Source organism: Lysobacter sp. CA196 (genome assembly GCF_052078695.1).
GTDB lineage: Bacteria > Pseudomonadota > Gammaproteobacteria > Xanthomonadales > Xanthomonadaceae > Lysobacter.
Genome location: NZ_JBQJIN010000002.1, coordinates 285,055 through 341,419, shown reverse-complemented (window position 1 = coordinate 341,419; position 56,365 = coordinate 285,055). Strand labels below are relative to the sequence as shown.

Annotated in this window: 50 protein-coding genes, 1 tRNA gene and 1 riboswitch (2 of these 52 running past the window's edge); of the genes, 21 read left to right on the top strand and 30 right to left on the bottom strand. The window is 64.7% G+C overall.

The window, feature by feature from the left end; genetic code table 11:
• The 3 genes from ACTOWK_RS04155 to dusB form a co-directional block, all read left to right on the top strand.
• On the top strand, positions 1 to 104 hold the 3' end of the coding sequence (locus ACTOWK_RS04155) for a PepSY-associated TM helix domain-containing protein (protein WP_441328917.1). Its footprint begins 1,003 nt before the window's first position; 104 of the gene's 1,107 nt are visible here — the last part of the coding sequence; its start codon lies beyond the left edge, outside the window; the stop codon is at positions 102 to 104.
• A 280-nt stretch (positions 105 to 384) separates the two neighbouring features.
• The gene (locus ACTOWK_RS04150) at positions 385 to 720 is read left to right on the top strand and encodes a YegP family protein (protein ID WP_441328916.1); all 336 of its coding nucleotides are present in this window, start codon (positions 385 to 387) and stop codon (positions 718 to 720) included.
• A 101-nt stretch (positions 721 to 821) separates the two neighbouring features.
• Positions 822 to 1,820 carry a tRNA dihydrouridine synthase DusB gene (gene dusB, locus ACTOWK_RS04145; protein ID WP_441328915.1) on the top strand — a complete coding sequence of 333 codons (999 nt, stop codon included), beginning with the start codon at positions 822 to 824 and terminating at the stop codon, positions 1,818 to 1,820.
• Positions 1,821 to 1,954: 134 nt separating this feature from the next.
• Here dusB and ACTOWK_RS04140 read toward each other — a convergent pair whose 3' ends face one another.
• Positions 1,955 to 3,046 (bottom strand): metal-dependent hydrolase, encoded by a 1,092-nt coding sequence (locus tag ACTOWK_RS04140; protein WP_441328914.1) that lies wholly within the window; start codon positions 3,044 to 3,046, stop codon positions 1,955 to 1,957.
• A gap of 137 nt (positions 3,047 to 3,183) precedes the next feature.
• Between ACTOWK_RS04140 and ACTOWK_RS04135 the strand changes: the two genes are divergently transcribed.
• Positions 3,184 to 3,894, top strand: a complete 711-nt coding sequence (locus tag ACTOWK_RS04135) for an aspartate/glutamate racemase family protein (RefSeq protein WP_441328913.1) — start codon at positions 3,184 to 3,186, stop codon at positions 3,892 to 3,894.
• A gap of 90 nt (positions 3,895 to 3,984) precedes the next feature.
• Here ACTOWK_RS04135 and ACTOWK_RS04130 read toward each other — a convergent pair whose 3' ends face one another.
• Both ACTOWK_RS04130 and ACTOWK_RS04125 read right to left on the bottom strand, forming a co-directional pair.
• Positions 3,985 to 4,812, bottom strand: a complete 828-nt coding sequence (locus ACTOWK_RS04130; protein WP_441328912.1) for a UDP-2,3-diacylglucosamine diphosphatase — start codon at positions 4,810 to 4,812, stop codon at positions 3,985 to 3,987.
• On the bottom strand, positions 4,809 to 6,554 hold the full coding sequence (locus ACTOWK_RS04125) for a lysophospholipid acyltransferase family protein (protein WP_441328911.1): 1,746 nt from the start codon (positions 6,552 to 6,554) through the stop codon (positions 4,809 to 4,811). The genes ACTOWK_RS04130 and ACTOWK_RS04125 overlap by 4 nt, the downstream gene beginning before the upstream one ends.
• A gap of 254 nt (positions 6,555 to 6,808) precedes the next feature.
• Here ACTOWK_RS04125 and metK point away from each other — a divergent pair, with 254 nt between their 5' ends.
• Complete coding sequence (metK, locus tag ACTOWK_RS04120; protein ID WP_441328910.1) at positions 6,809 to 8,032, top strand: methionine adenosyltransferase; 1,224 nt, start codon at positions 6,809 to 6,811, stop codon at positions 8,030 to 8,032.
• A gap of 80 nt (positions 8,033 to 8,112) precedes the next feature.
• Here metK and ACTOWK_RS04115 read toward each other — a convergent pair whose 3' ends face one another.
• A complete protein-coding gene (locus ACTOWK_RS04115) occupies positions 8,113 to 9,096 on the bottom strand; it encodes a hypothetical protein (protein WP_441328908.1) in 984 nt (327 codons plus the stop codon).
• Positions 9,097 to 9,361: 265 nt separating this feature from the next.
• A complete protein-coding gene (locus ACTOWK_RS04110) occupies positions 9,362 to 11,908 on the bottom strand; it encodes a prolyl oligopeptidase family serine peptidase (RefSeq protein WP_441328907.1) in 2,547 nt (848 codons plus the stop codon).
• Between the two features lie 260 nt (positions 11,909 to 12,168).
• Positions 12,169 to 12,288: riboswitch (S-adenosyl-L-homocysteine riboswitch) on the top strand.
• A gap of 72 nt (positions 12,289 to 12,360) precedes the next feature.
• Here ACTOWK_RS04110 and ahcY point away from each other — a divergent pair.
• Both ahcY and ACTOWK_RS04100 read left to right on the top strand, forming a co-directional pair.
• The gene (gene ahcY / locus ACTOWK_RS04105) at positions 12,361 to 13,806 is read left to right on the top strand and encodes an adenosylhomocysteinase (RefSeq protein WP_057972660.1); all 1,446 of its coding nucleotides are present in this window, start codon (positions 12,361 to 12,363) and stop codon (positions 13,804 to 13,806) included.
• 400 nt (positions 13,807 to 14,206) lie between these two features.
• Positions 14,207 to 14,983 carry a hypothetical protein gene (locus tag ACTOWK_RS04100; RefSeq protein WP_441328906.1) on the top strand — a complete coding sequence of 259 codons (777 nt, stop codon included), beginning with the start codon at positions 14,207 to 14,209 and terminating at the stop codon, positions 14,981 to 14,983.
• A gap of 215 nt (positions 14,984 to 15,198) precedes the next feature.
• Here ACTOWK_RS04100 and ACTOWK_RS04095 read toward each other — a convergent pair whose 3' ends face one another.
• Positions 15,199 to 15,897, bottom strand: a complete 699-nt coding sequence (locus ACTOWK_RS04095) for a GNAT family N-acetyltransferase (RefSeq protein WP_441328905.1) — start codon at positions 15,895 to 15,897, stop codon at positions 15,199 to 15,201.
• Positions 15,898 to 16,053: 156 nt separating this feature from the next.
• Here ACTOWK_RS04095 and metF point away from each other — a divergent pair, with 156 nt between their 5' ends.
• The 4 genes from metF to ACTOWK_RS04075 all read left to right on the top strand — a co-directional run bounded on the left by metF (position 16,054) and on the right by ACTOWK_RS04075 (position 20,322).
• The gene (gene metF / locus ACTOWK_RS04090; protein WP_031371409.1) at positions 16,054 to 16,878 is read left to right on the top strand and encodes a methylenetetrahydrofolate reductase [NAD(P)H]; all 825 of its coding nucleotides are present in this window, start codon (positions 16,054 to 16,056) and stop codon (positions 16,876 to 16,878) included.
• 248 nt (positions 16,879 to 17,126) lie between these two features.
• On the top strand, positions 17,127 to 18,395 hold the full coding sequence (locus ACTOWK_RS04085) for a M12 family metallo-peptidase (RefSeq protein WP_441328904.1): 1,269 nt from the start codon (positions 17,127 to 17,129) through the stop codon (positions 18,393 to 18,395).
• Between the two features lie 174 nt (positions 18,396 to 18,569).
• Entirely contained in the window at positions 18,570 to 19,301 is a 732-nt protein-coding gene (locus tag ACTOWK_RS04080) for a hypothetical protein (RefSeq protein ID WP_441328903.1), read from the top strand.
• Positions 19,302 to 19,407: 106 nt separating this feature from the next.
• Positions 19,408 to 20,322, top strand: a complete 915-nt coding sequence (locus ACTOWK_RS04075; protein ID WP_441328902.1) for a branched-chain amino acid transaminase — start codon at positions 19,408 to 19,410, stop codon at positions 20,320 to 20,322.
• Positions 20,323 to 20,607: 285 nt separating this feature from the next.
• Here the strand turns inward: ACTOWK_RS04075 and ACTOWK_RS04070 are convergent, their stop codons facing one another.
• The 12 genes from ACTOWK_RS04070 to ACTOWK_RS04015 form a co-directional block, all read right to left on the bottom strand.
• Positions 20,608 to 21,933 (bottom strand): sensor histidine kinase, encoded by a 1,326-nt coding sequence (locus tag ACTOWK_RS04070; protein ID WP_441328901.1) that lies wholly within the window; start codon positions 21,931 to 21,933, stop codon positions 20,608 to 20,610.
• Positions 21,934 to 21,937: 4 nt separating this feature from the next.
• The gene (locus ACTOWK_RS04065; protein ID WP_031371404.1) at positions 21,938 to 22,621 is read right to left on the bottom strand and encodes a response regulator transcription factor; all 684 of its coding nucleotides are present in this window, start codon (positions 22,619 to 22,621) and stop codon (positions 21,938 to 21,940) included.
• A gap of 600 nt (positions 22,622 to 23,221) precedes the next feature.
• Positions 23,222 to 24,130 (bottom strand): 30S ribosomal protein S6--L-glutamate ligase, encoded by a 909-nt coding sequence (rimK, locus tag ACTOWK_RS04060; protein ID WP_441328900.1) that lies wholly within the window; start codon positions 24,128 to 24,130, stop codon positions 23,222 to 23,224.
• Between the two features lie 104 nt (positions 24,131 to 24,234).
• A complete protein-coding gene (locus ACTOWK_RS04055) occupies positions 24,235 to 24,696 on the bottom strand; it encodes an ATP-dependent zinc protease family protein (RefSeq protein WP_441328899.1) in 462 nt (153 codons plus the stop codon).
• 335 nt (positions 24,697 to 25,031) lie between these two features.
• The gene (locus ACTOWK_RS04050) at positions 25,032 to 25,688 is read right to left on the bottom strand and encodes a hypothetical protein (RefSeq protein ID WP_441328898.1); all 657 of its coding nucleotides are present in this window, start codon (positions 25,686 to 25,688) and stop codon (positions 25,032 to 25,034) included.
• Between the two features lie 351 nt (positions 25,689 to 26,039).
• On the bottom strand, positions 26,040 to 26,453 hold the full coding sequence (locus ACTOWK_RS04045) for a GFA family protein (protein ID WP_441328897.1): 414 nt from the start codon (positions 26,451 to 26,453) through the stop codon (positions 26,040 to 26,042).
• Positions 26,454 to 26,487: 34 nt separating this feature from the next.
• Positions 26,488 to 26,970, bottom strand: a complete 483-nt coding sequence (locus tag ACTOWK_RS04040; RefSeq protein ID WP_441328896.1) for an SRPBCC family protein — start codon at positions 26,968 to 26,970, stop codon at positions 26,488 to 26,490.
• Positions 26,967 to 27,296, bottom strand: a complete 330-nt coding sequence (locus ACTOWK_RS04035) for an ArsR/SmtB family transcription factor (RefSeq protein ID WP_441328895.1) — start codon at positions 27,294 to 27,296, stop codon at positions 26,967 to 26,969. The genes ACTOWK_RS04040 and ACTOWK_RS04035 overlap by 4 nt, the downstream gene beginning before the upstream one ends.
• A gap of 233 nt (positions 27,297 to 27,529) precedes the next feature.
• Positions 27,530 to 29,980 carry an apolipoprotein N-acyltransferase gene (gene lnt / locus ACTOWK_RS04030; RefSeq protein WP_441328894.1) on the bottom strand — a complete coding sequence of 817 codons (2,451 nt, stop codon included), beginning with the start codon at positions 29,978 to 29,980 and terminating at the stop codon, positions 27,530 to 27,532.
• Positions 29,981 to 30,019: 39 nt separating this feature from the next.
• A complete protein-coding gene (locus tag ACTOWK_RS04025) occupies positions 30,020 to 30,694 on the bottom strand; it encodes a hypothetical protein (protein WP_441328893.1) in 675 nt (224 codons plus the stop codon).
• A gap of 27 nt (positions 30,695 to 30,721) precedes the next feature.
• Positions 30,722 to 31,810, bottom strand: a complete 1,089-nt coding sequence (locus ACTOWK_RS04020) for an SGNH/GDSL hydrolase family protein (protein WP_441328892.1) — start codon at positions 31,808 to 31,810, stop codon at positions 30,722 to 30,724.
• 424 nt (positions 31,811 to 32,234) lie between these two features.
• Positions 32,235 to 32,753, bottom strand: a complete 519-nt coding sequence (locus ACTOWK_RS04015) for a hypothetical protein (protein WP_441328891.1) — start codon at positions 32,751 to 32,753, stop codon at positions 32,235 to 32,237.
• 787 nt (positions 32,754 to 33,540) lie between these two features.
• Between ACTOWK_RS04015 and ACTOWK_RS04010 the strand changes: the two genes are divergently transcribed.
• The 3 genes from ACTOWK_RS04010 to ACTOWK_RS04000 are packed head-to-tail and all read left to right on the top strand — an operon-like array spanning position 33,541 to position 35,995.
• Complete coding sequence (locus tag ACTOWK_RS04010) at positions 33,541 to 34,248, top strand: hypothetical protein (protein WP_441328890.1); 708 nt, start codon at positions 33,541 to 33,543, stop codon at positions 34,246 to 34,248.
• Positions 34,245 to 34,751 carry a hypothetical protein gene (locus tag ACTOWK_RS04005; RefSeq protein ID WP_441328889.1) on the top strand — a complete coding sequence of 169 codons (507 nt, stop codon included), beginning with the start codon at positions 34,245 to 34,247 and terminating at the stop codon, positions 34,749 to 34,751. Before ACTOWK_RS04010 ends, ACTOWK_RS04005 begins: the two co-directional genes overlap by 4 nt.
• The gene (locus tag ACTOWK_RS04000) at positions 34,751 to 35,995 is read left to right on the top strand and encodes a DGQHR domain-containing protein (protein WP_441328888.1); all 1,245 of its coding nucleotides are present in this window, start codon (positions 34,751 to 34,753) and stop codon (positions 35,993 to 35,995) included. The genes ACTOWK_RS04005 and ACTOWK_RS04000 overlap by 1 nt, the downstream gene beginning before the upstream one ends.
• A 29-nt stretch (positions 35,996 to 36,024) precedes the next feature.
• On the opposite strand, the gene ACTOWK_RS03995 is transcribed toward ACTOWK_RS04000, so the two are convergent.
• Positions 36,025 to 36,261: an HTH domain-containing protein gene (locus ACTOWK_RS03995; protein ID WP_441328887.1), complete on the bottom strand. Its 237-nt coding sequence runs from the start codon at positions 36,259 to 36,261 to the stop codon at positions 36,025 to 36,027.
• A gap of 255 nt (positions 36,262 to 36,516) precedes the next feature.
• Between ACTOWK_RS03995 and dndB the strand changes: the two genes are divergently transcribed.
• From dndB to ACTOWK_RS03970, 5 genes are read left to right on the top strand one after another with little or no spacing between them, the layout of a single operon-like run.
• A complete protein-coding gene (gene dndB, locus ACTOWK_RS03990) occupies positions 36,517 to 37,635 on the top strand; it encodes a DNA sulfur modification protein DndB (protein WP_441328886.1) in 1,119 nt (372 codons plus the stop codon).
• Positions 37,635 to 39,104, top strand: coding sequence for a DNA phosphorothioation system sulfurtransferase DndC (gene dndC / locus ACTOWK_RS03985; protein WP_441328885.1), 1,470 nt, complete (start codon positions 37,635 to 37,637; stop codon positions 39,102 to 39,104). The genes dndB and dndC overlap by 1 nt, the downstream gene beginning before the upstream one ends.
• Position 39,105: 1 nt before the next feature.
• Complete coding sequence (gene dndD / locus ACTOWK_RS03980) at positions 39,106 to 41,124, top strand: DNA sulfur modification protein DndD (RefSeq protein WP_441328884.1); 2,019 nt, start codon at positions 39,106 to 39,108, stop codon at positions 41,122 to 41,124.
• Positions 41,111 to 41,485, top strand: coding sequence for a DNA sulfur modification protein DndE (gene dndE / locus ACTOWK_RS03975; RefSeq protein ID WP_441328883.1), 375 nt, complete (start codon positions 41,111 to 41,113; stop codon positions 41,483 to 41,485). The genes dndD and dndE overlap by 14 nt, the downstream gene beginning before the upstream one ends.
• A complete protein-coding gene (locus tag ACTOWK_RS03970) occupies positions 41,482 to 42,642 on the top strand; it encodes a cysteine desulfurase family protein (protein WP_441328882.1) in 1,161 nt (386 codons plus the stop codon). Before dndE ends, ACTOWK_RS03970 begins: the two co-directional genes overlap by 4 nt.
• 57 nt (positions 42,643 to 42,699) lie before the next feature.
• On the opposite strand, the gene ACTOWK_RS03965 is transcribed toward ACTOWK_RS03970, so the two are convergent.
• From ACTOWK_RS03965 to ACTOWK_RS03940, 6 genes are all read right to left on the bottom strand, one after another.
• Positions 42,700 to 43,176: a hypothetical protein gene (locus ACTOWK_RS03965; RefSeq protein WP_441328881.1), complete on the bottom strand. Its 477-nt coding sequence runs from the start codon at positions 43,174 to 43,176 to the stop codon at positions 42,700 to 42,702.
• Complete coding sequence (locus tag ACTOWK_RS03960) at positions 43,173 to 45,110, bottom strand: AAA family ATPase (RefSeq protein ID WP_441328880.1); 1,938 nt, start codon at positions 45,108 to 45,110, stop codon at positions 43,173 to 43,175. The genes ACTOWK_RS03965 and ACTOWK_RS03960 overlap by 4 nt, the downstream gene beginning before the upstream one ends.
• Entirely contained in the window at positions 45,110 to 45,310 is a 201-nt protein-coding gene (locus ACTOWK_RS03955) for a hypothetical protein (protein WP_441328879.1), read from the bottom strand. The genes ACTOWK_RS03960 and ACTOWK_RS03955 overlap by 1 nt, the downstream gene beginning before the upstream one ends.
• Complete coding sequence (locus ACTOWK_RS03950) at positions 45,307 to 47,289, bottom strand: DEAD/DEAH box helicase family protein (RefSeq protein WP_441328878.1); 1,983 nt, start codon at positions 47,287 to 47,289, stop codon at positions 45,307 to 45,309. Before ACTOWK_RS03950 ends, ACTOWK_RS03955 begins: the two co-directional genes overlap by 4 nt.
• A 141-nt stretch (positions 47,290 to 47,430) precedes the next feature.
• Positions 47,431 to 47,703 carry a hypothetical protein gene (locus ACTOWK_RS03945; RefSeq protein WP_441328877.1) on the bottom strand — a complete coding sequence of 91 codons (273 nt, stop codon included), beginning with the start codon at positions 47,701 to 47,703 and terminating at the stop codon, positions 47,431 to 47,433.
• Positions 47,704 to 47,738: 35 nt separating this feature from the next.
• Complete coding sequence (locus tag ACTOWK_RS03940; RefSeq protein ID WP_441328876.1) at positions 47,739 to 48,161, bottom strand: chromate transporter; 423 nt, start codon at positions 48,159 to 48,161, stop codon at positions 47,739 to 47,741.
• Here ACTOWK_RS03940 and ACTOWK_RS03935 point away from each other — a divergent pair.
• Positions 48,061 to 48,291: a hypothetical protein gene (locus ACTOWK_RS03935; protein ID WP_441328928.1), complete on the top strand. Its 231-nt coding sequence runs from the start codon at positions 48,061 to 48,063 to the stop codon at positions 48,289 to 48,291. The genes ACTOWK_RS03940 and ACTOWK_RS03935 overlap by 101 nt on opposite strands.
• On the opposite strand, the gene ACTOWK_RS03930 is transcribed toward ACTOWK_RS03935, so the two are convergent.
• Positions 48,280 to 48,353 (bottom strand) — tRNA-Gly (locus ACTOWK_RS03930). The genes ACTOWK_RS03935 and ACTOWK_RS03930 overlap by 12 nt on opposite strands.
• A 274-nt stretch (positions 48,354 to 48,627) precedes the next feature.
• A complete protein-coding gene (locus tag ACTOWK_RS03925) occupies positions 48,628 to 50,424 on the bottom strand; it encodes an autotransporter domain-containing protein (RefSeq protein ID WP_441328927.1) in 1,797 nt (598 codons plus the stop codon).
• A 311-nt stretch (positions 50,425 to 50,735) separates the two neighbouring features.
• Here ACTOWK_RS03925 and thiS point away from each other — a divergent pair, with 311 nt between their 5' ends.
• Positions 50,736 to 50,936: a sulfur carrier protein ThiS gene (thiS, locus tag ACTOWK_RS03920; RefSeq protein WP_441328875.1), complete on the top strand. Its 201-nt coding sequence runs from the start codon at positions 50,736 to 50,738 to the stop codon at positions 50,934 to 50,936.
• Between the two features lie 131 nt (positions 50,937 to 51,067).
• Here the strand turns inward: thiS and ACTOWK_RS03915 are convergent, their stop codons facing one another.
• The 3 genes in view from ACTOWK_RS03915 to ACTOWK_RS03905 are tightly spaced (at most 17 nt apart) and all read right to left on the bottom strand, a layout consistent with a single transcriptional unit that may run on beyond the window.
• Positions 51,068 to 52,618: a CehA/McbA family metallohydrolase gene (locus tag ACTOWK_RS03915; RefSeq protein WP_441328874.1), complete on the bottom strand. Its 1,551-nt coding sequence runs from the start codon at positions 52,616 to 52,618 to the stop codon at positions 51,068 to 51,070.
• 16 nt (positions 52,619 to 52,634) lie between these two features.
• Positions 52,635 to 53,849, bottom strand: a complete 1,215-nt coding sequence (locus ACTOWK_RS03910) for a phosphatidylinositol-specific phospholipase C1-like protein (protein ID WP_441328873.1) — start codon at positions 53,847 to 53,849, stop codon at positions 52,635 to 52,637.
• A gap of 17 nt (positions 53,850 to 53,866) precedes the next feature.
• Positions 53,867 to 56,365 carry the 3' portion of a TonB-dependent receptor gene (locus tag ACTOWK_RS03905; protein WP_441328872.1) on the bottom strand. The gene runs 81 nt beyond the window's last position, so 2,499 of the gene's 2,580 nt are visible here — the last part of the coding sequence; its start codon lies off the right edge, out of view; it ends in the stop codon at positions 53,867 to 53,869.

Genomic DNA, 56,365 nt, shown 5'->3' with positions numbered 1-56,365 from the left:
TCGGCGGGCGCCTGTGGCAGGTGTTGATCGCGCTGACCGGCCTGGCGCCGCCGTTCCTGCTCGTCACCGGCTTCCTGTTCTGGCGGCGGCGCCGCAATCGCTGAATCCCGGCCGCGCTGCGCGGATCGAGCCTGCGAGATCAGCGCAGGCTCCCTGCCCGGACCCGCAGCGCCTGGCCTGCCGCTCCCGCCCGCGGCGCTACCGCCAGGCGAGGCGCGAAACGTGACCTCGACCCTGCCTTACGGCGCCAGAACCGCCATCCGGCGTCCCGCTGCGCCGACCGGCGGTCGCGGCCTGCGGCCGGATCGGGTTCACAACCGCGTTCTATCGACGTGTAACCGGATGTCACACGTCCGCCGCCGGCGGCTAACCGAGGGAACGAAAATGGCAGGCAAGTTCGTAATCAGCAAGCGCAGCAACGGCGAGTTCCAGTTCGTGCTCAAGGCCGGCAACGGCGAACCGATCCTCAGCAGCGAGGGCTACAAGGCCAAGGACTCGTGCGCCAACGGCGTCGAATCGGTGCGCAGCAACAGCCAGAACGACGCCCGCTACGAGCGCAAGACCTCGTCCAACGACCGCCCCTATTTCGTCCTCAAGGCCGGCAACGGCGAGATCGTCGGTACCAGCGAGCTGTACTCCAGCAACGGCGCGCTCGAAAAAGGCGTCGCCTCGGTCAGGCTGAACGCCCCGACCGCAAGCCTGGACGACCACACCGGCTGAGCGACGTCCGCCTCGGCAGCCCGGCCCATCGCAGCCGGCTGCGAGCGGCCGGCTCGAGTGGCCCGGCCAGGGCCGCGCGCAGGGTGGCTTACAATGCCGCCATGCGCATCGGCCCTTATTCCCTCATGCCGCGCGTGATCCTCGCGCCCATGGCCGGGGTCACCGACAAGCCCTTCCGGGTGCTGAGCAAGCGCCTGGGTGCGGGTCTGTGCGTGTCCGAGATGACCACCAGCGACCCGCGCTTCTGGAGCACGGCCAAGTCGCGCCACCGCATGGACCACGACGGCGAGCCCGACCCGATCAGCGTGCAGATCGCCGGCACCGTGCCGCAGATCATGGCCGATGCGGCCCGCTACAACGTCGACCACGGCGCCCAGATCGTCGACATCAACATGGGCTGCCCGGCCAAGAAGGTCTGCAACGCCTGGGCCGGTTCGGCGCTGATGCGCGACGAGGCCTTGGTCGGGCGCATCGTCGAAGCCGTGGTCAAGGCGGTCGACGTGCCGGTCACCTTGAAGATCCGCACCGGCTGGGACCACGACCAGCGCAATGCCCCTAACATCGCCCGCATCGCCGAGGACGCCGGCATCGCCGCGCTCGCTGTGCACGGCCGCACCCGCGACCAGCAATACACCGGCAGCGCCGAGTACGACACCATCGCCGCGATCAAGGCGGCGCTGTCGATCCCGGTGATCGCCAACGGCGACATCGACTCGCCGCAGAAGGCCGCCTACGTGCTCGCCCACACCGGCTGCGACGCGGTCATGGTCGGGCGCGCCGCGCAGGGCCGTCCGTGGATCTTCCGCGAGATCGCCCACTACCTGGCGCACGGCGAAGAGCTGGCGCCGCCGACTCTGGCCGAGGTGCGCGACCTCCTGCTCGGCCATCTGGAACATCTGCACGCGTTCTATGGCGAACTCTCCGGCGTACGCATCGCCCGCAAGCACCTGGGCTGGTACGCCAAGGACCGCCCGGAGAACGCCGCCTTCCGCGCCGTGGTCAACCGCGCCGACACCGCCGAACTGCAGCTGCGGCTGACCTGCGATTACTTCGACGCCCTGGTCGCGGGCGTGTCGCCGGAGCTGCCGGTCGCGGCCTGAGCCGGCGGATCGTCTGCAGCGCAGGCCACCAAGATCTTTCTCAGCGATGCCGATGCATGGCGCGTTGCCGTGTCGGCGGCTTTCAGGATTTTCCGAACGGGCCTGCTACCCGGCGCGCGGCCGGTGGCCGCGACTCAGCGCATGCCGCCGTTGTGGCTTTGCGCCGGGATCGCCGCCGCGCGCATCGACACCGGCGCGGGCGGTTCCGCCTCGGCGACGACCTCCGGCTCCTGCCAGATCCGCGCCCACATCGCCGGCAACTTGCGCGCCGCGTCCCACGGCCATTGCAACTGCTGCGGCGGAATCTCGCGCCAGGACTCGGCGTCGCGTTCGGCCACGGCGAAACGGAAGCTGTAGTCGGGCTCGGCGCCCATGCGCAGGTCGGTGACGATCAAGCGGCCGTCGCGCTGTTCGGCTTTCATGAAACCATGGTTGAACCAGTTCAGGCGATGCACCGCCGGATAACCGCTGACTTGTTGGTAGGCTTGCATATCGGAAGCGTAGGCGCGGAACTGCATCGGCCCGCGGTCGGCGACCAGCGAACGCTCGCCTTCGACGAAACCGTCCGGCGTCATCGCCACCACCCGCCACAGCAAGGTGTTGAACGGCATCGGCACCGAGAACCGCGGCGCGTCCTGCAAACCCAGCTTGGCCAGCGCGGCGCCGGCGTCGCGTTCGACCCGCGCCTTGGCCCATAGCGAACCGCCGAGATACAGCGAGCTCAAGGCCAGACCGACCACCAGCGCCGGTTGCGCGAGCTTGCGTTCGCGCGCGAACCAGGCCACCACGCAGGCGATCAACAACCACACCGTGTACAGCGGGTCGATGATGAAGACGCTCGACCACATCACCGGCTTGACCGGCAGCGGCCACAGCAACTGGGTGCCGTAAACGGTGAAGGCATCGAGCACCGGATGGGTCAGCAACGCGGCCTGCATCGCCCAGAACCAGCGCTTGGGCGATTGCGCCACGCGGCCGGCGCGTTCGCGGCACCAGGCCCAGATCGCCCAGGCGATGAAAGGCAGCACCAACAACGAATGGCTGAGGCTGCGGTGCCAGGTCATGCGTTCGACCGGGTCGGCGGTGAACAGGTTGACCGGGATGACGTCGAGGTCGGGCAAAGTGCCGAGCGCGGCGCCTGCGAGCAAGGCCGCGCGGCGATGCCCGGCAGGCGCGATGGCGGCGCTCAGCGCCGCGCCGAGCACGATTTGAGTCAGGGAATCCATGCGCGAATGCTAACCGCAGGCCCGCAGGCGGCGAGTTTGTTTTTCGTTGGGAAGGCGCCGGCGTGGCCCTCGACCTGCCTGGAAGCGCCTGCGATGCTGCCCGATAATCGCAACGCCCCCACCCGGACTCGCCCGCCATGCCGAACCGCCCCCTGCCCCAGCCCATCGGCATCGTCGCCTGTTCGGCCGAAGGCGCGGCGCTGTGTTATCGGACGATCTGCGCCGAAGGCGCGCGCCTGCTCGGCCCGCATGCGCACCCCGACATCGCCCTGCACGGCCATTCCCTGGCCGACTACGTGGACTGCCTGGACCGCGGCGACCTCGACGGCGTCGGCGAGCTGATGCTGTCGTCGGCGCACAAGCTGGCCGCGGCCGGCGCGCAGTTCCTGATCTGCCCCGACAACACCATTCACCAGGCCATGCCTTACGTCGAAGCGCGCTCGCCGCTGCCGTGGCTGCACATCGCCGAGGTCGTGGCGCAGCGCGCGGCCGAACGCGGCTTCCGCCGTATCGGCATCACCGGCACGCGCTGGTTGGTCGAGAGCGAGGTCTATCCGGACAAGCTCGGCGCGTTCGGCCTGGACTATCTGCGGCCGAGCGCGGAAGAGCGCGCGCAGATCGGCCGGATCATCATGGACGAGCTGGTCTACGGCACGTTCAAGCCCGAGTCGGTGGCGTATTTCGAACAGGTCATCGGCCGGCTGAGGGATGCCGGCTGCGATGCGGTGGTGCTCGGTTGCACCGAGATTCCCCTGATCGTCAGCGACGAGAATTCGCCGCTGCCGACTTTGGATTCGACCCGGTTGCTGGCGCAGGCGGCGTTGCGGCGGTCGATGTCGGGCGTTTGATGGCTTCGGGTGAAGCGGCCGGGAGGCCCTCACCCCGGCCCTCTCCCGCAGGCGGGAGAGGGAGCAAAGCGAGATCGAGCCTCCGCTAACTCAAGCCGCGTGCGGCAGCGAGCCCGGCAGTTGCCGCGGCGCGCGTGCCGGCAACAACGCCAGGGTTTCACCGGTGTGGGACAACAGGCGCAAGGTGCCGTCGGGGTCTTCGGCCAGCGCGGTCAGGCTTTCGACCCAGTCGCCGTCGTTGGCGTAGACGCAGCCGTCGCGCTCGAACAGGGCCGCGCGATGGATGTGGCCGCAGACGATGCCGTCGAGGCCGCGCCGGCTGGCGTCGCCCAGGCCGGCCTGGACGAAGCGCGAGATATAACGCTCGGCCGCGCCGCTCTGGCGTTTGAGGAAATCCGCCAACGACCAATAGCGCAGGCCGAAGCGGCGGCGCACCCGGTTGGTCAGGCGGTTGCTGGTCAGGATGCGCTCGTACAGCCAGTCGCCGAACTTCTCCTGCATGCCGCCGAACTGGGTCACGGTGTCGTAATCGTCGCCGTGGGTCACCAGCAGGCGGCGGCCGTCGGCGGTGAGGTGGATCGCCCGCCGCCGCACTTGCATGCGCGGCAACACCAGACCGCAGAAACGCCGGATCGAGCGGTCGTGGTTGCCGGGCACATAGATCAACTCGGTGCCGGCGCGCACCAGCGCATGCAAGGCCTCGACCACGCGGTACTGGGCCGAGCCCCAGGCGGCGCGGCGCTGCGCCATCCACCACAGGTCGACGATGTCGCCGACCAGGTACAGGCGATCGCAACGCAAACTCTGCAGAAAGTCAGCGAATTCCTCGGCATGGCAGTGCTTGGCTCCGAGATGCACGTCGGAGACGAACACGGCTCTGCGGCGTACCGGCAATTGCACGATCGATGCAGGACTCATGACACGGCCTCGCTGGCGACGGGTTCGATGCCGGACTCGGCCGCGCGCGGCGCGGCACCGAGATAGCGCTCGCGCTTCTTCGGGCGCAGGCGCTGCAAGTCCACTTCGATCAGGCCGTCGACCGCGTCGCTGAAAGCCGGGTCGACGCCGAACGCGAGGAAACGCGCACCGCCGGGTTCGCACAGGTCGGTGTATTGCTTGTAGAGCATCGGCAGGCTCGCGCCGAGCGCATCGAGATTGCCCTTGAGCACGCGGAAGGCGGTGGCCGCATCGAGCGCGTCGAACTGCGGCGGCGCGGCCCGGTAGACGAAGGGCTGCTTCGACACGGTCGCCGATTCTGCGCTGCCGTAATAGCGGGCGTAGTAAGCGACGATCTGCTCGCGCGCATCGGCCGGCAGGGCCGCACTGATCGAGACCGGCCCGAACAGGTAGCGCACGCCGGGATGCCGGCACAGGTAGGCGCCGATGCCCTGCCACAGATAATCGATGCTGCGGCTGCCCCAGTACTCGGGCACGACGAAGCTGCGGCCGAGCTCCATGCCATGGGCCAGGCGCGGCACCGCGTCGTCGGCATAGCGGAACAAGGACGCGGTATACAGCCCGGCCAGGCCGCGTTCGGCCAGCACCCGGCTGCCGCGCGCGATGCGGTAGGCGCCGGCGATCTTCGCCTCGGCCGCGTCCCACAGCACGATGTGTTCGTACCAACTGTCGAAGACGTCGACGTCGAGACGCTGGCCGGTGCCCTCGCCGACCGCGCGGAAGGTCAGCTCGCGCAGACGGCCGATCTCGCGCAGCAGGGGCGCGCCGGCCGGCAACACCCCGACCCGGATCTGTTTGCCGTCGACGGTCTGGCCCAGCGATTCCATCGCCTCGATCCCGGCCCGCACCAGCGCCGGATCGACCGCGTCGATCAACGGCTCCGGCCCGATCGGCGCGGCGCGCTCGCGCGGCGTACCGATCGCGTGCAGTTCGCGCCGCACCTCGCGCAACAAGCGCTCGGCGTCGCCATCGAACGGCAGTTGCAAGGGCCGGCCGATGCGCAGCGCCACCCGGCGCGCACGGCGGGCGAACATCTCGCGCGCCAGCAAGGCGGTGCCGGCCGGCTTGAACAAGGCCGAGGCGCCGTAGAACAGCGCCGAGTTGCGCGCCTCGATCCGCACCGGCAGCACCGGCGCGGCGGTCTTGCGGGCGAAGCGCAGGAACCCGCGCCGCCAGCGCCCGTCGGTGACCCCGCGCAGCCCGAGCCGGGCGACTTCGCCGGCCGGAAACACGATCACGCATTGTTCGGCCTGCAGCGCGGCCTCGATCGCGTGCAGGCTGTCGGGGCTCGGCCGGCCGCCCAGAATGCGCACCGGCAGGATCAGGCCTTCGAGGCCGTCGAGCGCCGACAGCAAATCGTTGGCGACGATGCGGACGTCGCGGCGCACGCGGCCGACCGCATCGAGCAAGGCCAGGGCGTCGACCGCCCCGGACGGATGGTTGGCGACGATCAGCAGGCGCCCGGTCGCGGGAATCCGCTGCAGTTCGGCGGCCTCGACCAGGTAGCGCGCCTGCAGGAAATCCAGGGCGGCGGTGACGAAGGCGAAGCCGCGCAGGTGGCCGTTCTCGGCCAGGAAGCCATCGACCCGGTCGAATTTCGACCAGCGCCCGATGGTGCGGAGCAAAGGACGGGCGATCCCGGCCCGGCGACCCCGGAACCATTGCGGGAAGCGCTCTTGCAGTCGGCGTTCGAATTGCAGCATCGGCGTCGCATCGGCGGCGGTATGCCGGCAGCCTGAGCCGGAGCGGCGACAGGATCATGGCGGTTTCGGGTCAGTCCGGTGACAGGGCCGGCTGAGGCCCAGGACGGGCTTTTTCCCCGAAGATTCCGGACATAGGCCGCAGTTAAAGACCGCTTAACCCCCGGCAACCCCAAGACACGGCACAATGCGCGCTCGCGGCCGACCCTGTATTATGTGCGGCCATCTTTCTATCCGAATACGAGGATATAGCCTCGATGTCCAGCTACCTGTTCACCTCCGAATCCGTCTCCGAAGGCCACCCGGACAAGATCGCCGACCAGATCTCCGACGCCGTCCTCGACGCCATCCTGGCCCAGGACAAGCGCGCGCGCGTGGCCTGCGAGACGATGGTGAAGACTGGCGCGGCCATCGTCGCCGGCGAAGTCACCACCAATGCGTGGGTCGACATCGAGGCGATCGCGCGCAAGGTCATCAACGACATCGGCTACGACAATTCCAACGTCGGCTTCGACGGCCACACCTGCGCGATCATCAACATGCTCGGCAAGCAGTCGCCCGACATCGCCGCCGGCGTCGACCGCAAGAAGCCGGAAGAACAGGGCGCGGGCGACCAGGGCCTGATGTTCGGCTACGCCTGCAACGAGGCCCCGGAATTCATGCCGGCGCCGATCTACTACTCGCACCGCCTGGTCGAGCAGCAGGCCAAGATCCGCAAGGCCAAGAATTCCAAGCTGCCCTGGCTGCGTCCGGACGCGAAGTCGCAGGTCACCCTGCGCTACGACGCCGAGCACAAGGTAGTCGGCCTCGACGCCGTGGTCCTGTCGACCCAGCACGATCCGGGCATCAAGCAGAAGGACCTGGTCGAAGGCGTGTACGAGCACGTCCTCAAGCCGGTGCTGCCGAAGGCGTGGCTCGAGAAGCTGCCGAAGAGCAAGGTCCACATCAACCCGACCGGCATCTTCGTGATCGGCGGCCCGGTCGGCGACTGCGGCCTGACCGGCCGCAAGATCATCGTCGACAGCTACGGCGGCATGGCCCGTCACGGCGGCGGCGCGTTCTCGGGCAAGGATCCGTCGAAGGTCGACCGTTCGGCCGCTTACGCCGCGCGCTACGTCGCCAAGAACATCGTCGCCGCCGGCCTGGCCGACAAGTGCGAAGTGCAGGTCTCCTACGCCATCGGCGTGGCCGAGCCGACCTCGATCTCGGTCACCACCTTCGGCACCGGCAAGATCAGCGACGACAAGATCGAGAAGCTGATCCGCAAGCACTTCGACCTGCGCCCGTACGGCATCGTCAAGATGCTCGACCTGATCCACCCGGTCTACCAGCTCACCGCCGCCTACGGCCACTTCGGCCGCAAGCCGAAGGAAGTCAGCTACCTCGACAGCGCCGGCAAGAAGCAGACCGCGACCGCGTTTTCGTGGGAAAAGACCGACAAGGCCGACGACCTGCGCAAGGATGCCGGGCTGAAGAAGTAAGCCGGAAGCGATACTGCATCAAGAGAAAGGGCCGCGAAAGCGGCCCTTTTTCGTTGGCAAGACACTGATCGGCCGGACCCTCACTGATGCACGGGCGCCGTGCTGCTCTGGGCCAGATTCTGCCCGCGGCTCGAGACCGTCTGCGCCGAGTAGTCGGGATACAGCGCCATGGCCTCGCGCCCCATCTGCCGCTCCAACTGCGGATAGCGTTCCGAATCGGCCTTGGCCAGTTCCACGCTCATGCCGTGCCCCGACGCCTCCGGCGGATCGGTCGCCAGGAACACCATCTGGTTGGTCTCCGACCCGCCGACGCCGATCTTGCCGATCGCCGCGTGGCCGCCGTGCTTCATGTATTCCACGGTCAAGGCCGACGCCAACTGCCGGGCTTCCGAAGCGAACGGCTTATCGTCGTCTTCCTCGCAATTGACCAGTTCCTTGGGAATCTTGGCGAGGATCTGGTTGTACACCTCATGCATCGGATGCTTCGCCTCGGATAAGCGCAGATCGGTCTCAGGACCCGAACCGGAGGCTTGCTTGCGCTCGTCGCGATCGGCCAGAACCGTCGCGGCCTGCGCGGGCGCCGCGCTCTTGGACAAGGTCGCCCGTTGCACCGTATCGCCAGCGTCGGCCGAGGTCCGATAGCCGTGCAGGTACTCGAGCTTGTTGCGTTCGCTCTTCAGCGAAAAGTCCAAGACGCCGTCGGACCGGCCGATCGAGCATCCCGGCGCCATCGCGCTTTCCGGTTCGAAGCCTTTGTGTTCCAGCCAGCCCTCGATCTTGCCGGCGAGCCAACGATCGCTGGGATCGGAATACACCAAGAACGCGTTCGCCTTGTCGGCGCCACCGAACCCGGAGGTCTCCCAGGCTTTGTTCAAGGCTTCTTCGTAAACGCCCCAGTTGCCGTTCTTTTCGCTGCAGTCGGAGTACACGTGCGCCAGCGCGATCTTGTCGCCCTTGACCAGGCCGATCGCCACGCATCCGCTCAGGCCGTCGGTCATAAGCCTGGTGTTTCCGGCGTCGGCCACCAGCCATTCGTCCGCTCCCACTTTCACATGCGTCGTCATCGCCGTCTCCTCATGCAAGCCCTCGTCCGTCGCGAGACCGCCACCACGGCGCCCTCGCCGGCCGCGCGGCGCTCGAACGTCCACATCGGAAATCCGGATGCGTCGTTGCAGCGCATTACACGCAGAAAGCTCGCAAAAGCGGCCGCGGCCGCAGTCCGACGCGCGCAGCGGAGGTCGTGGCGCCGCATCTCGCGTCTACATAAGCAAAAACGGAGCGCAAGCGCTCCGTTTTCGCTGGTTCGCAGCTGCGGCGATGGCGCGAGAGCTACTTCGCCGTCGCCGACGTGGCCTTCCCCTTCGTGGCGGGTGCCGCTTCGGGCTTGGCGTTCTTCACGTACTGATCGAGCCAGCGGCTGGTCTCGGCCAACAGGTGCAGGATCGATTCGCGCGCACGGTAGCCGTGGCTTTCGTTCGGCAGCATCACCAGGCGCGCCTTGCCGCCGAGGCCCTTGATCGCGGCGAACAGGCGCTCGCTTTGGATCGGGAAGGTGCCGGAGTTGTTGTCCTGCTCGCCATGGATCAGCAGCAGCGGGTCCTTGATCTTGTCGGCGTAGTTGAACGGCGACATGGCCTGGTAGGTCGATTCGGCCTGCCAGTAGTTGCGCTCTTCGGCCTGGAAGCCGAACGGGGTCAGGGTGCGGTTGTAGGCGCCGCTGCGGGCGATGCCGGCCTTGAACAAGCGCGTGTGGGCGAGCAGGTTCGCGGTCATGAACGCGCCGTAGGAGTGGCCGCTGACCGCGATGCGTTCGCGGTCGGCGACGCCGCGGCGCACCACGTCGTCGACCGCCGCCTGCGCGCTCGCAGTGAGCTGCTCGATATAGCTGTCGTTGGGCTCGCGCTCGCCCTCGCCGACGATCGGCATCGACGGGTTGTCGAGCACGGCATAGCCCATCGCCAGATACGGCAGCGGGCCCCAATAGCTGACCGCGTTGAAGCGATACGGCGAACCGTAGACCTGGCTGGCCGCGGCCGCCGACTTGAATTCGGCCGGATAGGCGTACATCAGCAGCGGCAGCGGGCCGTCGCGCTTGGCGTCGAAACCCGGCGGCAGGTACAGGTCGGCGGTCAGATCGACGCCGTCGCCGCGCTTGTAACGGATCTGTTCTTTCTTGATGTCCTTGAGCTGCGGCGTCGGATGCGGGAAACGGGTCAGTGCGAGCGGCGCCGCGTCGGCGGCTGACAGATCGCGCAAATACAGATTGCCCGGCTCGGTCGGCGACTCGCGCAGGGTCAACAATCGCTGGCCTCGATCGTCGAGCACGACCTGCGGCGTTTCGTAATACGGCGCCTGCGAATGGAACAGCCGCGTCCGTTGCTGGTCGGCCAGGTCGTAGCGGTCGAGAAACGGACGGTCGCCTTCCGGCGATGCGCCCTGGCCGATGTAGAACAGGCTCGCGCCATCGGCCGCAGTCAGCAGGCGGCGTTGGCCGTTGGCGTCGCGGATGCTGACCGGTTCGCCGGGGTCGTTGTAGCGGTCTTCGCTGAGCCCTTCGAACACCAGCTCGGGGGCGCGATCGCCGTGGTCCGGCGCGATCCGCCATTGCCGAGTCTGCCGCGTCTTCCACCAGGACTCGTCGACCAGGGCCAGGTCGCCGCGGCCCCAATGCGCGCCGGCGTAACGCGCGCCAAGGCGCATCAGCGTCTGCGGCGGACGTTCGAACGGCGCCGCCTGCATCAGCACCGCATCGCGAATCTCGGTCTTGCGCGCCGGGTCGCCGCCGTCCTGGGCCTCGGCCCAGACCAGGGTCGCCGGCGCATCGCCGCGCCAGGCGATCTCGCGCACGCCGGTCGGCACCGCGTCGTTGCCGGTCGGCAAGCCGTCGACCAAGGGCAAACGCGCGATCTCGTGCTCGAACTTGCCGTCCGGCGCCAACACTTCGATGCGGTGGGCGAACATCGACACCGGCACCTGATACGAGAACGGCCGCTCGACTCGCGTCGCCAACACATGGCGGCCGTCCGGCGACGGCGTCGCCGCCAGGTACAACTGCGGCGCACCGGCGCGGACCACCGCACCGGCCAGGTCGACGGTGGCGAGTTGCGAACGCAGGTAGTACTCGAACACGCGCGCATCGCTCTCGTTGCGCAATAAATCCTGATAGGTGCGGATCTGCCGCACCGTCGCGCTGATCTCGGTTTCCTGCATCGCCGGCCCGGTCGGGGTGGCGTTCGCCGGCGGCGCTTCGCCCTGCCCTTCGGGCTGCAGCTGCACCAGCAGGCGGCGGCTGTCGGGCATCCAGGCATAACCGCGGCCGGACACGGTGTTGACGCCGGACACCAGCTTATGTGCGCGGCGCTGTTCGACTTCGACCAACCACAGCTCGTTCGCGCCGCTGGCGCTGTCGACGCGATTGAAGGCGATCCAGCGCTGGTCGGGCGACCACTCCAGGGTCGCCAACGACAACGGCGTGGGCAGGCCTTCCACGTTCGAGCTTTTGCCGCTGGCGATATCGAGCAGGCTCAGGCCGGCGCCGAACGCGAAGCGGCTCTGCGCCCGCGTGCGCGGATGAATGCGCAGGCCGGCGAGTTTGAGTTCGGGTTGCGCGACCACCTCGATGCCCGGCAGCGACGGCGTCTGCACCAGGGCGACCCGGTCGCGCTTCGGGCTGGTGAACATCTGCGGCGGCCGCGGTGCGTCGACGATGGCCTGCAAGGCCTTCGGCGGCAGCTGATAACCGCTGCCGGGCGCGGTCTGCGCGGTCGCCGCCACCGGCAGCAGGAGCAGCAACAAACCCGGCCAACGCAGGGCCCGTGATGGCGGCTTCAGAGAGGACAGACTGATGTGGCCTATGCGTCGCGCGGCTGAGTTCATGCTCGATCCGATTCGTGAGTGATGAAAATCCCGGGGCGCCCTGCCTGCATCGGCTCGCATGGCGGCCGTGCCGTTGGGCTTCGGTCGGGGCCGGCCCGCCCGAGCTTAGCCCGCGGCCGCGGTCGCCGGCCTATGCCATAGGGGCTGTTCGGGACGGCCCCGGCGCGGTCCGCGCGGTTCCGCGATGAACGTCATATTCAGGCGCATCCGGCCCGGCGCCGTGCGGCGGTCATGGGCGCCGCGATATACTGCGCGCTCAGCCCGCCGAGGGGCGCTGCGACCGTCATCCGCGGAACTTTCCGCAAAGCCCGTACCCGCTACGGACTTCCAGAATGACGGCCAGGCTCGGCGAGGCGTAGTCCCAACGGCGCCCGGTTTGAGCGATCGCTTTCGAGCGATGACTCGCCGGACCCGGCATCCGCCGGCTCCCCAAAGAACTGGAGCGACACAGCATGAACGCAGTACCGAAGACCTTCTCGACCGAAGGCGACTACAAGGTTGCCGACATCACCCTGGCCGATTGGGGCCGCAAGGAAATCGACATCGCCGAGCACGAAATGCCGGGCCTGATGTCGATCCGCAAGAAGTACGCCGCCGCGCAATCGCTCAAGGGCGTGCGCGTGACCGGCTCGCTGCACATGACCATCCAGACCGCGGTGCTGATCGAGACCCTGCGCGACCTCGGCGCCGACGTGCGCTGGGCTTCGTGCAACATCTTCTCGACCCAGGACCACGCCGCCGCCGCGATCGCCGCGAGCGGCACGCCGGTGTTCGCCTGGAAGGGCGAGTCGCTGGAAGAGTATTGGGACTGCACCCTGGAAGCGCTGACCTTCCCGGGCGACGGCGCGGTCAAGTTCCGCGGCCCGGAACTGGTCGTCGACGACGGCGGCGACGTCACCCTGCTGATCCACAAGGGCTATGAACTCGAAAATGGCGACGGCTGGGTCAACACCCCGTCGGGCAACCACGAAGAACAGGTCATCAAGAACCTGCTCAAGCGCGTGCATGCCGAGCGTCCGGGCTTCTGGCACGAAGTCGTCAAGCATTGGAAGGGCGTCTCCGAAGAGACCACCACCGGCGTGCACCGCCTGTACCAGCTCGCCGAAGCCGGCTCGCTGCTGGTCCCGGCGATCAACGTCAACGACTCGGTCACCAAGTCGAAGTTCGACAACCTCTACGGTTGCCGCGAGTCGCTGGCCGACGGCCTCAAGCGCGCGATGGACGTGATGCTGGCCGGCAAGGTCGCGGTGGTCTGCGGTTACGGCGACGTCGGCAAGGGCTCGGCCCACTCGCTGCGCGCTTACGGCGCCCGCGTCGTGGTCACCGAGATCGACCCGATCAACGCCCTGCAGGCGGCGATGGAAGGTTTCGAAGTCAACACCGTCGAGAGCACCCTCGGCCGCGGCGACATCTACGTCACCACCACCGGCAACAAGGACGTGCTGACCCTGGCCCACATGCAGCAGATGAAGGACCAGGCCATCGTCTGCAACATCGGCCACTTCGACAACGAGATCCAGGTCGATGCGCTGGCCGCGTCGGGCGCCAAGCGCCTGAACATCAAGCCGCAGGTCGACAAGTACACCTTCGCCGGCGGCAATTCGATCTTCCTGCTGGCCGAAGGCCGCCTGGTCAACCTCGGTTGCGCCACCGGCCACCCGAGCTTCGTGATGTCCAACTCGTTCGCCAACCAGACCCTGGCGCAGATCGAGCTGTGGGCGAACAAGGAAACCTACGAAGCCAAGGTCTACATCCTGCCGAAGAAGCTCGACGAAGAAGTCGCGCGTCTGCACCTCGAAAAGATCGGCGTGAAGCTGACCACCCTGACCGACGACCAGGCCAAGTACCTGGGCGTCTCGGTCGACGGCCCGTACAAGCCGGACCATTACCGCTACTGACCGGTCCCGCCGCAAGGCGGATCGATGCGACAAGAGAAACGGGCGCTTCGGCGCCCGTTTTTTTGTGTGCGGCGCCGATTCAGGGCCGTACGATCGGGCGGACAGGCCCTGGTGCGAGCGGCGAGGCGACGGAGCGGCGCAGCCAAGCGCAGCATCGCAGTCGCGGCTTGCGCCGCTCCTACCCCTGATACGCGGCTTTGGGGTAGGAGCGGCGCAAGCCGCGACCACCATGCAGCACGAGCGATGCATAGACCCGGTGACTGGATTGAATGGCTCACGAGGCACACTTGAATCCCTCACGACTGAATCGGCGAATCGCCCACCGACCTAGGGTCCTACCGAGGCTGGCAGACGCAATCGCGGCCGTTAGGCTGGCAGCGAAATCCTGCAGGAGCGCGCCATGATCCGCCCCATCGACGGCCCGTCGTTTCCGAGCTATACCCCGCCCGCCAACGATCCGGCGCCGGTCGAGGTCGGCACCCAGACTTACTACGAACAACGCCTCGCCGACTTCCAGGCGCGCAACCCGGGCGTGGAGCCGCCGGACTACTACCTGGGCTACGGCGACAAATACATGGAGCGGTTCGCCGCCCTGGACCGCACCGACCTGTCGCCGGAAGGGCTGGAATGGCGCGACAAGACCACCCTCGCCCTGCAGACGGCGATCGAGGATTACCGCATCCGCGACCCGCAAGGTTTCGCCGAGCTGGAGCGCGATTCGGCCGCGTTCCGCCGCTTCGCTTTCGCGTCGCACCCCGATGCCTACGTCGATTCGGGTTTGTACGGCCTATCCGTGCAGGACCTGACGGTGATCGCGCTGACCCCGGACATCGGCGACGTGCTCAACCAGGAAGGCATCGACCAGACCAAGATCACCATCGGCAAACTGGAACCCGAGGACGTGCCGGAAATCCTCGGCGACACCGGCGTGCAATACCTGCGCGATGCCGGTCCCTTCGCCTTTACCCCGCTGGGGCCGTCGCTCGCCGTCGGCAAACAGGGCGAACGCCTGTTCGATCGCCTCACCGAACAATCCTGGTTCCCGGACATCACCGACTTACCGCCGGTAGGCCTGCCTGATCTGAATCTCGATCTGTTGCCGGACGTGAGCCTGCCGGACATCGATCTGCCCGATATCGATCTGCCCGACGATATCCCTGGTATTCCGGGGATTTGAACGTTCCGCGGATGAGCGGGAGTAACGCCGCGGGCCGCAGCATCGCGGTCGCGGCTCGCGCCGCTCCTACCCAAAAGCTACGCAACCAAGGGTAGGAGCGGCGCAAGCCGCGACACGCAACTGCATGACGAGGCATCGATCCAGAAAGCCTGCGCCGTGTGGGTCCCGGCTTTCGCTCAAACGATAGCCATGCGCGGCAACAGCAAACGCGCCTCCTACAGCCGCCGCAACGACCAAAACGGAATATCCCGCCGCAGGCGATAGCCGTTGCGTTCGTACAACTCGACCGCGCGCGGGTTTTCATGGCTGACGTGCAAAAAAGGAATCCGCCCGCGGGCGTGGTTGTCGTTGGACAGGAACCTCAATAATCGCCGCGCATGGCCGTGGCCGTTGAAGTCGGGATGCGTGCAGACGGCGCTGATCTCGGTGTAGGCCTCCATGCCCATGCGCTCGCCGATCATCGCCGCAAGGCGCCCGTCGCGGTAGACGCCGAAATAGCGGCCCAGCGCCATCGTGTGCGGGCGGAAGTAATGCGGATACACCAGGGCGGTCAAGGCGAGCACGTCATCGCGTCTGCGTTCGTCGAGTTCGACGATATCGCTCGTGTCGTCGGTCATCCCGTCCTCCGCGATCGGCGCCTCGCAGATCATCTGCGCCAGGTCGGCGAGGTGCTTGAGTTCCCAACCGGCCGGGATCGCCGGCGCGCGGTCTAGCAGCAGCACGGTGTCCTGCCAACGCACCAGCTCGGCCAGTGCGGCCTCGGCATCGGCGCCCTCCTCGGCCACCCCCATGAACGGCGCGATCTGCGCCGGGTAGCGCGCCAACGGCCCGGCGCTCAAGGCCAGCGCCGCATGGCGGCTGCGCAGGGACGACCAGATCGGGTTGTCGAGGACGTGGGGCTGGCCTGAATTCATCGGGTTGCGCTCATCGGATCGTACTCATAGGGAAGCTCCGCTCGGCGGGGTAACGACCCCAGTTTAGGCAAACCCGGATCTTGGCCGAAACAGCCTTATTCCATTCATCGCGATAGAGAGATATTATCCGAGCACCCACCACCGTGCGACTCGCCCATGCTGCCGATCAGCTTCGAGTTCTACCCGCCCAAGACCGACGAGCAGCGCACCCAGTTGGACCGCTCCGCGGCCAAGCTCAGGCCTTACTCGCCGAACTACGTGTCGTGCACCTTCGGCGCCGGCGGCTCGACCCTGAGCTACACCCCCGACACGATCCAGCGCCTGCGCGAGAAGCATCGCCTCGATGCGGCGCCGCATCTGTCCTGCGTCGGCGGCACCCGCGCGGAGATCCGCGAGCTGTTGGCGCGCTACCGCGAACTCGGTTGCCGCCGCCTGGTGACCCTGCGCGGCGACCTGCCCTCGGGCATGGCCAGCGCCGGCGACCTGCGCTATGCCAACGAACTGGTCGAGTTCATCCGCGCCGAAACCGGCGACCATTTCCATATCGAAGTCGCGGCCTATCCGGAGACCCACCCGCAGGCGCGCGACGCGCTGTCGGACCTGGAGAACTTCAAGCGCAAGGTCCGCGCCGGCGCCGATGGCGCCATCACCCAATACTTCTACAACCCCGACGCCTACTTCCGTTTCGTCGACGACGTGCGCGCGGCCGGCATCGATATTCCGATCGTGCCCGGGATCATGCCGATCTCGAACTTCAGCCAGTTGCGGCGCTTTTCCGACCTGTGCGGCGCCGAGATCCCGCGCTGGATCGGCCAGCGCATGCAGGCCTACGGCGACGACGCCGACAGCGTGCGCGAGTTCGGCGCCGATGTGGTCGCGCAGCTGTGCAGCCGCCTGATCGAAGGCGGCGCGCCGGGCCTGCACTTTTACACGCTCAACCTGGCCAAGCCGACCCTGACGGTGCTGTCGCGCATCGCCTGAAGCATTCAGGCACCTGAAAGAACAAGTGCAAGCGTCAAGAATCGACCTTGCGCACGCAGCGCTGATGACGAATTGCTAACAAAGGTCTCATCTCCGATTTGTCCTGCGACAAGTTCGGTCTTGAGCGGCGAGACGGCGCGGTAGCTCACTGCCAGCAGGATGCATCGCCACGACGGGCGATGCCCTCGAGACCGCCGTCGAGGCCCCGTGCCCCGACGCGCAGCGGTCCTCACTGGAGAGCGCGCATCATGTCCGCACGCAAGCTGCTGCCGTTGAACCTCGCCATCGCTCTGTCGCTCGGCCTCGCCGGCGCCGCCTCGGCCGCCGAACCGGCCCCGCTGTTCTCTTCGCCTGCCGTCAGTCAGGTGCGCAGCGCCAATACCGATACCGCCTACCAGGCCGTCAAGGCCGAGCGCGCCGCGGTCAAGGTCGACCTGGTCCGCGCCAACACCGCACAGATCACCGAAAATCAACAGGAGCTGCTGCTCAACCTCGCACCCGGCGTCAGCCTCAAGGCGCACAAGCTGCAGGCCGAGCGCAAGGCCGACGGCGTGGTGATCTGGCAGGGCCTGGTCGGCGACCCGAACACCCAGCTCAAGCGCATCAACCAGTTCACCGGTGCCGAACTCATCGGCGATCCGGAAGAATCGGCCACCATCGTGCGCCAGGGCGATCAGATGTCCGGCACGGTGCGCAGCGGCGGCAAGCTCTACCGCATCGATCCGCTCAAGAACGGCGGCCACACCATCAGCCTGATCAACGAGGCGCTGATGCCGCCGGATCACCCGGCCGCGGGTTATACCGCCAAGCCGATCGTGCCCTTCCTCAACGACCCCAAGTTCAATGAGGCCGCTGCCGGCGAGAAGGCGCCGGTCACCGTGCGGGTCATGGTGGTCTACACCCAGGCCGCCGCCAATGCGGTCGGCAACATCACCACCAAGTCCAACCTGGCGATCACCGAGAGCAACCAGAGCTTCGCCAACAGCGCGGTCAACGTGCGCTTCCAGTTGGCCGGCAACTACACCAACAGCTATGTCAGCGCCGGTTTCGACACCGACCTGAGCCGCTTCCGCGGCACCAGCGACGGCTATCTCGACGGCTACCACGCCACCCGCAACACGATCACCGCCGACGTCAACGTGTTGATCATCACCGACCCGGCGTACTGCGGCCTGGGCTATCTGAACTCGAACGCGGCCAGCGCCTTCAGCGTGGTCGGCCACAGTTGCATGACCGGCTACTACAGCTTCGCCCACGAGATCGGCCACAACTTCGGCGCTCACCACGACCCCAGCAACGGCACCAATACCGCCTATGCCTACGGTCACGGTTACTGGGCGCCGAACAAGACCTGGCGCACCATCATGGCCTACAACTGCGGCTCCAACTGTCCGCGCCTGAACTACTGGTCGAACCCCAACATCACCTACAACGGCGTGCCGATGGGCACCGCGGCGAAGAGCAACAACGCCCGCGTGCTCAACGAACGCGCCGCCACCGTGGGTGCGTTCCGCTGATCGCCGCCTAGGCGACAGCCGCAAGGGCGCAGCCTGCGGGCTGCGTCCTCGCACGACGCCGCGGCGATCCGGCCGCGGCGTTCGCAGCGTATTCGCCGCCGGCCGATGTGCCCGCGGCATCCTTTCGGCATCGCCGCACTGTCCCTGACCGGCCCTCAGCGCTAGTCTTCGCCGATGCCTTCGTTCGTCCGCCTCTGTCTGTCGTTGTCGCTGACCGCCCTGTGGGCCGTGGCGACGCTGTATCCGGGCGCCGCATCGGCGCAGATCCGTCGCTGCACCGACACCCACGGCAACTCGGTCTATACCGACCGCGACTGCGCTTCGGTCGGCGGCGTCGACCGCCTGCCGCGCGGCGCCGCCGCCCAGCAGAAGCAACAACAGGCCTATGTCGGCGGCTGCGCGCGCAATCTGCGCGACCTGGTCGGGCTGATCACCAGCGCGATCGACGCCCACGACGGCAACCGCCTGGCCTCGGCCTATCACTGGGCCGGCATGTCCGGCGACCAGGGCTATGCGGTGCTGCAGCGGCTCGACGCGATCGCCCAGCGCCCCTTGCTCGACATCGCCCCGATCCTGTCGTCGCCGGCACCGCCGCCGCCCGAACCCAGCGGCGGCGCCTGGACCACCCTGCCGCCGGCCGCGCCGAATGCCGCCACCGCGCCATTGCCGCCCATCCCGCCGCCAGCGACGCCGCTGGGCAGCCCGGCCGGCGCCGCCACGGCCGAAGCGCCCGACGACGCCAACGAGGGCACCACGGCAGCGCCGCCACCCGCAGCGCCGGTCGCACACCGACGCACGCCGGTGGCGCTGCGCCTGGAGCAGACCATGGCCAACGGCGTGACGCCGTCGCGCACCGTATTCGGCCTGTACCGCCATTTCGGCTGCTGGTGGATCCGCGGCGGCTGAGCGTGCGCCCGGCTCCGCATGGGCTTCCATACGCCGCTCGATTGGGCCTGAACCCGGCTGGCAGGGCACAATAGGGGTTTCCCCAACCCCACCACGGAAGCCGACGATGCAATACCCCGAATGGATCTGGCACAACGGTGCGATCAAGCGCTGGGCCGAAGCAACCACCCACGTCATGTCGCACGCGCTGCACTACGGTTCGTCCGTATTCGAGGGCATTCGCACCTACGACACCCCGCAGGGTCCGGTCATCTTCCGCCTCAACGACCACAACACCCGGTTGTTCGCCTCGGCGAAGATCTACGACATGGGCATCCCGTACTCGGTCGAGCAGATCAACCAGGCCTGCCACGAAGTGATCAAGGCCAACGGCCACACCACCGACTACCTGCGTCCGGTCGCCTACCGCGGCCTTGGCGGTTTCGGCCTGTCGGCCGACACCCCGACCGACGTCGCCGTGGCGACCTGGAAGATGGGCCAGTACCTCGGCGCGAGCGTGCTCGAGGAAGGCATCGACGCCTGCGTGTCGAGCTGGCAGCGGTTTGCGCCGAACACCATCCCGGCCGGCGCCAAGGCCGGCGGCAACTACCTGTCCGGCCAGCTGGTCGCGCGCGAAGCGCGTCGCCTGGGCTTCGGCGAGGGCATCGCCCTGGCTTCGACCGGCCTGCTCTCGGAAGGCGCGGGCGAAAACCTGTTCCTGGTCTTCAACGGCGCCCTGCACACCACCCCGGTCAGCGCCGCGCTGCTCAACGGCCTGACCCGCAACACCATCATCACCCTCGCCCGCGACGTCGGCATCGAAGTGATCGAACGCGACCTGCCGCGCGAATACCTGTACCTGTGCGACGAGCTGTTCATGTGCGGCACCGCCGCCGAGATCACCCCGATCCGTTCGGTCGACGGCCGCCAGGTCGGCAGCGGCCGCCGCGGCCCGGTCACCGAGCGCATCCAGGAACTGTTCTTCGGTCTGTTCAATGGCAAGACGGCGGATAAGTACGGGTGGTTGGAGCCCGTTCGCTGAAGCTGTCGGGACTCGGGACTGGGGACTCGGGACTCGGGACTCGGTTGGGAGCCGGGACTGGGGACTCGGGACTCGGGACTCGTAAAGCGGTTCGCTGATAGCTGAAGTCCAACCTCGTTCTCGATTGATCCATAAAAAACAAAACGCCCAGCTTCGACGAAGCCGGGCGTTTTTGTTTTTGCTCTACCGAGTCCCCAGTCCCGAGTCCCCAGTCCCGGCTTTAACCGAGTCCCCAGTCCCGAGCCCCGAGTCCCGGCTTTTAACCGAGTCCCCAGTCCCGGCAACTCAAAACGTCAAGGTAGCCACCACCCCCATCACCTCACCGGGCTTGACCCGCACGTCCCAGCCGTAGAGTTCGCACAGGCGGCGCACGATCGACAGGCCGATGCCGCCGCCTTGCGAGTGGCCGGCATGGGTGCCGCGGTAGCCGCGTTCGAACAGCTTGGCCGCGTCCTCGGCGCTCAGGCCGGGGCCGGAATCGATGACGTCGACCGAGCGCGCGTGCAAACGCACCACCACCTCGCCTTGGGTCGTGTACTTGACCGCGTTGCCGATCAGGTTGCCCAGCGCCACCGCGACCGCCGCTTCCGGGGCGTCGACGAGCAGGCCCTGCTCGCCTTCGATGCGCAGGATCAGCGGCTTGCCGCCGAGCTGGGCGCGATGGGCGTCGAGCAGTTGCTCCGACAGCCGCGCGATGTCGGTCGAGCCGTGTCCGCGCTCGTTGCGCGAGAGCAACAACAAGGCGCTGATCAGGTCGGTGCATTGCTGCTCGGCGCGTTGGATACGCAACAATCGATTGCGAGTCTTGTCCTCGATGTCCGGGCGCGACAGCAACAGCTCGACCGCGCCCTTGATCACCGCCAGCGGCGTGCGCAGCTCATGGCTGACGTCGGCGTTGAACTCGCGGTCGCGCTGGACCACGTTGGTCAGGCGCTCGGCGTAGTCGTCCAGCGCCTCGGCGAGCTGGCCCACTTCGTCGTCGGGGAAGTGCGCGGCCAGCGCCTCGGATTGCGCGCTGCGGCCGGAGCGCTTGAGCCGGTTGGCCAGCTCCGACACCGGGCTCATCACGCGCGAGGCCGCCCACAGGCCGACCAGCAGCGAGAACAGGGTGAACACCGGCACCGACAAATAGATCGCGCGGTTGAACTGCTGCTCGCTGAGAGTGCCCTGGCTCATGTCGTAGGCGAGGAAGAACCATTCCGTCGGCGTCTTGCGCACCCCGAGCTTGTACGCGAACGGCGTGCCGTCGGCGTCCTTACCCTGGATGTTATGGATGCCGTCGGGCAAGGCATACCAGTCGGGCTGTTCGAGGCGCAGTTCTTCGAATCGGTCGCTTTTCACCACCCGCGCGCGGACCTGCTGGAACGGCACCTCGGGCTTGGAGTTCGGCGCCGAATAGAACTGACGCGCATATTCGTCGATGTTGCGATTCATCACATCTTCGACGAGCTGGTTTTCGACCCGCGTCCGCGTCCAGTTGGTCGCGAACGCGAACATCGCCGTCAGGCCGAAACCCAGCAGTACGAAGGACAGGACGATACGGCTGCGCAACCGCCGCCGGTAGCGCTTCTTTTTCTTCAACCGCGCTGCGGAAGGATCCTCTGCAGCCACGCGGTCAACCGTTGCTTTCGGGCGCTGCGATGCGGTAGCCGATGCCGTGGCGGGTCTGGATCAGCGGCGTCTCGAACGGCTTGTCGACCACCGCGCGCAGACCGTGGATGTGCACGCGCAGGCTGTCGGAGTCCGGCAGTTCTTCGCCCCACACGCGGGTTTCCAGTTCCTGGCGGGTGACCACCGCCGGCGAGGCTTCCATCAGCGCCTGCAGGATCTTCAGCGCGGTCGGGTTGAGCTGCAGGAGCTTGCCCTGGCGACGCACTTCCAGGGTGTCGAGGTTGTATTCCAGGTCGGCGGCGTTGAGCACGCGGGTCTGTACGCCGCGGCCGCGACGCGACAAGGCGTTGAGGCGGACCTCGACTTCCTGCAGGGCGAACGGCTTGATCAGGTAATCGTCGGCGCCGGAATCGAAGCCGGCCAGCTTGTTGTCGAGGCTGTCGCGCGCGGTCAGCATCAGCACCGGAGTCTGCTTGCGCGCTTCGTTGCGCAGCTTGCGGCAGACCTCCAGGCCGTCGAGACCGGGCAGGTTCAGATCGAGGACGATGGCGTCGAAGTCGTGCACGACCGCCAGGTGCAGTCCGGTGATGCCGTCGGCGGCGAAGTCCACCGTGTGGCCGCGGTCTTCGAGAAAATCGCCGAGGTTGGCGGCGATGTCTTGGTTGTCTTCGATCACGAGTATGCGCATGGGCTCTTCCCAGATGAGTGGCGTTCGACCGCAAGATCGCGCCCGGGTTCCAGAGTCGGGCTGCTGCGCGAAGCGCAACAGCGGCAAGCGAACGATTCTGCCAGAGCGCGGGGCAATGTCGGATGAGCCGGATGGCATGGCGGCAGGCTGCGGCCGTCACGGTTCGTGGCCGGCGCCCGGCCCGGTGCGATGCCGGGGCCGCCTCGCGCGGCGTCCGCGGCGCCTCCGGCCAGGGGCGTCGATCAGCAAAATACCCGCAAAACAAAGGCCCAAGCGCGGGGCCACCGCGCTTGGGCCAAAAGGGTATTGCCCCGATTACCGTAACCTGCTTCCGACCAGATCCCTATCCGTAACGTTCTGACGAGGAGCGTGACTTGGAGGAGCTGCAGTGCTGCGGTCCGGGTAACGCTACGCGGATTTCGATTAAACCGTCGTTAAAAACGATGTTAAAAAATAATTAATAGCAACCTGAAGTTGTCATCTTGAGGGCCCGGCCCTTCCGTGCCGGGGAGGCACCGTTCGGCGGATCGCCGGCAGATGACCTGCCAGGCTTGCCATTCTCCCCGGCCGGCCCGCTCCGGGGCCTGGCTGGACGCCTGTTCAGCGTCTCGTGGCGGTGCGACGCCCGGTCCCTAGCTTCAGCTGGCCGGCCACGTGCTCGATGATTTCCCCGGCCACGTCGACCCCGCTGGCCTCCTCGATGCCCTCCAGGCCCGGCGAGGCGTTGACCTCCAGGACCAGGGGGCCGCGGTCCGAGCGGATCAGGTCGACGCCGGCCACGCCCAGGCCGAGCACCCGGGCGGCGCGGACCGCCACCTCCTGCTCGGCCGCGCTGGCGCGCACGCCCTTGGCGGTGCCGCCGCGGTGCAGGTTGGAGCGGAAGTCGCCCTTCGGCGCCTGCCGCTTCATCGCCGCGACCACCCGGCCGCCGACCACGAAGCAGCGCAGGTCGGCGCCCTTGGCCTCGGCGACGAACTCCTGGACCAGGAAATTCGCATACAGCCCGCGCAGCGCCTCGATCACGCCCTTCGACGCGGACAGCTTCTCGGTCAGCATCACCCCGGCGCCCTGGGTGCCCTCGTTGAGCTTGATCACGTGCGGCGGCGGGCCGAGCATCGACAGCAGGTCGGCGGTGTCGTCGGGGTTGTCGCCGAACACCGTCGCCGGCAGGCCGATGCTCTCGGCGGCCAGCAGCTGATGACTGCGCAGCTTGTCGCGCGCGCGCAGGATCGCGTCGGAGGTGTTCGGGGTGTAGGTGTCCATCAACTCGAACTGGCGCAGCACCGCCGAGCCGTAGCGGGTCACCGAGGCGCCGATGCGCGGGATCACGGCGTGGTAGCCGGAGATCTCGCGCCCCTTGTAATGCATCTCGAAGCCGTCGGAGGCGATGCGCATGTAGCAGCGCAGCGGGTCGAGCACGCGCACGCTGTGGCCGCGCTCGCGGGCGGCCTCCACCAGCCGGCGGGTCGAATAGAGCTTGGTGTTGCGCGACAGGATCGCAAGCTTCATCGGAAGGGATTCGCGTGGAGGTGGAAGGAGCGTGGATGGAAGGGGCGGATGAAAACGGGTGGATGCAGGCAGGTGAATGCGAACGGGCGAACCGCCCGGCGCGTTCAGACGCGCGGGTGACGCCGGCGGACGCGCCCATGCAGGAACGAGCGTGACGGATCGACCGTGAACAACTCGGTCACCGCGGTGCGGCCGAGCAACATCGGGAAACGCATGCCACGACGATCCGCCAGGTTTATTTCAATTTCCCGTTCGGTGCCGGCCAGACTCAGCACGGTCCGGATGAACACCCGACTGCTGCGGTGGCCGCCGGAGTCGGTGACCCAGCGTTCGTCGTACACCGGCGCCCGCGCCTCGACACGCGCCTCGACCTTGGCGGCGCCCGGCGCCCCCAGGGTCAGCTCGAAACCGACCCAGGGCATGCCGGCCTCGACGAAGCGCCATTGCGAATCCACATGCAGCGCCGAGCTGCGCGCGCCGGTGTCGATCTTGGCGCGGATCGCGGCCAGACCCAACGCGGGCAACGCCGCCGCCTCGCGCCAACCGAGGACGATCTTCGATGACATCGTACCTCCGCTGTAGCGACTGCTGTCGGCCTGCGACGACCACGACTTGGCTTGGACCGCGACGACCGCCGGTCGTTCCGTTCCAGGCGCCGCGCGGCGACAAAAAACGGCGACCTCGCGGCCGCCGTACGTATCGGACCGGAGCGGGCGCGGATCGTCCGGCCTTGGGGCTGCGGTGCGATACGCGACGACCCACACCGGACCGGGCGCGCAGTCTAGCGCGCCGGCGGTGAAGCGTCGATGCGCGGCTCGGTGCCATCGAATCGGGGCGCCAAGCGACCCGCTGCAGTTGCCGCCACGTTGCGCCCCGCCCGGGCTCGGCATCGCTGAACCGGTCAGGGACGGCAGAGCCGGCGCTCGTACGCCAGCTCGCGCTGCAGCGCGGCCGAATCGCCCTGCACCGCCAACTCACCGATGTTGTCGCGAGTGCGCAGGCAGGGGTCCTCGCCGCGACCGCCGAACAGTCGACCGACGCGCTCGACCGTAGCGGCGATCGAATTCGGCGGCTGCATGCGGAAACGCCGCGCGCCTTGCCCCGGCAACACCGGCGCGCGGCTGGCCAACAGATCGGGCGCCGGCGCATCCCAGGGCGCCGGCGTGGCGCCGGCCGGGTCGAGCCTGCTGCGGTCGATGCGGATCGCGGTAAGACCGGTCGCTTCGGTGGGTTCAGTCGAATCGGTCGGTGCTGCGTGCTGCAGCACTGCCTGTGCCGGCGCGGCGGGTTCGGGGATGAATGCGGGGCGCGGCGATCTTGGAGTGGCCGGGTTCGACAGGGCGCGCGCCACCGGCGTGCGCACCGCTTCGTTCGGGCGCGAAGACGACGATGCCGCCGGCCGCAGGACAATCACCGTCAGGCTCGCTTCACTGTCGATCGGATCGGCCGGCCTGCGCAACTGCAACGCCGCCCAGATCAATCCGGCATGGACCAGCGCGACCACCGTCCAGGCCAGAACGCGTTCGAAGCGCCCCTCGTCGACCTCATGCGCGCGCATCGGCGTCCCCGACATCCGCACTCGCGCATGCACACCGCATGACCGCGGCATCCTGCCCCATCGCTCGCATCCCTTCGCTGTCGAGTGCGCAGCAGTGTGCCTGCAGCCGCGCGCGTTACGCGGTTCGCCGGCGATACCGGTTGGCAATGGTTAAAGCTTCGCGGATCGGTCGACGCAGTCTCGACGGCGGAGCCTGCCTGTAGGAGCAGCAGCGAATGCACAAACGACAACGGCCCGCTCTGAATGACCCAGCCGCGTCGGGCGCACCGTCGGTGACGTAACCGGCGATGCGTCATTGCCGGCCGAATCTACAGTGGGCGATCGGAAACCAAACGGTCCGCAGCCAGGCGATTACCCGGGCATTCTGTCGAACTTCGGCAGGGCAGGATCGAGATGATCCCAGGCATGGCCACTCACGCGGTAGGCGACCATCTGCGGTTGGTATCGGCCCGGGTCGTCGAGGCTCGCTGCGTGCACGGTGAACAGATCGGGCATGGCCGAAAACGTCAGATAGACCGGCGATCCGCAGGTCGGGCAAAAGCCGCGCGTCTTGGTATTGCCGCTGTCGCCGACCATGTCCCAATGCGTCGCCACACCGCTGAGTTTCACCTGCTCCCTGCTCGGGAAGGTGAGATACGACCCGTGCCCGGTGCCGCTCTTGCGCTGACAGTCGCGGCACTGGCAGTCGACCATCGCCATGGGCTCGTCGGAGATTTCGTAACGGACTGCGCCGCAGGCGCATCCGCCGTTGTAAGGCTCGCTCATTTCATATCCCTAGGTTGTGCCTGCGATCGATCGCTCAGTGCAGGGAGTCCGGTGACGCCTGTTCGGCCGCGACGTTATCGAGCTGCTTGAACACCTTCGGCCAGCCTTCGCTCATGCTGTTGAAGGCGATGTCGTTGTTTGGCGTGACGAAGCCGGAATGAACCAGCGTCAGACGCGTTCCGCCTTCGACTTTGGACAGGCTCATCGTGACCAAGGTATCCAGTCGCGCGCCGTAGCCGACGTTGCTCTCATGTCCGCTCTTCCACGCATAGACGAGGCGTTCGTTCGGCCTCACTTCCAGCACTTGGCAATGGATGACGCCATCCCACGCGCCGCCCGCCTTGGTCTGGAACGTGAAGCGCCTGCCTTCGACCGGCGCGAATCCATTCGGCGGCATCAACCAGCGCGCGATCAGGTCACCACTGGTCAAGGCTTTCCAAAGGATTTCCGGCGCATGCGGAAAGACCTCGTCGACGACGATCTGTTGCATATCGGATTTCAATACTGCGTCGCTCATGGATCGATTTCCTTCAGCACAGTGCGCAGGTTGGCGAAGCGTTCGCGCCAGAAAACGCCGTAGTGGCTCATCCAGTCGACCAGAGGCGCAAGGCCTGCGGGTTCGGCGCGGTAATAGACGTTGCGGCCCTCGGGGCGCTCGATCACCAGGCCCGCCTGCTTCAACGACTTGAGGTGCTGGGAGATCGCACCTTGCGTCACCCCGCTCCCACGCGTCAGCTCGGCCACGGTGATCTCGTCGGTATCCACGATCCGCTCGAATACCGCCCGACGGGTGGGGTCGGCGAGCGAGCGCATGACTGCGTTGATGGCGACGGTTTCGATCATGTCAAACACATTAGTTGATACTTATTTATTAGTCAATGCTAATTTGACATTTAGACCCAAGTGATTGATTAAAATATAAAATATTGACGTTAGCGGCTTGTCAGGCCAACGAAAACGGATTCCGGTTAACGCTGTCCAGCCCCGGGTTACGTGCAGGTGGCGAAACTTGCGCGTTATCGCCGCGTTGTTTGGCTGTCGCGCGGGCTGATCGCGGTAGCGCCGTACTCCGCCCCTCACCCCGTGGACAGCAACCGCCACGCCAGCCAAACCGGGACGCCGAGGTAGAACGCCAAACGGCCCAGCCATTCCAGCGCATCGCGCAGGGCGTCCGCGTGCTTGAGGCGCAACGCCATAGCGAATATCACGACCGTTTCGATCGCGACCCGCAGCACGGCGGCGAACAGCATCAGGCCGATCGACCAGGACGCCCACCAGATCAGCAGACCGATGAGATACGCCGCCAGCCCGTAGCTGTAGTACTCACCGAAGGTACCGCCGAAGGCGATGACCTGGTGCAGACGGAAGGCGATCAGCGCCAACAGCAGCGGGAACAATGCGAACTTCAGCAAGGGGTGATCGAGCCGGCGCCGGTGCGCGTCGGCGCGGGTCTGGATCAGATCGGCCCGACCGGCAGCGAAGCGGCCTTCCCAACCGATCGGCACGCCGGTCGCAGCCAATAGGCGTCGCAAGGCATGCGGGCGGGTCAGCGCCAGGCTCCGCGTCCAGCGCGGACCGGCAGCCAGGCGCAGGTCGACGCCGCTGCGCGGCAGCGGCAGGCACCAGGGCCGCAGCGCGGCGATCGACGCCACCGGAAGCTCGATCCGTTGCCGGCGTTGATCCAGTACCAGCAACGCACCTGCGACGCTCGCTTGCGCAGCGAACCTGCGCTCGATGGCCCATGCGGCCACCGACGGCAGCAGCACGGCCGCGGCGAATAGCCGAAGCTGCGACAAGGATTGAATCTGCAGGCCGGTGCGCGCCAGCATGTCGAAGGCCAGCCATAGCAGCCCCGCACCCGCGCACAGCCTCAACGCGCCGCTCAGCGCACGCCAGAACGGCATCAGCACCACGACTTCGATGACCGGTTCGAGCTCCGGCGCGGCACCGGCGCGGCGGCGCAATGCCTGCCATGCGGCCAGCCCCGCCAAGGCCAACAAAAAGACCGCGCCCGCACGCCCCACCCAATCGCCCCAGCGCACCATCAAGGTCGGCGATGGATCGCGGGCGCTGACGAAAGCCGTCAACACCGCCTGGTCGCCGACCGAGGTGCTCGCCAGAACCTCGCCGGTGTCGTCGATGATCGCGCTGAGCCCGTTGGTGGTGACGCGCACCTGCGGCAGCCGCGTCTCGATGCTGCGGAAGGCCGCGACCGCCAGGTGCAGGCGTGCGCCCACCGGGTAGGACGTAAACCAGGAATCGTTGGACATGCCGATGATGGCTTGCGCGCCGAGGCGCGCGCCGTCGATGGCCAGGTCGGTATGCACATCGTCCAGGCAGATCAGCGGCACCACGTTGACCCCGCGCCCGTCCGCGCTGCGCAAGGGCAGTACGCGCGCACCGTCGCCCGCACGCCAGCCGCCAACCCATGGCAGCCAGCTCCGCAACACAGGCCCATCGAGCCAACCCGGCACGTACTCGGTCAGCGGGAACGGATGGGTCTTGCGATAAAAGCCGAGCAAGCCCTTGCCGGGTTCGAGGAACGCAGCGGCGTTGTATTCGCCTTGCTCGTCGCGGTCGTAGGTGCCGAACACCAAAGGCACGCCAGCGGTATCGACGAAACCCTGGATCTCGCGGTCCAACGCGGCGCCGTCCTCGCTGCGCGGGCTGCCGAAGCTGGTGGGGTAGACGGTCTCCGACCACAGCAAGACATCCGCACCGTGGTCGCGGATCGCCGACCACGACAGTTCGTAATGGGTGTCGAGCACCTTGCGGACCACCGCGTACGCGCCAATCTCTTTGCGCAAGCGCTCGTAGTCGGTGATGTTGGCCTGGACCATGGCGACGCGCAGGGTCGGCGCGTCATCCGCCACCGGCGCTTGCAAGCCCGCCCGCCGCACCCCGCCGTAGCCGGCCATGCACGCGACGATCAGCGCCCCCAACGCGAGCGGCCGCAGCAGCACGCGCAGGCCGCGCTCGCGGTGTTCGATGGCCAGCGCGATCGTCTCGTTGACCAACAGCAATAGCGCGGTGATGCCTGCGGCGCCGCCGAGGTCGGCGACCTGGCGCAACACCGCGGACGGAAACAAGCCGTGCCCCAAGGTGTCGCCCAACAACTTGGGCATCAGCCACTCGCAGGCCACCCAGGCCGACGCCGCAGCGAGGGCACGCAGCACCGGTCCGTAGCGGCGCCCCACCCACTGGCGTACGAACGCGAAGGCGAGGAATTGCGGCTGCAACAACGGTGCCAGCACCAGCAGCGCCGCCGTCGCGGTCAACGCGCCCACCCCGGTATAGGCGCCGATCGCCGCACCGAACCAATGAAACACCGCGGCCATGAAGGCGATGCTCATCAACGCGCCGTGGGCCAGCACGCGCAGCGTGCTCCTGTCGTGGTTGAGCACCAACAGCCATGGCACCAAGGCGACGAAGCCCAGGCCCCAAGCGGGGCCGCCGCGAGCGTACAGGCCGAGCAAGACAGCGGTGGCGAGAATGCCGGCGAGGCTACGCCAGCGGGACGGGGACAACCGCTCCTGGATCAAATCGAAACACTCCGTGTCGCTGGGTCAGCGCGGGGGAATCCGGATCGGCCGCTGCGGCATCCCGGGCGGTGCGAGTTCCGGCGGCACCACCCGGTCGGCCGGCATCGCGATGGGTCGGCCCTGCGCGTCATGCAAAGTGAAGCCGGGCGCGAACATCAGTACCGGCTCGATCGGTACGCCCTCGTCGGTCACCTGATGATGGCGAACATAGCCTTGCGGCAATTCGTAGTTTTCCGGCACGGCCAGGCCAAGCAACGGCGGACTGGTACCGGGCGGATTGAACGCACCCAGGCCCGTGCGCACGCCGGCCTGCTGCAAGGCCTCGATGACTTGCGCGCCGGTAGGCTCCGGATCGCCGGGTTGGAAGTAAGCGGCCAAGTCGTTGGGATCGTTGCTCGGCATGGCCGGCGGTTCCTGCTGCGACGCAGCTTGCTGTGTCGCTCGCGTCGATAGCGGGCGACTGTCCACCGGAGCGGACGCCGCATCGAGATCGACACCGGTCTGAGCGACGACGGCATTCGCGCCCTGCGCAGGCTCGCGCATCCACAGCCACCCCACCGCCGCCACAGCAATCACAGCGACGGTGCAGACCAGCCACAGCAAACGCCTGCCACTGGCCGCGGGCGCTTTCGCAATCACACGCATGCCTTCGCCGTCCGCTCGGGACGACGGGGCATGCGGATGATCGCGCTTGGTCATGAGTCGGTTATCCGCCGGTCGCGTCCGTCAGGGCGAAGCCGGCTGGTAGACCGACAAGGCCCAACCCATGCGCTCATGCCCGTACTGGTTCCAGATCGGGCTGCGGCCGTTGGTGAAGCTGGAGTAACGCGGCGCGCCGGTACCGGTGCTGCCGCCCCACAGGCCAGCCGACACCGTGCCGCCGGTGTAGGTCGGGTGGGTATCGTCGGACTGGATGTAGTCGAACGAGCTGGACGACGACACGAACTTGGTGTTGGCGTCGCGCAAGGTCGCACGCAGGGTGACCGCGGTGCGGTTGATGTAGCTGGCCTCGCTTTCGCCGGACACGTAACGCAGCGCGTCGGAATCGACCTGGCCGTCGCCGTTGCTGTCGTAGTCCGCGCCCATGTACTGGGCGAAGCTGTCCGCGCACTGGAAGCCCTTCTGGCGGGCGTACTCGCACATCCAGTAGTTCATCTTGGCGATGGCGGGCAGGAAGCGATCGCGCATGTTCACCGTCTGCCCGGTGGCGGCATCGCGGCACGAGCTCTGCACGTTGTCGGCGTTGTAGCCGGGGTAGTACAGATTGGAAATCACCTTGAGCTTGGTGTTGGCATGCGCGTTGGCGTTGATGTAGTCCATCGCCGCCGCCACGTAGGTCCTGCAGGAACTGACCGCCGCATCCAGCCCGCTGTAATTGCAGGTACCGGTTTGCTCCTTGAACGCCGTGCGCGCCTGCAGACCGTCGTTGCCGCACATCTCGAAGCTCACCACCCGGGTTGAGGCGGCTTGCATGTAGGAGCGATCGGCCACGATCTTGTTCTCGTAGACGTCGCGCGCCACCGCACCGGACTTGGCGCGGCGAATGCTTTCGATATCCACATTCCAGCGTGCCGACAAATACTCGGCATCCACCGTCGGCGCCGAATAACGCGCCGCATTGCTGATCGAACCGTTGTAGCCGGCGAAGATCGAATCGCCGTAAGCCACGACGCGGTACTTGGTGCTGGTGGCGGGCCGATCGACGGTCCACGACACGTTCTGATTGAGGGTACTGGCCGTGGTCGGGGCCGAGAGCGCGAGCAGCGCGGCAGCCGAGAGCCACCGCCCCGCACTATTGCGGAACAGAGTCTTCATCCTTTGATTCCCCTTCGAGATGGTATGCGCCAGGGACACCGGCTGGTGTCCGATGAGAAAACGCGAAACCCGATTCACGACGAGGAGGCCCAGAACCGCGGGGCATCCCTCCCCCCTGCCATCGCCCCCGGACGCTACCGTACGGTCCAGGGGTCCGCAATGTGCGCTGCAACAGCCGCAGGGGGCTGCATCACGTTTTCGTACTTGGCGTGGAAGTGGGGTCTGTTCCGGATGTGTAATGGCCAGGAAGCGGCAGCGAGTGGCGAATATTGAGTCGGATGTGTTCGGCCAGATCGCTGTGCAATTCCTGAGCGATGGATCATCAACCGTGGCATCAACGACCTATCCGTTGAGCGCTATTGCGCTGGCCACCGTCTTTTGAGCGAATCTAATCACCTTACCGGTGCAGCAGGTCCACGGCTCACTATCCCGTCAGGGTCGGCGCTCTAGCAGTCAGCGTGAGCTTGCGCAGGCAGCGCTGACTACCTTCACCCAAGGGGTTGGCGGGGTGATCCCCGACAACTACGGTGAACACGGCCGTAGTACTGCTCCGGGAAAGCGACGTCGTCTGCAAACCCCCATCATCGCGCTGACCGTCGACCGCGAAGCCCTGCGCTTTCAAACCTTCGAGCAGCACTCCACTGTGGAGAAAGCAGCGAGCACCACCCCACCATTTCGGGTCAACCGATGAGGCGGGGAAGAAGTAGAACTGGACTGGGCCTGGTGGCGGTGTAGTGCCAGTGAGCTGCCACGCCTGCACCTGATAAACCCACCCGTTGCTCAAGGCACCGATACCGGCAGTTGCCTGCGGCCGTTTAGGATCCGGGTGCAGATCCAGGCCCAAACGCTTTTGCAGGGCGTGCGGTGAAAGGTCATAGAAGGTACGCAGGCCGCTCGCCACATCGATTAACCGCCGCTGCAATTCGGCAGTGTCGTATCCCACCTGCTGAGTGCTGCTATCGGCTTGAGCGGCAGCCGGAGCCGCGGTCCTGTTTGCTGGAGGTTGCATTGAGCTGGACGGCTCGGCGCAAGCGCAAAGCGCCATTCCAAACGCTACCAGAACTGTTGGTTGCGCTATGACCTTTGCCATCCGTGCATGCCATCGCTTTCTCATCTAGAAAGAGTATGCGCGGCTACAGACGCGGGACGCCACCTAAACTCGGCATCTCGGCTAGCCCAGTCCACAGGATGTCGCTCGCAAGGAAGCCCAGTCTTGCTCAGCAATTCCATCAAGACGTTGGTAAGCGTTGCCGCACTGCTGGATGGATCATCCGGCCCGTCGGTCCGGTTGGAGCTTGCGGGTGCGCTCCGCGGGGCATCAGGGACAACGAAGACGGCTCCCGTGCGCCAACCAACTCTTAGGGACACGGCCTGAGGGGCACCTCTATTCAGGGAGGTGACAGCCGTGCTCTGCCGCTGGATACTTAGGCCTTCATACGCCGAGGATGGGGCCTGCCGTGGGAAGACGCCTTGGATGGGCATTACTCTTTCTCCTTGGGGCAGGCGCAACGGTCAGCGGGGCCGCGCGCCCTCCCTCGCCACCGCCACCGCAGACGGTTGCACCGCCCCAGCAAGTAAGCGGCGCGACGCCGGTTAGCCGTGCCGAGCTCGCCGCCCTACTCGAACGAGAGAGCGAGCAGACGCGCCGCGCGATCAGCGCATTGCGCCCATTGTTGTTTGACAAAGCCTTACCAGCCCTCGCGGCTATCTTTGCCGCTCTGGCCACCTCCATGGCCGCATATCTGCTGCAACGCGCCCGCCTGCGGTTTGATCGTGAGAGCGCGTTCCAGAAGGCCGGGGTAGAAGCAATCTCAGTCATCAAGAGTTTTCGTAGCCGTCAGCTCAACGAGTTCTATGCACCGCTGCAAGCCCTGTTGAAGCAAAGTCATGTGTTGCGCGACGAACTCTATCAGCGCCTCCGAGCTGCTCCTCCACCGGGTGTTGGTTTGGAAATGCGAGACGAAGAAAAGGCCTTCTCAGGCTCCTCGCTCTACATCCAGCACCCTGGCATGGACTTCAAACCTTTCAGACTCATCGATGAAATGAGCTTCATCCAGAAGCAGTGCCCTCACCTAGTGCCTAATGTCGCGGCGATCGTGGCGGTCAATGACCATGTCGCAAAACTGCTACTAGATAAGATCGGTTTGGTGCGTCCGGAGAGCAGCGAGTTGAGCGGGGTGCTGGGCCAGTTCCTAGCCCACAAGAGCATCTTGGACGAAATTGTCGGAGCAGCGAGCCAAGCCGGCTCCAAAGCGACGCCGTTGGGATACACCACCGCTTTTCCCCGCAATCTCAACGCTCTCGTGGCAGCGGACTGCGAGTGGCTGCGGAGCGACCTAGCGCTGTGGGAACAGCAGGCAACCGCGTGGATGACTCAGGTCAGAACCCGGAGGAAAAGTAATGCTGGCAGAGTAGCTGTCGAGGCGAGGCCTGCATGAGCTTAGGTCATGACCTGGTTAAGAACAGGAAGGAGATGAAGGGAGATCTCTACTCTCTCAATCTCAGCACCACACGGTGGCGTCAGTTCTCCACACCGCACCCACTAACGTGGAAACGCCTGCCTTTCAGCAGCGCAAACCGCAGTCAGATCCCAAAAACTCGTGGTATCTATGCGTTCAGTCTCGAATTGTCCAACTATAACCTGCCCCAGCATGGCTACATTCTTTATGTAGGAATAACAGGTGATGTCTCGACATCTAAGGCGACCCTGCATTCCCGATATGGCCAGTATCTAACCGAAGCAAAACGGACGCGCGCAAGACTAAGAATTGTTTACATGATGGAGGAGTGGGCTTCGGACTTGGTCTTCAACTTCGTTGAGATCCCGGACACCAACATCAACCTCGGGCGCTTGGAGAAATCTCTCCTGGACGCGCTGTTGCCCATCGTGAACTCGCGTGACTTTTCCGCAAGTATCCAGCAAGCACGGGATGCCTTCTGATGACGATCAAGCCCCTACTCCTGCCCGCGCTTCGTGGATCGTTCGGCAGCTGGGTGTTTTACAGCTGTCTGATCCCGATCAGCGAGTTGGGCCAGCGCGTTCACTACGCGCAGGAAATGCAACAAACCGAAGAGCTGTCCAAACTTATCCAACGGGTGCTGGAAGGTTCGCGTGCGCAGCAGATCGCCAGCTACCTCTCATCAACACCGGAGCGATTCTTTAACTCGTTGGTGCTCGCAACCTACAAGGGTGAACCCAAGTGGCTTGAAGTCGGAAATTTTCAGTCCCAGAGGGAAAAGAAGATCATCGACCAATTGCCTGACGGCATGGCCGACTCCATCGGGTTTTTGCAATTCAACGGAAAGGAAAGGATCTTTGCCATTGATGGACAGCATCGACTAGCCGGGATCAAGCGCGCTCTCTCTGAGAGCGTCCCACTGGAAGAAGATCTCGTTCCGATCATCGTTGTAGGCCACAAGACGACGACAGCCGGTATGCAGAGGACCCGCCGCCTTTTCACCACGCTCAACAAGACTGCGGTCTCCGTAAAGAAGATGGATATCATCGCGCTAGACGAAGATGACGTCATGGCCATCACGGCCCGCCGTTTTGTTGAAACCGACCCCCGCTTCACCTCCCCAAAGATCGCCGTCATTGGTAGCACTAATCTTCCTGCCAAGAGCGATGGCACCCTGACAGTCATTACCAATCTCTACGACATCCTTAAACGCCTGTTCTTGTTCAAGATCGATGAGACGCGCGATGCCAGTTTGAGGTTCAACCGACCGTCCGATGTAGAGCTGGACGCCTACTTCGAATTTGCGTCTTCTTACTTCACCGCTCTTGCCGATAGTTTCCCCGCGGTCGCCCAGCTGATGAAGAGCAAGACCCCCGAGACTGTCACCCGCAAGTATCGTCATGATGGCGGGGGACATGTGCTGTTTCGGCCAGTCGGTCTGGAAATCATCACGCGCATATCAATCGAGTATGCGAAGCACCACCAAGTCGAACTGCCAAAGGCAGTGAAAGCGATTTCTGCGCTACCCACTGATCTTGGCAAACGCCCCTATGCGGGCACCATCTGGGACGCTAGGAGAGGTGTGGTCGTGCTCAAAGGCAGGCAGATGGCGTTGGAGTTATGCCGACATATGACCAATCTTCCACTGAGGAAGAAAGATCTACTCCCCAGGTATCGAGATTTCATCGGGAACAAGTCGGCCAAGCTACCGAGCAAGGTTCTTTGAAATAGCCCGCGTGCGGCGCGTAGCCCGGCCTATTTCGATATCAGCGCATACTTGTCTGCGCCGACAAGGCGAAACTCTTTCTTTGACGAGGCATTGGCCGCATTTACCCCTTCGCAATGACGCCGAAGCTGGGCACGCACAATGCTGGCGGCGGCCTTGGACTTGAACTCGAACAGAGACGCTTCAACGATCGCTCGGTGAATTTCGGCCGCAGTCAGCGGCGACTTCTTCGCCAGCACCTGCTTGATTGCTTCGGTAATTGTCATTGTTCGTTTCTCATGCCGGTCGCCCTCCGGACCACCCGGGGAAGCTCTGCCCGTAGGTTAACCGACCCGATGGCGGCCACCCCTGGCCTCGCACTGGGCCGCACCATGCGCCTGCCTCCCCCCCCAGGGCGCCTGGCGCAAAGGCCTCTTGGGCTACCGCAAGTTGGACGTGACCCAGAGCCGCAAACGCAGTATTCTGACTTCCAGCAAACGTCCAAACGGCTCCAAGAAACGTCCACAGCGGCGATCCGGACTATGGAAGCAAACCGATACTCTTTTACTGCGATGCGGGGAATACAGGCCGGAAAGGCCTTTTTCGTTCTTCTGTGCCCGCTCAAACTGGTCCCCAAGCTGTTCAGGTTCGACGATGAGAGCGTCCCTCCCGAGCTCCGGGCCCAACGGGTGCTCAACCGTGCCCGGGTCCCCCAGATTGCCCGCTACATCGCTGACAACCCACAGGAATACATCCTCTCGTCTCTGTGCGCCTCGGTCGACGGCGAGGTGGAGTTCGAGCCGGTCCAAGAACAAGGCGCAATGCGCAATGTAGGCGTGCTCCACATTGGCATGAGCTGCACCATCCTGATAAACGACGGCCAACATCGTCGCGCTGCAATTGAGGAGGCCATCAAGGAACGGCCGGAAATCGGTGATGAGTCCATCTCCGTCGTCCTGCTTGCCGACGGCGGCCTAACTCGTTCACAGCAGATGTTCGCGGACCTGAATGTTCATGCGACCCGCCCGACAAAATCCATCCGGCTTCTTTACGACCACAGAGACGAGTTTGCACAGCTGACAAGAGACACGGTCCAGAAGGTGCCGTTGTTCCGGGAGTTCACCGACCTGGAAAGCACCAGTCTTTCTAACCGGGCTATGAAACTCTTCACTTTCAGCTCCCTGCACCAAGCGAACGGCCTTTTGTTTGATCGGCCACGCAATGGGACGCCCCAACCAGACAACCTCGCTACGGCTATCGCATTCTGGGAAGAGGTCATCCGCAACATGCCCGATTGGCAAGCCGTGCAAAGCCGAAAAGCTAATTCGTCCGACCTCCGTCGCGACTACGTCCACGCGCACGGCATCGCCCTGCAAGCCATCGGCTCGGCAGGCGCGCAGCTATTGGATGAGCATCCGAAAGACTGGAAGAAGAAGCTCTCGGGATTAAAGCAAATTGATTGGTCGCGCTCGAACATCGAGCTTTGGGAAGGACGCGCTTTGCACGCAGGAAAGATCAGTAAATCGGCACTGACCGTTGGCTTAGTCGCCAATATTGTTCGCCAGGCACTGGGCTTGAAGCTCAACCAGGATGCATTAGAGCTCGAACGCCGCATCTCTTCATCGCGCGGAATGCACTTCGACATGCGGAGGGCGAGCTAATGGCTAAGGTCAACAAGAACGCAGCCTCGGCACTGGAAAGCCTCTACCAGGAGGTGCGCGAGCTCTACTTGGCCGACAAGCGCCCCTGGGTGCTGGGATTCAGCGGCGGCAAGGACTCCACCTGCGCTTTGCAGGTAGTGTGGACAGCATTGGCCGCGCTGCCGGCGAGTTCGCGAACCAAGCCGGTATATGTCATCAGCTCAGACACGCTGGTCGAGACACCCGTCATCGTTAACTATATCGATGAGACCTTGAAGCGCATCGAGCATACGGCGATTGCGCAGGATATGCCGTTCCGCTCGCATAAGGTCGTGCCGAAAATCGATCGCAGCTTCTGGGTGAACATGATCGGCCGAGGCTACCCTGCTCCGTCTCGTCGGTTCCGCTGGTGCACCGAGCGCTTGAAAATCGAGCCAGCCAACGAGTTCATCCTCGATCGCGTTGCCGAGTTCGGCGAGGTGATCATGCTGCTGGGCGTGCGCTCCTCAGAGAGCGCCACGCGTGCGCAGGTCATTTCATTCCACAGCATCAAGGGCTCTCCCCTCTCTCGCCACTCATCCCTTCCCAATGCGTTCGTCTACGCACCTATCGTGTCTTTCAGCACTGACGATGTGTGGACCTACCTTCTTCAAAATCCATCGCCTTGGGGCAATGACAATCGCGATCTGGTGGCGATGTATCGCAACGCACAGGCTGGCGAATGCCCTCTGGTCGTCGATACCACAACACCGAGCTGTGGCAACTCTCGCTTCGGTTGCTGGGTATGCACGGTGGTAACGCGCGACAAGTCGATGGAGGCCATGATCGACTCGGGCCAGGACTGGCTCGAACCCCTTCTCGTCTACCGCGACATGCTGGCCGCGACCCAAGATCCAGAGAAGAAGAAGGAAGTGCGAGACTTCCGTCGCCGCACGGGCCAAGTAACTTTCAAGAAGGGCTCAGACCAGCTCATTCCGGGCCCCTACAAGCTTGATTTTTGCAAGGAGCTTTTGGAAAAGCTTTTGCGCACGCAGTTGGAAGTGCAAAAGGAAGCGCCGCCCGGCGAGTCCACGCAGATCATCCACGAAGCTGAGCTCCATGCCATTCGCCAAATCTGGCGCCAAGAGCGCGGCGATTGGCAAGACTCCGTGCCCACCATCGTTCGCGATGTCCTAGGCATCGAGCTCAACTGGGTTTCCGACGATGCCGCCACCTTCAACCTCGAAGATGGTCAGCTGCTGGATGACATCTGCCACCAACAGGGAATTCCCACCGAGCTGGTCGTGCGCCTGCTCGATTTGCAGCGCACAACGCAAGGGTTGAAGCGGCGCCACGCCATTCACACCCGTATCGAAGATGTCTTGGCGCGCGACTGGCGCAGCATGGACGAGATTCTGGCCGATCGGCGTCAATCACTGGCCAAAGATGGCATGGAGCTTGACGCAGAGGACGACGACGCGTTGGCACTTGAAGATAGCGTAGGGGAATGAAGTGCTTTTGCGTTCGATAACATTGCAGGACTTCGGCCTGTATGCGGGACAGCAGTCAATTTCTTTGCTGCCCCGCACCCGATACAAGAAGGAACGGCCGATCATTCTGATTGGCGGCAATAACGGTGCGGGCAAAACCAGCCTGCTTGATGCCGTGCGCCTGACGCTCTACGGCAAGCTGGCGTTGGGCAACCGTGTCTCCCAGTCTGACTACAACGCTTACCTAAAAAGCCGTATCCACGTGCCCCCGGCTTCCAAGCCGCAGCCTTCCAGCGCATCGATCACGCTGGACTTTGACTATGCCGAGGCAGGGATTACGCATCGCTACCAGGTTGTGCGCGCGTGGGCCGTGCGAGGCCAGTCGCTGATCGAGTCCTTGGATATCAGCAAAGACGGCAGTGAGCTGGCGTCGGTGCCGCGCGAAGAGTGGCAGTTCTTCTTGCAAGACATGCTTCCACCGGGTGTATCCCAGCTGTTTTTCTTTGACGGCGAGAAGATCACTGACATCGCCGAGGACAAAGACAGCGACGAGCATCTATCCCACGCCATTCGTGCCCTGCTCGGCATCGAGATCGTCAGCCGTCTTCGCACCGACCTGGGACTGTTCATTTCTCGCCAGGAGCGCGCCAATGTCGACGACTCCGCCGATCGCCTAGATGAGGTGATCCGGGACCACGGTCGCCTTGACGAGGAGCTCTCCCAACTTCGCGATCAGGTCGCTGAACTGCGCACTCGCTTCGATGGCCAGGAACACACAGCAGAGAAAGCCCGCCAACGCTTCGTCGCCTCTGGCGGCGATGTGGCGATGCGGGTGGGCGAACTTCGGGGTGAGCGCGACCTGCTTCAAAAGCGCCAATCCGCCCTGCTCGCCCGTATCCGCGAAGGCTCCGCAGGACTCTGGCCCCTGGCTGTGGCGCCCAAGCTTCTGAGTAGAGTGCTCGACGCTACGGCGCGCGGTGGGGCTCAGGGCGACCCCGCTCTGTCCAGCACCATGCGCGCGGCGTTGAAGCATTGGCTCGCGAACACCTCAGACGCAGGCAGGCGACGCTGGAAAGGGCAGGTCCAGCAGGATTTCGACGAAATCTTGAAACAGGCGACCAATAAGACCGCCACGGCCAGCGCGGGGGCCGCCCCCAATCCCATTACGCACGTGCCAAATGGTCGGGAGCGTTTGGAGCGGGCGCTGTCGCAGTCCAGGCAGGAAGCTGCGGCAGCCGGGTCCGAGTATGCCCAGGTGATCGAGCGCCTACGCTCTATTGAAGCAGCCTTGGCCCGGGTGGATGAGACCACCACCGATTTCCGCCTTGATGAATTGCGCACGGCCGAACAGGCCTGTGGCGCGACGCGTCACGAGATCGAGTCGACTGAGGCGCGGATCAAGGAGCTGGCCTATCGCCAAACCGTGTTGGAGCGCGAGCGCACGCGCATTCTCAGCGAGCAGTCTGACCGCTCCCAATCTGATCGTCGCATGGAGCTGGCTTCCAAGACCTCCAAGGTTTTGGCTGCCTACGAGTCAGCCTTGGTCAAGCAAAAGACACGCGCGTTGGAGAAGGCATTCGTAGAGTGCTTCAACCGTCTGGCGCGCAAGGGCGATGTCGTGCGAGGCGTCCGCATTGATGACGCCACCTTCCAGGCTACCTTGATCGATGCCGATGGAGGACAGATCCCGAAACGTCTACTGTCTGCGGGCGAGAAGCAGATCTACGCCATCGCAATGTTGTGGGCGTTGGCCAAGACCAGCGGCCGCAAATTGCCGGTGATTATCGATACGCCATTGGCACGCCTAGATAGCGAGCATAGAGCCAATATCATCGGACGCTACCTGCCCGAAGTCAGCCATCAAGTCATCGTGCTGTCCACCGATACAGAAGTGGATGTCGAAGTGGTCGCCACACTGGAAAAGCACGTATCGCATTCCTACCTGCTGGAATACATCCGCCGTGAAGGACGCACCGAAGCGCAACCTGGCTACTTCGAGGCGCTCAGGCAGGAGATGAGAGGGATCCATGCACTACAGTAAGCTCAAAATTTCCAGGGATGCGACTAGCAGGCTGCGGTCCATCAAGCAGAAGACGCACATCACCCCTAACCTGCTCTGTCGCTATGCGCTGATGCAGTCTTTGGAAGACGGCCCTCTGGGCGACATTCCGCTGCCCGACCAAGAAGGTCAGGAGTTCAATGCCTATACGCTCACGGGTGAACTGACCGAACTGCTGCTTGCCCTGGTTCGCTCAGTCGAGGAACGAACGGGCGGACCGGCCCTGTCAGACGAGGTGCTAATGGCCCGGGTCCGTGGGCACATCCACCGCGGCGTCGGATCGCTATCGGTGCGTGTGAAGTCTCCCTCCGACTTGGTCATGCTCGCCGCCCAAACCCCGTGATCGCCCCCTATCCCATTTACCTCGATCACAATGCAACAACGCCGTTGGAACCAGCGGTGTTCGAGGCCATGCGCCCTTACTTCCTCGAACATTTCGGCAATCCGTCCAGTATCGATCACCTGTATGGGCAAACTGCAGCGGGGGCCATACAGACCGCGCGCGAGCAGGTGGCCGCAGCGATCGGGGCGCAGGCATCTGAAATCACCTTTACCGGCTCCTGCACCGAGTCGGACAACATGGCCATCTTGGGCGTGGCGCGTGCCCTGGCCACCAAGGGTCATTTCATTACCTCGCGGATCGAACATCCGGCCGTGTTGGAAGCGTTTCGTCAGCTAGAAAATGAGGGCCATTCAATCACCTATCTCCCGGTCGACGACACTGGGCAGATACGCTTGGATGAGCTGGCGTCGGCGTTCCGACCCGAAACGGCCTTGGTTTCGATCATGGGGGCCAATAACGAAGTCGGGACGCTCCAACCCTTGGTCCAGATCGGCGCTCTGTGTGCTCAGCACAGCGTGTTATTACATGCGGACCTGGCCCAGATGCCGGCCTACTTGCCGATCGACGTCACGAAGCTCGGGGTCGATCTGGCCAGCTTCTCTGGACACAAGATCTACGGCCCTAAGGGCGTGGGTGCGCTGTATGTGCGTCGCAGACGTCCGCGAACCAAGCTCTCACCCTTACTGTGGGGTGGCGGCCAAGAGAAAGCTTTGAGGCCAGGCACGCTTAACACCCCACTGATCGTGGGGCTGGGAGCGGCCATGGAATTCGGCAAGAAGCACCTGACCAAGACCGCGTCCCACGTCAACGCATGCAATCAGCGTCTCTTAGAGATCCTGCGGGAAGGGATCGATGGCGTGCAGGTCAACGGACACCCCATCGAACGCCTACCTAATAACTTGGCCCTTTCAATCGAAGGTGTAGAGCCACTAGCTTTGATGCGTCTCCTGCGTGAGACGGTTGCCTTCTCGGCATCCAGTGCCTGCGCCACGGAAACCGTGGAGACTTCGCATGTTCTCCTAGCGATGTTTGGAGACACCGCACGCGCACGAACCTCCTTTCGCCTGTCTACCGGTCGACACACCAAGCTGTCTGACATCACTAGCGCGGCTCAACACATAGTTGAGGGCGTGTCTCGTCTGCGCCAGATGGGGTGAACCTCTTGCTCCAAAATTGCTGGTAAGCGGCCCTCAGTTTTCGACTGAATCTACCCCTTACTCGTCCTGCCCATCAGCGCCAGAACGCCACAGGCCCTGATAAGTGATAAAGAACTCTTCAAGACTCTGTGGCGGCGCGGCGAATGCATCACTAATGACTTCAAAGCCACCCGCGGCGTAGCGGTTAAGCAGCGCCAAACCCTCCGGCTTCAACTTGCTGGTCGAAACCGGTTCGAGCAGATCAACCATCTTCTTCTCCACGCTCTTTACATCATCGAGCGGAATACTGATCCGCACCAACTCCGCGTCCACCAGCAAACCGGCGATCAAGTCCGCGTAGGGCTGATAGGTTTGGACATAGTCTTTGTTGAACTCCTCTCCGACATCGACCTCGGCGCCTAAACGGCGGCGATCAAGGCCACACATGATGCAGTAGTAGTAGGCATCGAACTGGGTGTCGAAGCGCCCTGGCCCACCCGGCGGCATTAGCCTCTGGAAAAATGCAGGCGCCAGCTTGTGATGCTTGAAGCTCATGCCTCCACCTCCGCCTGGGGTTCATCCTCGTCGGAATGAAACGCCTTGAAGGGCTCGATGCCTTCCTCCACACGTGTGCGCCCATCCTTACCCGTTTCCACTGTGATGAATTTGGCACCCGAACGACCATAGAAGCTTTCTGCGAACCCCTCTCGCTCGCTCGAAATGACGAAGAAGATGGCCTGTCCAAACAGGCTAGGAATAAGCTCGGCAACCTCGCGCCGAACCAAGGTGTCTAGCGAGACGGCCGGACTGTCCACGACGAAGGGAAGCCGATAGGGCGCATCTTCAAACAGCGACGCTAGAAATGCGTAGGCAACGGCGAGCCCTTGCCCTTCACTTACTGAGTCTTTGCTGGCTAGCGCATCCGTGGACAGCATCAATGAACTGCTGATCTCTGATACCCGGATGCCTTCTCCTGGCAAAAGAGTCTTCAATTTTTCATTGGTGGATGCTTGCACTCGATCCCGCAGCGCTTCATACGCTCGCTTCTCCACAAATTGCAAAGCATCCTGAACGAAGGTGCTTTGCTCCATTAGTCGCATCGTGTTCGTCGCTGCGGTGAGTGCAGCTCTGGCTTCGGCGACCTGCTTCTCGCACAAAGGAATATTGTCATTCCAATCTACGTCATAGCTATGCTGGTCCGCCTTAGACGTCGCAATGAGGGCAAGGAACTTTCGCTCCTGCTCATCAAAGGCGGCGCGAGAACTTTCAAGCTCGATACGGATGGCTTCGATTTGATCGTCGCCCTGCTCCTCACGCTCAGCGCAGATGCGATCAAATTCATGCTCGACTTGCTTTCGCTGACGCATCAGCGATTTCATTTGCTCCACACCCTCGACCAACAAGCTCGGATCGGCGACGCTAGTGCGAAGCGATTCCTTCATTGCATTGATCACGGCCACCTGGTTATGCCCCAGGTATTCATTAGCGCGCGCCTCGATTTGGCACTTCTCGTGCGGCCCAATGGGGCGCCCGCAAATACACTCGGGCGCCTTGGCGAGCTCGTGGAAGAATTCCGAAGAAGTCGTCTTCGGCAATTTCAACTTTTGCAACCGTGCCGCCAGATCATGTAGCCGGACCTGGATGACCTGGGATATAGCTGCCGGATTTCGGCTCAACTCAGCAACGTGGCTCGTAAGCCCTTGTAGGCTTGCGGCGATGTCCGCACGCTTCGCATTGACGACGTTCAAACGCTCGCCTAGCCCCGCGCTTACCGAGATGCGCTCTTGCCGCCTCGCCTCCAATGCGGAAATTTTTTGCGCAAGGTCTGCACGCGACGCTTCAAGCTCTTTCTTAGTAGCCTTCAAGACACGAAGCTTGGCTTCGGCGGTATTCAAACGGCCGGCGATATTGCTATGTCCACGCCCGGTGCGAACACTGGCTTCTTGTTCTGCATCCAAAACCCGTTGCGCCGCCTTTCGCAGCAGGGCGACGCGATCCAGTTGGTAGAGCGTCCGTATGGCTCTGGACGCTTCGTCCTTCGATAGGTCGCGGATACTTTTAGCAAGCTCACCGTCGAAGACGAACAGGCGGGTGAACGCCGCCGTCAGAAGATCCTGCAAGTCGCGCTTCAACCGTCGTCCCGGCTCATAGCCGCCTGAGTCTAGGGATGCTCGGGAGGTGAATGGCCGCATCGTGCCTTCGACATAGTCAAATTGCAGGATCAGCCAACACTTGTCGCCATCGACCGTGATGCGTAGGACAAACTCGCCGCTTGCCGTCAGATCATCAGGCCGGAAACTTCGCACAATCTGAGGCTCTGGCGTCTCGCCAGACAACGCCAGACGCATGAGTGTGAGTGTCGTAGTCTTGCCCGTGCCATTGGGCATCTGGATGAGGGTCCACTGAGCTGGAAGGTCCCCTAGTTGGATTTGCACATCGCGCATACCACGGATGTTCTTGTAGCTCCATCCCACGATACGAAGGTCCATTATTCACCCTCCGCATACTGGCTAGGTGCGAGGTCAATAACGCTTCTCACGTCGCCATCAGCGAAGTTGTTGCTGATCGCGTTTCGCACCAGCTGCCGGAACCGAGAATTGAAGCGCTCGTCAGCATCTAGACTGGCTAACACTTCATCCAACGCGGCTTCGATCTCGTCGTTGATAACTTTCTGCGTGTCATTGGTCATGACGCATCCTTTCGGCGAACCTGAGCCAACTTCTCAAACCACTCGCGCCTTAGTTCGTCAGCGCGCCTCTCGTTCTCTTCCGCTTCCTCATCACCCTCATTTTCGTCGTCAACGTCCTCGACGAAATCGACTACCAACGCACGCTTGCCCGGGTTCGCATCATCTATGCGCAAACAGCGTCCCAGGCGCTGGATCGTTTCCAGCCTAGCTCTGGAAGAGGAGAACAGGACGACATTGTTGACCGACTTGATGTCGATCCCCTCGGAAATCCGATGGCAGGTGATCAGGCAATCCACCGAGCCCTTGGAGAAGATTTCAAGTTGCTGCTGATCATCTGCTGCATAGTAGGTGTGGATGCGCGCGTTGAACCCCAACACAAGCTCCTGCACCTTCAATCCATACTCGCGATTCTCAACGAATATCAGGCAGCGCTCTAACACGCCAGCATTGGCTTTCAGATACTCGTGGAAGGGCGCAAGCTTGGTCGTGGTGCATTTACGCACCGATGCGATACGACGGTAGAGTTCTTCTGGCGAAGGATGCTCTCCGGCTGCACTACGCGCATGATGGGCGCGAATGATCGCGTGAATGGTCTGCCGATCCTCATCCGACAAAACATAGGACAGCGGAACGTAATCGAGCTCGCAAAGAATGCCTCGTTCGATGGCATCCTCCAATCCGAATTCGAAGATGATCGGCCCCACTTCGTCTTCGATGAATTGGTTGCCCTCGAGATCATATTCACGATCAGGCGTTGCACTGAGTCCAAGCCGATACTTGAAGGGCTTAATGCGTCCCGCGAGCGTCTTGGTCAGCCCTTCCGAGCCCAACCCATGCACTTCGTCGCAAACGATGATGGCCTCGCTAACCACCTCGGACGGCAACCGGGAGAGCACCTTCGCCAACATCTGTCGGGACACCAGAAGCAGAGCTTCTGTAGGATCGTTGATGAACTGTTGCTGCTCCTTGTAATCGGCAAAGGCGCAATAGACAGGGAACGGTGATCTCTTCAACAGCTCCTTGCGCCACTGACCCAACAGATCGGTCCCCGACATCGTGATGATCGCGGACTTGATCGCACCCCGCGCCCTGAGCTCGTCGAGGATCGATAGAGCGGTGCGCGTCTTTCCCGTGCCAGTGGCCATCGCCAAGATGCCATTGGTCTTGCTAATGAAGGTTTCAAGCGCTTGGGTCTGGTGTCGCCACTTAGCGGACTTGACCTCCTGGCGCTTGGGCGCTGGAGTGTAGGGTCGCGGATGATACTCGGTGAACTTCACCAAGTTGCGACGGATGGCCTCGGGCAGCGGGAACACCCGCACATTGACATCCCGGTTCTCCCACAACCGCAAAAATCGCTCAACGCTGTCTTTGGTGCGCTGCTTCTCGCGAGAATCCAGCCACGAGTAGAAGCAAGAGATTGACTCATAGTTATGGAATGCTTTCTCACTGTCGTTGGGAGAGCCATGGAATGCCACCACGTTGCCGTACGCATCGTGGAACTGTCCAAACTTATCGTGAAAGTCCCCATCCAGATTGTTCGCGGGTGTTGCGATCCGAAATTCCAGCAATTCGTCCGCCACCATCCAGGCCAGCAGCGCGACCGAGTCCTGTGGCAGGTCGCCTGCCAAGTCCTCGACCGACTTCGCGAGTTCGGCATGCAGCTTGGGGTCTAATTGCGCATCGATACCTTGGCGCAACGCAGCCCAGTCCTCTGGACTCAGGATTGGGCTGGCAATGATGCGTGCCTTTCCCGCCTGACTGGCAAGCGCAATCAAACCGTGTGAGACGCGACGCAGCCAGGCAGAGGAGAAGAAACCCACGCCTCGGTCATAGAGCAGTGAGCGCTGGAGAGCGGGGATTAGGAATTCCCGCTCCACCTCGTCGGTCGAGGTGTTAAATAGCGGCTTGGGTTCAAGCTGTCGAAGGCCAGACAAGCTCGCGCCTGACTGCCCCTGCTCTGCATGATCGGCCGAATCCATCGGTGTTTTAACCTGCAAAACGATCCCCTACAGGTATGGCTTCCTAATGTGCCATCTTAACCAAGCCTACCGCTTAGTGGGGCGCCAACCGCCAGATAAGAAGGGAAAATGTGTCAAAGCCTTTAGGAATGTGTCAAAGCCTTAGGTGAGTCCATTATTTTCTATATCAATCAAATATTTAGCCCCGAGAAGATTTGGATAACGACTGTCCAAGTATCCATAGCCCACCTCAACACGAAAGCCCCACCCACGCCCCACGTAATACAACGCCCCAACCAACCCGCTTGCCGCCAGCGTCCACCCCATGCCGATCTTGAAGCGCAGCATGGCTGCCAATGCTGCGATCGCGAGGATGGCGGCGCCGGGTTCGAGCGATGTCCATTCCGGCCGATGGTCAGCGGACCCCGCTGCCATGCGGTGGTGGCGCGGAGGATCGTGTGCAGTACGAATCAGGCGGCGAGGTTGAGTATTACGCCGACCACGACGGCGGTGATCGCCGAGAGGGAGGCCTTCAAGCCGAAGAACAAGGCCGCCACGAGCAGAGCCGAGCCGTGAACGACATACAGCCAACCGAGCAGACCCAATACCAGGGCGCCCGGCAGGACGAACAACACTCCGGCGATGATGCCGCCTCGGGCCCGATGCAGCAGCCAGCCGATATAAGCCGCGAGTTGTTGGGCCTCGGGCCCGAGCAACAACATGCAGTAGCTCAAGGCGTGCAGGAAGCACGGCTCGCCGATCCACTTGCGCTTCTCGACCGGTTCGCGGTGCATGAGCGCGATCTGGCCGGTCGGTCCGCCGAAGCCGAGCGCGCCGATCTTGGCCCAAACGCGCAGCGCCTCGGCAAACCCGACGCGATTCCGGGCTGTCAAAACAGTGGCGGTGTCGTTGGACGCGCTGCAGCGCTGGCTCAGGCGCCTCTTCAATCGCGGCTGCGTCGATAGCCGCTGGCTTGCAGCGCGTATCGGCAGCGAATCGCTGCGATGGGAATGGAGCGGGTGATGGGAATCGAACCCACGCTAGCAGCTTGGGAAGCTGCAGTTCTACCATTGAACTACACCCGCTTGCGGGCCAGTTTATAGCGCAGGCCGCGCGGGTGGCAAACGCCGGGCCGATGGCGCTGCGGCGCGAGGCTGGCGCCCTCCCCGCTCGCTCTGCCCGCGCTCTTCTCCGACTCTCTATCGCCCCGGTCCCTGTGTCGGCCGTACTTATCGAAGCCCCGCGCTCGCTTGACGCCCCCCCTAGGCCCCGCCCAAAAAGAAACCGGGCCTCTCGGCCCGGTTTCGGTGACGCAATAACGCTATGCCGCTATGACGCGGTAGTGCAGTGCCGCAGCAATCAGAACCCGCGACCCACCTGTGCGAACACGCTGGTGTTGTTGCCGCCGCCCTGGCCGACCGTCGCGCTGGCGCCGATGTTGGCGTCCATGCCGAACAGGTGGGTGCGCACGCCGAACAGCAGGGTGCCGTAGTTCTGGTCGAACTTGCGGCCCATCACGGCGTAGTCGCCGAGACCCGGCACGGTCTGCAGGCGGGCGTAGGCGTGTTCGGGGGCGTCCTCGAACTCGCGGTCGACGGTCAGGCGCGCGTAGGGGCGGAAGCTTTCGCTGTGGGTGTAGTTGATCTGCCAGCCGACGCTGCCGATCAGCGAGTCGAACTCCTGCTTCGGATAGGCCAGCGAGGTCGACAGGGTCGGGTCGCTTTCGGCGAAACCGTCGACTTCGATCTTCTGCGAGACCAGGCCGAGCACCGGGCCGTGACGCAGGGCGTCCTGGCCGAATTCCCAACCGCCGTTGACGGCGATGGTGAGGTTGTCGCCGTCGGCCGAGCCGTGGTGGACGCGGGTGACCGGGCCGAGGTTGGCGTTGCGGTCGATGTCGAAGTCGAGCTGGGTGTAGCTGACCTGGCCGTTGACCCAGGCGCGCTCGCCGTACCAGCCGACGAAACCGCCGAGGGTGGCTTCCTTCTGCTCGAATTCGCCGTTGCGCAGGCCGAAGTCGTTCTTCTGCTGGCCGTAGCCGGCAAAGGCGCCGAACACGAGGTTGCCGCGGTTCCAATCGATACCGCCGCTCAGCGCCGGACCGGCGCCGTCGTACAGATCGCCGTGACCGTAGCGCTGGAAATCGCCGCGCAGGCTGGTCCACCAACGCATGCCGTCGCCGTCCTGCGAACCGGCGATGTGGTTGGCGACCTGGTCGGCGCGGGCGCGGCCGCTCATCGCGGCCGAGTTCGGCAGCACGGCGATGAAACGCGGCGCTTCCAGCACCGACAGCGCGTAGTCGGCGAGGATGCGATGGGCCTTGCTCGACGGGTGCACGCCGTCGGCGAAGGCGTAGGTTTCCGGCGCGTCGGGGGCGGCGTAGTTGAGCGGGCTGCAGGTCAGCGACGAGGCGGTGATCTGCGGATTGCAGCCGGTGCCGGTGACGTTGGTGATGCCGTACGGCGCCGGGTTGGCGGTGATTTCCGCCAGCAAGCTGAAGGTGTTGAGCGGGATCACGCGCAGGCCGGCCGCGGCGAGGCCGCCGTACAGGGCGTTGTTGTAGGTGGTCGACAGCTGGGTACCGGCGGCCTGGGCGGCGGCGCCGCCGGCGCGGAATTGCGGGGTCAGGCCGAGATTCGGCACGGTCGGCACCAGCACGTACTGGGCGCCGGCGTTCTGCAGCGCGGCGACCACGCCGATCTGCGCGGTGACGGCGTTGGTGATGGTCGCCTGCGCCGGGGCGCCGGCGACGACTGCGAACAAGTCGTTGGCGCCGCCCCACACGGTGTACAGCGCGTTCGGGTCGGCGCGGCCGCCGTTGGCGGCGAGGTAGTTGGTGGTCTGCGTGGCCAGCGACGGAATCGGGCCGAGCGGGCTGGCGCTGTTGGTGCCGGTGCGGGCGCCGCCGACGGCGTAGTTGGTGCCGCCTTGGTTGGCGCTGGTGGCGTTGGTGCCGTAGTACTCGGCGACGTACTCCGACCAGACCAGGCCCGGGTTGGTGGTGAAGCGCCCGATCAGGGCCGCGTTCGGACCGACCGCCTGGAACAGGGCCGGGCGGAAATGGCCGGAGTCGGTCAGGCTGTCGCCGATGAAGACGGTCTGCGAATACTCCTGGGCGAAAGCCGGAGCGGCGGCCAGCACGAGGGCGGCGGCCAGCACGGTACGAACGGGTTTCATCATGAACTTCCCTGCGGTGATGTGACGGGTGGTGGCGATCGAACGGTCGGTCGATTGCCGGAAGAAAACGCCGTCCGGGCGAGACATACGCCGGCGGATGGCCGAATCGAAACACGCGCCGGCGGATCAAGGCAAGGCGCAGCGCGGCAAAACCAGGCCGCGATTATCCCCGGCCGGGCGCTCCGGCGCGGGGGCCAGAGGTCACAGAGCGGAGTTTCGGCGCGGTTCGGATGGCCCAATCGCCACGGCCGAGACTGGTCGCAAGCGGGCGCCCACGCGACAATGGCGGTATGAATATCCTGCTCAATGGCGAACCGCGCGCGCTCGCGGCGCCGACCACCGTGGTCGAACTGCTGCGCACCGAAGGCCTGGGCGAACGCCGGGTCGCGGTCGAGATCAACGGCGAGATCGTCCCGCGCGGGCGCCACGCCGAGCGCGCCCTGACCGAAGGCGACAAGGTCGAGATCGTGCATGCGCTGGGCGGCGGCTGAGGGCGCGACTGCGCTGATCTGAAGGGACCAACGAAGGCCGATGCGAGCGAGCACTCGCTTTGAGCACATGGTCCTTCCGTCGTCCCTGCCCCACCCCAGTGCGAATTGAGTGAGCAGGCACTACCCGCGGCTCATCGCCGGTTGAAATACACCGGGTTGCCCATCAGGAGCAGGCGCCCCTGCGCATCGCGCACGTCGACGCGCAGCCAATGGCGGGCGCCGTCGCTCGGCCAGCGGAAGTCGAAGCGTTGCTCGGCCGCGCTGACCGCCGGCTGTTCGATCAAGGGCGCGACGACGCCGTCGACGATGGTTTCGACCCGGCCGCCGGCGACGTTGCGCACGGTCAGGCTCAACCTCGCCTCCTCGCCAGCACGCAGGCGCAGCTCGCCGCCCATCGCGACCTGCTGGGCAGCGTGCCGCGCACTGAGTTCCAGGGCGCGCTCCTTCGATCCACGCACATCGACGAAGACATTGCCGGCACGCAGGCCTTCCAGGATCGCCGGCATCGACAGTTCGCGCGCATGCACGACCGTGGTCGGGCGGCCGATGCGGTTGGCACCGAAGGTTTCTTCGGCCTCGGTCGGCGCATCGTGGTTGTCGCTGCCGCCGATGCCGGTGAGGCGATGGCCGGCATTGAGTTCGCGCTGCCAGAAGGCGATGCCGGAGCCCGGCGTGTCGGCGTCGCCGCCGTTGACGGCCTCGACCATGCTGACCCGCGACAGGTCCGCCGTCGGCATCGGCGTCCAACCACAGCCCATGCAGCGTTCGTCGGAAGGGCGGATCGGGTGGTTGATAGAAACCGGCGCGCCGCGTTCTTCCAGCGCGCGCAATACGCTGTTCCAGTCCGGCACCGCGGCGCTGCCGACGCGGAAGTCGACCGGCGCGTAGGTGCCGAACACGTTGGCATGGCCCTGGAAGGTGGTGATCTCGATGCCGGGCATCAGCAACAGGCGGTCGAAGTAGGGCTGCAATTCGCGCAAGGCCGACAGGTGCGAGACCGTGTTGTGTTCGGTCACCGCGACGAAGTCGAGCCCTTGCCGGCTTGCGGCCTGCGCGGTCAGGAACAGCGGGCACGGCACCCGGGTGCCGGCCTGCGAGGCGCAACTGCCGTCGCTATGGCCGCTGTGCATGTGCAGGTCGCCTCGGTACCAACCCGGCCCGGAACGCAACGGTTTTCCAGCGATCACCGCAGGCAGGGCGTCGGGCGTATCGGCCGTGCCGAAATGGATGCGCGCGACATAACGGGCGCGCTGATCGGCGCGGATGTTGGGAATACCGAGCAGGACTTTCCACTCGCCCGCCGGCAAGGCGCCGGCCGAATACGACGGGGTCGCATCGGCGGCGCTGACGGTGAACACACGTTTGTTGCCGCCACTCCAACCGCGAAAGCCGTCGCGGCCGAGAAAGTCGCCCGGCCCGATCAGGCCGAGGTCGATGGTGGTCTTGTGCTCGCGCCCGTCGTAGTCGAACTCGACGGTGATGCGGGCGACACCGTCCGGCACCCGGAACGGCATTTCGCGGTAACTGCGGTTGTCGCGGCCTTCGATCGTGCCCTCGATGGTCAGGTCGGCGGCGTCGGCAGCACTGGCCATAGGCGTTGCGCAGGCCAGGGCCAGCATCAGCAGCGCTCGCACGACACGCAAACCGAAGCGGCGCGCGGACAACACGGCAAACGGGTTCATGCTCGCTCCGGACGGGTCAATCGTGCTTCTCTGGCGCTTCGAGCGGGCGCTGGTTGCAGCGCTCCGCTTGGCGCCGCGGGTTGCAGCGCGCGATCTCGCTGCGCGGGAACACCACGCGATAGCGGCTGAAGCGCCGGTCGGGCTGCGGGTAATCGGTGGAGATGTAGTGCGCGCCGCTGGCGAAGGCGGCCTCGCGCCGGCGCGGGTCGTTGCGTCGCGCCTCGAGCGTGTCGGCGTCGGCGCGGGTGCGCACCAGGAAGCCGGCGGCGACCGCCATGGCGATGCGCTCGCCCTGTCCGATCGGGTCGTTGAGGGTCAGATAGGCGGCATCGGAGGCCTGCTCGTCGGTGTTGACGAACATCGCCCGCCCTTCCAGCGAGCGGCGCGCACCGCGGTACAAGCCGACCTTGCGCGCGTCCTCGTCGAGCGCGAACAAGACCTTGCCGCGCGCCTGCCCGAGCGTCGGCCAGCCGCCGGCCAGCACCGCTTCGCGCAAACTCGGCGCATCGCCGCGCACGTCGTCGGGCACGATCAGTTCGGCGGCGGCGAAGACCGAGCGGATCTCGCCATCGAGCGCATCGAAGGCGACGCCGTCGAAGGGCAACGGCGCGACCGCACCGGGCCCGCCGCGGCCGTCCTTGGCGTTGAGCAGGATCAGGATCGGCGCGTGCTCGCGATGCCGCTGCGACCAGTCGCGGATCTGCCGCAGGCATTGCACGAAAACCATGCACTGGCTGCGGAAGTCGATGTCGGCCAGGTGCATGACCTTGAAGCCGGGCCGCGCCATCTCCTCCGCAACCGTCGGCGGCCAGGGGCCGGCCATACCATAGCCCCGACGCAAGGCACCCGGCGGATGCGCATAACCGCCGCCGCGCGGGTCGTAATAGACATCGAGTTCGAGCGTGCGGGCGCCCTGTTCCAACTGCGCGAACAAAGGCGGATGCGCATAGTCCAGCGAATCCGCGCCGGCCGCATCCACCGCACGATGCGCAGCCAGTTCGTCCGGCGAAATCGCCAGCTTGTAGCTGTTGTGGGTGCCGATCGCCTGCAGATCGTTGATCCGCAGGCGCGCATCGATCCAGGCCTGGCTGCAATCCTGGCCGGCAGCGGCGGCGCTATCCGCATCGAGCTTGCAGCCTGCGTCCGCGACCGGTGCGCTGGTCTGCGCACCGGCCACGCCGACAAGGGCCGCACCGCCGATCAGCGCGCCGCTCAACCACACCTTAAGCATCACCGCCCGCATCGCGCTCAGAACCGATACATCAGCGCGGCGCGGAAGGCGCGGCCGAGCAGCGGACGGGCGATGAAGGTGTTGGCGCCCGCATCGGCGCTCTGCAGCTCGCCGGCACGCGGATTGCCTTCGGTCAGGCCGCGTGAGTTGGTCAGGTTGTCGCCGTACAGGAACAAGGTCAGCCCCGGGGTGAACTCGTAGCGGGCGCTGGCATTGAGGACGTTGTACGACGGCAGCCGCACCGAATTGGCGGTGTCGACGAAACGCTCGCCCTGGTATTCGTAGGCGAGCTGCAGGCGCAGGCGGTCGTCGAGCAGGTTGATGCCCGGCACGATGCGGAAGCTGTTCTTCGGCACCCGGATCAGCTGGTTGCCGACGAAGTCGCGCAACACCGGCGCGCCGTTGACGATCTCGGTGTAGCGCAGGCCCTTGTACTGCGGGTCCTGCACGGTGGCGGTCAGCTGCACATCGAACCAGCGCACCGGGAACCACGAGGCCTCCAGTTCCAGGCCGGTGGTCTTGGTGTCGGCATAGCCTTGCTGCACGGTCGAGGTGCCGGCGTTCAGGTCGAACACGGCATTGCTGAAACCGACGTTCTCGTACTTGGTGTAGAACAAGGTGGCGAACACGTCGAAGGTTTCGTTGCTGAACTTGTAGCCGACTTCGCCGAGCTGCATGGTCTGGATCACCGGCTGCGCCGCGGTGTCCTTGCTGACGCAGTCCTGCGCCGCGGCCTGGGTGCAGTTGGAATAGCGGGTGATGAAGCTCGACAGATTGGGCAGGCGGAAGGTCGGGGTCCAGCGCGCGAACAAGCCCGAGTACTTGTCGAACTGCCAGTTGGCGCCGACGGTCCAGCCGAGCTTGTCGTAGTCGCGGTCGTAGTTCACGAAGCGGCCCGAGCCGGTCAGGATCTGCGAGCTCGCCGGAGTGCCGAGGTTGACCTGCTTGCGGATCTCGGTCCAGCCCTTGGCGTTGACCTTCTCCCAGCGCACGCCGGCGTCGATGCGCAGGCGCTCGTTGACCTGCCATTCGTCCGACAGGTACACGGCCTGGGTGGTCGAACGGCCGCTGGCGTTCTCCCATTCGTAGCCGTAGCGGTAGAAGCCCTGGTCGGTCAGCGTCGCCAGCGGCCGGCCGGCGGCGTCCACCGCAACCAGATCCAGCAAACGCGCGTTATCGCGCACGTCGAGCAGGGTCGTCGACGAATAACGGTCGAAGTCCTGGTCGAAGCGCGCGTAGTAATAACCGAAGGTGAGGTCGTGGCTCTGCCCGCCGGCATCGAAACGACGCATCAGCCGGGTGTCGCTGATCAGTTCGTCGACCGGCATGGTCACGCCACGCAGGCCGCCGACGGTGACCAGGCCGTTGCCGTTCTGATTGACGACGTCGAGCACCTGGCCCGGAGTATTGAGGTAACGCAGTTGCGCACCGGTGGCCCCGGGAATCGCCGCAAGTTGCTTTTTCAGGGCCGGGTCGGACAGGAACTTGGAGGCGCTGAGCAACTGCAGTGGGAACACGCCGTTGCGCTGGGTCTCAGTGCGGTCGTAGCGCAGCGACTGGGCCAGCTTGAAGCCGGCGCCGAGGTCGTAGTCGAACTTGACCGTGTACTGGTCGCGCTTCACCTCGGTGCCGCGGGCGTTGTCGAAGGCGTAGCGGCTGCGGTCGCCCTGCAGCATCGAGGCGTGACGGGTTTCCGGGCCGGCCAGGGTGCCGTAGTGGTCGTCGAAACCGGGCACGCCGCGGATCTTGCCGTCGGCATAGGTGCGCATCGGAATGCCCAGGTACAGCGCGACATTGTCGTCGAGGCGCTTGTAGTCGAAGGCGAAACGACCGCGTTCGAACTCCTTGCTCAGGTTGATCCGGTACTGGCCGCCGTCGTTGGCCTGGAAACCGGGGTCGCGGATGCCGTCGTCGAAGCGATAGAAGCCGCCGAGGCCGAGCTTCCAGCCGGCGCCGAGCGGCGTGCCGAAAAAGAAGTCGTAGCGGTTCAGGCCGTAGTCGCCGGCGGTGTACTTGACCACGCCCTCGGCGCTGTCGCCGACTACGCGCGGGATGAAGTTGATCGCGCCGGCCGGCGCGTTCGAGTAGAACACCGACGAGGGGCCGCCGCGCACCACTTCGATGCGTTCGATGGTTTCGTCGAGACGGAACGCCTGGTCGCCGTTGAGGAATCCCAGGGCCGGGTCGTGCTGCACCGGGATGCCGTCTTCGAGCAGGGTCACCGAACCGAAGCCGTCGACCGGAATGCCGCGCGCGCGGATGTTGCCGCTGGCTTCGCCGCCGGTGGCCTCGACCCAGAAGCCCGGCACCGACTTCATCGCCTCGGTGACCGAGGTCGGCGCCTGCATGCGCAGGCGGTCCTCGTCGATGGCCGTGATCGAATAGCTGGTCTCGGCCTTGCTGCGTTGGCGCGTGCCGGAGCGGCCGGTGACGATGACGGTATCGAGATTGGTGGCGGCGGCGGCGATGCTTGCGTCGCTGGCGGAGGCCGCGACGGCGTCCTGGGCCTGCGCGGT

Excerpts from the sequence above, each read along its gene's own strand:
- ACTOWK_RS04150 (WP_441328916.1), top strand. The coding sequence starts at position 385 with ATGGCAGGCAAGTTCGTAATCAGCAAGCGCAGCAACGGCGAGTTCCAG.
- dusB (WP_441328915.1), top strand. The coding sequence starts at position 822 with ATGCGCATCGGCCCTTATTCCCTCATGCCGCGCGTGATCCTCGCGCCC.
- ACTOWK_RS04140 (WP_441328914.1), bottom strand. The coding sequence starts at position 3,046 with ATGGATTCCCTGACTCAAATCGTGCTCGGCGCGGCGCTGAGCGCCGCC.
- ACTOWK_RS04135 (WP_441328913.1), top strand. The coding sequence starts at position 3,184 with ATGCCGAACCGCCCCCTGCCCCAGCCCATCGGCATCGTCGCCTGTTCG.
- ACTOWK_RS04130 (WP_441328912.1), bottom strand. The coding sequence starts at position 4,812 with ATGAGTCCTGCATCGATCGTGCAATTGCCGGTACGCCGCAGAGCCGTG.
- ACTOWK_RS04125 (WP_441328911.1), bottom strand. The coding sequence starts at position 6,554 with ATGCTGCAATTCGAACGCCGACTGCAAGAGCGCTTCCCGCAATGGTTC.
- metK (WP_441328910.1), top strand. The coding sequence starts at position 6,809 with ATGTCCAGCTACCTGTTCACCTCCGAATCCGTCTCCGAAGGCCACCCG.
- ACTOWK_RS04115 (WP_441328908.1), bottom strand. The coding sequence starts at position 9,096 with ATGACGACGCATGTGAAAGTGGGAGCGGACGAATGGCTGGTGGCCGAC.
- ACTOWK_RS04110 (WP_441328907.1), bottom strand. The coding sequence starts at position 11,908 with ATGAACTCAGCCGCGCGACGCATAGGCCACATCAGTCTGTCCTCTCTG.
- ahcY (WP_057972660.1), top strand. The coding sequence starts at position 12,361 with ATGAACGCAGTACCGAAGACCTTCTCGACCGAAGGCGACTACAAGGTT.
- ACTOWK_RS04100 (WP_441328906.1), top strand. The coding sequence starts at position 14,207 with ATGATCCGCCCCATCGACGGCCCGTCGTTTCCGAGCTATACCCCGCCC.
- ACTOWK_RS04095 (WP_441328905.1), bottom strand. The coding sequence starts at position 15,897 with ATGAATTCAGGCCAGCCCCACGTCCTCGACAACCCGATCTGGTCGTCC.
- metF (WP_031371409.1), top strand. The coding sequence starts at position 16,054 with ATGCTGCCGATCAGCTTCGAGTTCTACCCGCCCAAGACCGACGAGCAG.
- ACTOWK_RS04085 (WP_441328904.1), top strand. The coding sequence starts at position 17,127 with ATGTCCGCACGCAAGCTGCTGCCGTTGAACCTCGCCATCGCTCTGTCG.
- ACTOWK_RS04080 (WP_441328903.1), top strand. The coding sequence starts at position 18,570 with ATGCCTTCGTTCGTCCGCCTCTGTCTGTCGTTGTCGCTGACCGCCCTG.
- ACTOWK_RS04075 (WP_441328902.1), top strand. The coding sequence starts at position 19,408 with ATGCAATACCCCGAATGGATCTGGCACAACGGTGCGATCAAGCGCTGG.
- ACTOWK_RS04065 (WP_031371404.1), bottom strand. The coding sequence starts at position 22,621 with ATGCGCATACTCGTGATCGAAGACAACCAAGACATCGCCGCCAACCTC.
- rimK (WP_441328900.1), bottom strand. The coding sequence starts at position 24,130 with ATGAAGCTTGCGATCCTGTCGCGCAACACCAAGCTCTATTCGACCCGC.
- ACTOWK_RS04055 (WP_441328899.1), bottom strand. The coding sequence starts at position 24,696 with ATGTCATCGAAGATCGTCCTCGGTTGGCGCGAGGCGGCGGCGTTGCCC.
- ACTOWK_RS04050 (WP_441328898.1), bottom strand. The coding sequence starts at position 25,688 with ATGCGCGCGCATGAGGTCGACGAGGGGCGCTTCGAACGCGTTCTGGCC.
- ACTOWK_RS04045 (WP_441328897.1), bottom strand. The coding sequence starts at position 26,453 with ATGAGCGAGCCTTACAACGGCGGATGCGCCTGCGGCGCAGTCCGTTAC.
- ACTOWK_RS04040 (WP_441328896.1), bottom strand. The coding sequence starts at position 26,970 with ATGAGCGACGCAGTATTGAAATCCGATATGCAACAGATCGTCGTCGAC.
- ACTOWK_RS04035 (WP_441328895.1), bottom strand. The coding sequence starts at position 27,296 with ATGATCGAAACCGTCGCCATCAACGCAGTCATGCGCTCGCTCGCCGAC.
- ACTOWK_RS04025 (WP_441328893.1), bottom strand. The coding sequence starts at position 30,694 with ATGACCAAGCGCGATCATCCGCATGCCCCGTCGTCCCGAGCGGACGGC.
- ACTOWK_RS04020 (WP_441328892.1), bottom strand. The coding sequence starts at position 31,810 with ATGAAGACTCTGTTCCGCAATAGTGCGGGGCGGTGGCTCTCGGCTGCC.
- ACTOWK_RS04010 (WP_441328890.1), top strand. The coding sequence starts at position 33,541 with ATGGCCGCATATCTGCTGCAACGCGCCCGCCTGCGGTTTGATCGTGAG.
- ACTOWK_RS04005 (WP_441328889.1), top strand. The coding sequence starts at position 34,245 with ATGAGCTTAGGTCATGACCTGGTTAAGAACAGGAAGGAGATGAAGGGA.
- ACTOWK_RS04000 (WP_441328888.1), top strand. The coding sequence starts at position 34,751 with ATGACGATCAAGCCCCTACTCCTGCCCGCGCTTCGTGGATCGTTCGGC.
- ACTOWK_RS03995 (WP_441328887.1), bottom strand. The coding sequence starts at position 36,261 with ATGACAATTACCGAAGCAATCAAGCAGGTGCTGGCGAAGAAGTCGCCG.
- dndB (WP_441328886.1), top strand. The coding sequence starts at position 36,517 with ATGGAAGCAAACCGATACTCTTTTACTGCGATGCGGGGAATACAGGCC.
- dndC (WP_441328885.1), top strand. The coding sequence starts at position 37,635 with ATGGCTAAGGTCAACAAGAACGCAGCCTCGGCACTGGAAAGCCTCTAC.
- dndE (WP_441328883.1), top strand. The coding sequence starts at position 41,111 with ATGCACTACAGTAAGCTCAAAATTTCCAGGGATGCGACTAGCAGGCTG.
- ACTOWK_RS03965 (WP_441328881.1), bottom strand. The coding sequence starts at position 43,176 with ATGAGCTTCAAGCATCACAAGCTGGCGCCTGCATTTTTCCAGAGGCTA.
- ACTOWK_RS03960 (WP_441328880.1), bottom strand. The coding sequence starts at position 45,110 with ATGGACCTTCGTATCGTGGGATGGAGCTACAAGAACATCCGTGGTATG.
- ACTOWK_RS03955 (WP_441328879.1), bottom strand. The coding sequence starts at position 45,310 with ATGACCAATGACACGCAGAAAGTTATCAACGACGAGATCGAAGCCGCG.
- ACTOWK_RS03950 (WP_441328878.1), bottom strand. The coding sequence starts at position 47,289 with ATGGATTCGGCCGATCATGCAGAGCAGGGGCAGTCAGGCGCGAGCTTG.
- ACTOWK_RS03945 (WP_441328877.1), bottom strand. The coding sequence starts at position 47,703 with ATGGCAGCGGGGTCCGCTGACCATCGGCCGGAATGGACATCGCTCGAA.
- ACTOWK_RS03935 (WP_441328928.1), top strand. The coding sequence starts at position 48,061 with ATGAGCGCGATCTGGCCGGTCGGTCCGCCGAAGCCGAGCGCGCCGATC.
- thiS (WP_441328875.1), top strand. The coding sequence starts at position 50,736 with ATGAATATCCTGCTCAATGGCGAACCGCGCGCGCTCGCGGCGCCGACC.
- ACTOWK_RS03915 (WP_441328874.1), bottom strand. The coding sequence starts at position 52,618 with ATGAACCCGTTTGCCGTGTTGTCCGCGCGCCGCTTCGGTTTGCGTGTC.
- ACTOWK_RS03910 (WP_441328873.1), bottom strand. The coding sequence starts at position 53,849 with ATGCTTAAGGTGTGGTTGAGCGGCGCGCTGATCGGCGGTGCGGCCCTT.